Origin of the sequence: Variovorax xiamenensis (assembly GCF_050916385.1) — a bacterium.
Taxonomy (GTDB): domain Bacteria; phylum Pseudomonadota; class Gammaproteobacteria; order Burkholderiales; family Burkholderiaceae_C; genus Variovorax.
On record NZ_CP139038.1, the window covers coordinates 115,344 to 169,848 of the forward strand.

At 69.0% G+C, this 54,505-nt stretch carries 51 protein-coding genes (2 of these 51 only partly in view); 19 read left to right on the forward strand and 32 right to left on the reverse strand.

Annotation, left to right across the window (positions count from 1 at the left end):
• A protein-coding gene (locus tag SFB74_RS00445) for a hypothetical protein (RefSeq protein WP_432728711.1) crosses the window boundary here: on the reverse strand, positions 1-181 show its 5' portion. 2 nt of this gene lie to the left of the window's left edge; only the first 181 of its 183 coding nucleotides appear in the window; it begins with the start codon at positions 179-181; only part of the stop codon is in view: it crosses the left edge, with 1 base visible at position 1.
• A 214-nt stretch (positions 182-395) separates the two neighbouring features.
• Entirely contained in the window at positions 396-1,340 is a 945-nt protein-coding gene (locus SFB74_RS00450; RefSeq protein WP_432728712.1) for a CysB family HTH-type transcriptional regulator, read from the reverse strand.
• A gap of 180 nt (positions 1,341-1,520) precedes the next feature.
• On the opposite strand from SFB74_RS00450, the gene SFB74_RS00455 reads away from it, so the two are divergent.
• Entirely contained in the window at positions 1,521-2,123 is a 603-nt protein-coding gene (locus tag SFB74_RS00455; protein ID WP_432728713.1) for a TetR/AcrR family transcriptional regulator, read from the forward strand.
• A gap of 233 nt (positions 2,124-2,356) precedes the next feature.
• Positions 2,357-3,274: an alpha/beta fold hydrolase gene (locus SFB74_RS00460; protein WP_432728714.1), complete on the forward strand. Its 918-nt coding sequence runs from the start codon at positions 2,357-2,359 to the stop codon at positions 3,272-3,274.
• A 7-nt stretch (positions 3,275-3,281) separates the two neighbouring features.
• On the opposite strand, the gene SFB74_RS00465 is transcribed toward SFB74_RS00460, so the two are convergent.
• Positions 3,282-4,217: a fatty acid desaturase gene (locus SFB74_RS00465; protein WP_432728715.1), complete on the reverse strand. Its 936-nt coding sequence runs from the start codon at positions 4,215-4,217 to the stop codon at positions 3,282-3,284.
• A 184-nt stretch (positions 4,218-4,401) separates the two neighbouring features.
• Here SFB74_RS00465 and SFB74_RS00470 point away from each other — a divergent pair, with 184 nt between their 5' ends.
• On the forward strand, positions 4,402-5,382 hold the full coding sequence (locus tag SFB74_RS00470; protein WP_432728716.1) for a Bug family tripartite tricarboxylate transporter substrate binding protein: 981 nt from the start codon (positions 4,402-4,404) through the stop codon (positions 5,380-5,382).
• 4 nt (positions 5,383-5,386) lie between these two features.
• Positions 5,387-7,096 (forward strand): rhodanese-like domain-containing protein, encoded by a 1,710-nt coding sequence (locus SFB74_RS00475; RefSeq protein ID WP_432728717.1) that lies wholly within the window; start codon positions 5,387-5,389, stop codon positions 7,094-7,096.
• On the opposite strand, the gene minE is transcribed toward SFB74_RS00475, so the two are convergent.
• From minE to SFB74_RS00500, 5 genes are all read right to left on the reverse strand, one after another.
• Entirely contained in the window at positions 7,053-7,331 is a 279-nt protein-coding gene (gene minE / locus SFB74_RS00480) for a cell division topological specificity factor MinE (protein ID WP_019653579.1), read from the reverse strand. The genes SFB74_RS00475 and minE overlap by 44 nt on opposite strands.
• Before the next feature lie 3 nt (positions 7,332-7,334).
• Positions 7,335-8,150, reverse strand: a complete 816-nt coding sequence (gene minD, locus SFB74_RS00485; protein WP_432728718.1) for a septum site-determining protein MinD — start codon at positions 8,148-8,150, stop codon at positions 7,335-7,337.
• Between the two features lie 68 nt (positions 8,151-8,218).
• Positions 8,219-8,977 carry a septum site-determining protein MinC gene (gene minC, locus SFB74_RS00490; protein ID WP_432728719.1) on the reverse strand — a complete coding sequence of 253 codons (759 nt, stop codon included), beginning with the start codon at positions 8,975-8,977 and terminating at the stop codon, positions 8,219-8,221.
• A 228-nt stretch (positions 8,978-9,205) separates the two neighbouring features.
• Complete coding sequence (locus SFB74_RS00495) at positions 9,206-10,489, reverse strand: solute carrier family 23 protein (protein WP_432728720.1); 1,284 nt, start codon at positions 10,487-10,489, stop codon at positions 9,206-9,208.
• Between the two features lie 161 nt (positions 10,490-10,650).
• On the reverse strand, positions 10,651-11,073 hold the full coding sequence (locus tag SFB74_RS00500; protein ID WP_093195743.1) for a hotdog fold thioesterase: 423 nt from the start codon (positions 11,071-11,073) through the stop codon (positions 10,651-10,653).
• Between the two features lie 93 nt (positions 11,074-11,166).
• On the opposite strand from SFB74_RS00500, the gene SFB74_RS00505 reads away from it, so the two are divergent.
• Together SFB74_RS00505 and SFB74_RS00510 are read left to right on the forward strand one after the other, a co-directional pair.
• Positions 11,167-12,507 carry a hypothetical protein gene (locus SFB74_RS00505; protein WP_432728721.1) on the forward strand — a complete coding sequence of 447 codons (1,341 nt, stop codon included), beginning with the start codon at positions 11,167-11,169 and terminating at the stop codon, positions 12,505-12,507.
• A gap of 80 nt (positions 12,508-12,587) precedes the next feature.
• Positions 12,588-13,016, forward strand: coding sequence for a surface-adhesin E family protein (locus SFB74_RS00510; protein ID WP_432728722.1), 429 nt, complete (start codon positions 12,588-12,590; stop codon positions 13,014-13,016).
• Between the two features lie 20 nt (positions 13,017-13,036).
• Here the strand turns inward: SFB74_RS00510 and SFB74_RS00515 are convergent, their stop codons facing one another.
• The 3 genes from SFB74_RS00515 to SFB74_RS00525 all read right to left on the reverse strand — a co-directional run bounded on the left by SFB74_RS00515 (position 13,037) and on the right by SFB74_RS00525 (position 16,241).
• Positions 13,037-14,425, reverse strand: a complete 1,389-nt coding sequence (locus tag SFB74_RS00515) for a tripartite tricarboxylate transporter permease (RefSeq protein ID WP_432732039.1) — start codon at positions 14,423-14,425, stop codon at positions 13,037-13,039.
• On the reverse strand, positions 14,425-14,877 hold the full coding sequence (locus tag SFB74_RS00520; RefSeq protein ID WP_432728723.1) for a hypothetical protein: 453 nt from the start codon (positions 14,875-14,877) through the stop codon (positions 14,425-14,427). Before SFB74_RS00520 ends, SFB74_RS00515 begins: the two co-directional genes overlap by 1 nt.
• A 71-nt stretch (positions 14,878-14,948) precedes the next feature.
• Complete coding sequence (locus SFB74_RS00525) at positions 14,949-16,241, reverse strand: hydroxymethylglutaryl-CoA reductase, degradative (protein ID WP_432728724.1); 1,293 nt, start codon at positions 16,239-16,241, stop codon at positions 14,949-14,951.
• 137 nt (positions 16,242-16,378) lie between these two features.
• On the opposite strand from SFB74_RS00525, the gene SFB74_RS00530 reads away from it, so the two are divergent.
• Entirely contained in the window at positions 16,379-17,770 is a 1,392-nt protein-coding gene (locus tag SFB74_RS00530; RefSeq protein ID WP_432728725.1) for a PLP-dependent aminotransferase family protein, read from the forward strand.
• 16 nt (positions 17,771-17,786) lie between these two features.
• On the opposite strand, the gene SFB74_RS00535 is transcribed toward SFB74_RS00530, so the two are convergent.
• Positions 17,787-18,569: a crotonase/enoyl-CoA hydratase family protein gene (locus tag SFB74_RS00535; RefSeq protein ID WP_432728726.1), complete on the reverse strand. Its 783-nt coding sequence runs from the start codon at positions 18,567-18,569 to the stop codon at positions 17,787-17,789.
• Between the two features lie 77 nt (positions 18,570-18,646).
• Between SFB74_RS00535 and SFB74_RS00540 the strand changes: the two genes are divergently transcribed.
• A complete protein-coding gene (locus SFB74_RS00540; RefSeq protein WP_432728727.1) occupies positions 18,647-19,453 on the forward strand; it encodes a PaaX family transcriptional regulator in 807 nt (268 codons plus the stop codon).
• A gap of 39 nt (positions 19,454-19,492) precedes the next feature.
• On the opposite strand, the gene SFB74_RS00545 is transcribed toward SFB74_RS00540, so the two are convergent.
• From SFB74_RS00545 to SFB74_RS00560, 4 genes are read right to left on the reverse strand one after another with little or no spacing between them, the layout of a single operon-like run.
• A complete protein-coding gene (locus tag SFB74_RS00545) occupies positions 19,493-21,304 on the reverse strand; it encodes a feruloyl-CoA synthase (protein ID WP_432728728.1) in 1,812 nt (603 codons plus the stop codon).
• Position 21,305: 1 nt separating this feature from the next.
• Entirely contained in the window at positions 21,306-22,256 is a 951-nt protein-coding gene (locus tag SFB74_RS00550; RefSeq protein ID WP_432728729.1) for a 3-hydroxyacyl-CoA dehydrogenase NAD-binding domain-containing protein, read from the reverse strand.
• Complete coding sequence (locus tag SFB74_RS00555) at positions 22,253-23,464, reverse strand: ABC transporter substrate-binding protein (protein WP_432728730.1); 1,212 nt, start codon at positions 23,462-23,464, stop codon at positions 22,253-22,255. Before SFB74_RS00555 ends, SFB74_RS00550 begins: the two co-directional genes overlap by 4 nt.
• Positions 23,465-23,502: 38 nt before the next feature.
• Positions 23,503-24,423, reverse strand: a complete 921-nt coding sequence (locus tag SFB74_RS00560) for a 3-keto-5-aminohexanoate cleavage protein (protein WP_432728731.1) — start codon at positions 24,421-24,423, stop codon at positions 23,503-23,505.
• Positions 24,424-24,575: 152 nt separating this feature from the next.
• Between SFB74_RS00560 and SFB74_RS00565 the strand changes: the two genes are divergently transcribed.
• Positions 24,576-24,959, forward strand: a complete 384-nt coding sequence (locus SFB74_RS00565) for a DUF1090 domain-containing protein (RefSeq protein ID WP_432728732.1) — start codon at positions 24,576-24,578, stop codon at positions 24,957-24,959.
• 62 nt (positions 24,960-25,021) lie between these two features.
• Positions 25,022-25,732, forward strand: a complete 711-nt coding sequence (locus SFB74_RS00570; RefSeq protein WP_432728733.1) for a Crp/Fnr family transcriptional regulator — start codon at positions 25,022-25,024, stop codon at positions 25,730-25,732.
• Positions 25,733-25,757: 25 nt separating this feature from the next.
• On the opposite strand, the gene SFB74_RS00575 is transcribed toward SFB74_RS00570, so the two are convergent.
• The gene (locus tag SFB74_RS00575) at positions 25,758-27,560 is read right to left on the reverse strand and encodes an NAD(P)-binding domain-containing protein (protein ID WP_432728734.1); all 1,803 of its coding nucleotides are present in this window, start codon (positions 27,558-27,560) and stop codon (positions 25,758-25,760) included.
• Positions 27,561-27,812: 252 nt separating this feature from the next.
• Here SFB74_RS00575 and SFB74_RS00580 point away from each other — a divergent pair, with 252 nt between their 5' ends.
• Both SFB74_RS00580 and SFB74_RS00585 read left to right on the forward strand, forming a co-directional pair.
• Positions 27,813-28,481: a TetR/AcrR family transcriptional regulator gene (locus SFB74_RS00580; RefSeq protein WP_432728735.1), complete on the forward strand. Its 669-nt coding sequence runs from the start codon at positions 27,813-27,815 to the stop codon at positions 28,479-28,481.
• Positions 28,478-29,698: a glycosyltransferase gene (locus tag SFB74_RS00585; RefSeq protein WP_432728736.1), complete on the forward strand. Its 1,221-nt coding sequence runs from the start codon at positions 28,478-28,480 to the stop codon at positions 29,696-29,698. The genes SFB74_RS00580 and SFB74_RS00585 overlap by 4 nt, the downstream gene beginning before the upstream one ends.
• A gap of 11 nt (positions 29,699-29,709) precedes the next feature.
• Here the strand turns inward: SFB74_RS00585 and SFB74_RS00590 are convergent, their stop codons facing one another.
• The 12 genes from SFB74_RS00590 to SFB74_RS00645 all read right to left on the reverse strand — a co-directional run bounded on the left by SFB74_RS00590 (position 29,710) and on the right by SFB74_RS00645 (position 43,918).
• Complete coding sequence (locus tag SFB74_RS00590; protein WP_432728737.1) at positions 29,710-31,632, reverse strand: sigma-54-dependent Fis family transcriptional regulator; 1,923 nt, start codon at positions 31,630-31,632, stop codon at positions 29,710-29,712.
• A gap of 153 nt (positions 31,633-31,785) precedes the next feature.
• Positions 31,786-33,666, reverse strand: a complete 1,881-nt coding sequence (locus tag SFB74_RS00595) for a tannase/feruloyl esterase family alpha/beta hydrolase (RefSeq protein ID WP_432728738.1) — start codon at positions 33,664-33,666, stop codon at positions 31,786-31,788.
• Between the two features lie 106 nt (positions 33,667-33,772).
• Positions 33,773-34,654 (reverse strand): helix-turn-helix domain-containing protein, encoded by an 882-nt coding sequence (locus SFB74_RS00600; protein ID WP_432728739.1) that lies wholly within the window; start codon positions 34,652-34,654, stop codon positions 33,773-33,775.
• 8 nt (positions 34,655-34,662) lie between these two features.
• The gene (locus tag SFB74_RS00605) at positions 34,663-35,364 is read right to left on the reverse strand and encodes an ABC transporter ATP-binding protein (RefSeq protein ID WP_432728740.1); all 702 of its coding nucleotides are present in this window, start codon (positions 35,362-35,364) and stop codon (positions 34,663-34,665) included.
• A gap of 1 nt (position 35,365) precedes the next feature.
• Positions 35,366-36,124 (reverse strand): ABC transporter ATP-binding protein, encoded by a 759-nt coding sequence (locus tag SFB74_RS00610; protein WP_432728741.1) that lies wholly within the window; start codon positions 36,122-36,124, stop codon positions 35,366-35,368.
• Complete coding sequence (locus SFB74_RS00615) at positions 36,121-37,080, reverse strand: branched-chain amino acid ABC transporter permease (protein ID WP_432728742.1); 960 nt, start codon at positions 37,078-37,080, stop codon at positions 36,121-36,123. Before SFB74_RS00615 ends, SFB74_RS00610 begins: the two co-directional genes overlap by 4 nt.
• Positions 37,077-37,949, reverse strand: coding sequence for a branched-chain amino acid ABC transporter permease (locus SFB74_RS00620; RefSeq protein WP_093195716.1), 873 nt, complete (start codon positions 37,947-37,949; stop codon positions 37,077-37,079). The genes SFB74_RS00615 and SFB74_RS00620 overlap by 4 nt, the downstream gene beginning before the upstream one ends.
• A 108-nt stretch (positions 37,950-38,057) precedes the next feature.
• Entirely contained in the window at positions 38,058-39,233 is a 1,176-nt protein-coding gene (locus SFB74_RS00625) for an ABC transporter substrate-binding protein (protein ID WP_432728743.1), read from the reverse strand.
• On the reverse strand, positions 39,230-40,033 hold the full coding sequence (locus SFB74_RS00630) for an alpha/beta fold hydrolase (protein ID WP_432728744.1): 804 nt from the start codon (positions 40,031-40,033) through the stop codon (positions 39,230-39,232). The genes SFB74_RS00625 and SFB74_RS00630 overlap by 4 nt, the downstream gene beginning before the upstream one ends.
• A gap of 142 nt (positions 40,034-40,175) precedes the next feature.
• Complete coding sequence (locus tag SFB74_RS00635; RefSeq protein ID WP_432728745.1) at positions 40,176-41,723, reverse strand: benzoate-CoA ligase family protein; 1,548 nt, start codon at positions 41,721-41,723, stop codon at positions 40,176-40,178.
• Between the two features lie 29 nt (positions 41,724-41,752).
• Positions 41,753-43,303, reverse strand: a complete 1,551-nt coding sequence (locus SFB74_RS00640) for a 3,4-dehydroadipyl-CoA semialdehyde dehydrogenase (protein WP_432728746.1) — start codon at positions 43,301-43,303, stop codon at positions 41,753-41,755.
• A gap of 123 nt (positions 43,304-43,426) precedes the next feature.
• Complete coding sequence (locus SFB74_RS00645; RefSeq protein ID WP_432728747.1) at positions 43,427-43,918, reverse strand: DUF4863 family protein; 492 nt, start codon at positions 43,916-43,918, stop codon at positions 43,427-43,429.
• A gap of 162 nt (positions 43,919-44,080) precedes the next feature.
• Between SFB74_RS00645 and SFB74_RS00650 the strand changes: the two genes are divergently transcribed.
• The 5 genes from SFB74_RS00650 (at position 44,081) to SFB74_RS00670 (ending at position 50,209) form a co-directional block, all read left to right on the forward strand.
• Complete coding sequence (locus SFB74_RS00650) at positions 44,081-45,019, forward strand: helix-turn-helix transcriptional regulator (protein WP_432728748.1); 939 nt, start codon at positions 44,081-44,083, stop codon at positions 45,017-45,019.
• Positions 45,020-45,277: 258 nt separating this feature from the next.
• Positions 45,278-46,954: a 2,3-epoxybenzoyl-CoA dihydrolase gene (boxC, locus tag SFB74_RS00655; RefSeq protein ID WP_432728749.1), complete on the forward strand. Its 1,677-nt coding sequence runs from the start codon at positions 45,278-45,280 to the stop codon at positions 46,952-46,954.
• 31 nt (positions 46,955-46,985) lie between these two features.
• Positions 46,986-48,413, forward strand: a complete 1,428-nt coding sequence (boxB, locus tag SFB74_RS00660; protein WP_093195708.1) for a benzoyl-CoA 2,3-epoxidase subunit BoxB — start codon at positions 46,986-46,988, stop codon at positions 48,411-48,413.
• A gap of 49 nt (positions 48,414-48,462) precedes the next feature.
• On the forward strand, positions 48,463-49,755 hold the full coding sequence (boxA, locus tag SFB74_RS00665) for a benzoyl-CoA 2,3-epoxidase subunit BoxA (RefSeq protein ID WP_432728750.1): 1,293 nt from the start codon (positions 48,463-48,465) through the stop codon (positions 49,753-49,755).
• A 10-nt stretch (positions 49,756-49,765) separates the two neighbouring features.
• Positions 49,766-50,209 (forward strand): MaoC family dehydratase, encoded by a 444-nt coding sequence (locus tag SFB74_RS00670; protein ID WP_432728751.1) that lies wholly within the window; start codon positions 49,766-49,768, stop codon positions 50,207-50,209.
• A gap of 69 nt (positions 50,210-50,278) precedes the next feature.
• Here SFB74_RS00670 and SFB74_RS00675 read toward each other — a convergent pair whose 3' ends face one another.
• The 3 genes from SFB74_RS00675 to SFB74_RS00685 all read right to left on the reverse strand — a co-directional run bounded on the left by SFB74_RS00675 (position 50,279) and on the right by SFB74_RS00685 (position 53,229).
• Positions 50,279-50,734, reverse strand: coding sequence for an adhesin (locus SFB74_RS00675; RefSeq protein ID WP_432728752.1), 456 nt, complete (start codon positions 50,732-50,734; stop codon positions 50,279-50,281).
• 187 nt (positions 50,735-50,921) lie between these two features.
• Complete coding sequence (locus SFB74_RS00680; RefSeq protein ID WP_432728753.1) at positions 50,922-51,965, reverse strand: alpha/beta hydrolase family protein; 1,044 nt, start codon at positions 51,963-51,965, stop codon at positions 50,922-50,924.
• Between the two features lie 94 nt (positions 51,966-52,059).
• Positions 52,060-53,229, reverse strand: a complete 1,170-nt coding sequence (locus SFB74_RS00685) for a helix-turn-helix domain-containing protein (RefSeq protein ID WP_432728754.1) — start codon at positions 53,227-53,229, stop codon at positions 52,060-52,062.
• A 105-nt stretch (positions 53,230-53,334) separates the two neighbouring features.
• Between SFB74_RS00685 and SFB74_RS00690 the strand changes: the two genes are divergently transcribed.
• Positions 53,335-53,796: an RrF2 family transcriptional regulator gene (locus SFB74_RS00690; RefSeq protein ID WP_432728755.1), complete on the forward strand. Its 462-nt coding sequence runs from the start codon at positions 53,335-53,337 to the stop codon at positions 53,794-53,796.
• On the forward strand, positions 53,786-54,505 hold the 5' portion of the coding sequence (locus SFB74_RS00695) for an NAD(P)/FAD-dependent oxidoreductase (RefSeq protein WP_432728756.1). It continues 186 nt past the right edge of the window; the window shows 720 of its 906 coding nt (coding positions 1-720); it begins with the start codon at positions 53,786-53,788; its stop codon lies beyond the right edge, outside the window. The genes SFB74_RS00690 and SFB74_RS00695 overlap by 11 nt, the downstream gene beginning before the upstream one ends.

The following is a 54,505-nucleotide window of genomic DNA, read 5'->3' on the forward strand; positions in this document are numbered from 1 at the left end:
AGACCAGCGCCGTGGGCACCGACTGGGCGCAGACGTTGCGCCCCGTGATGGTCAGGCGAAGACCACCACCGTGCCACTCGAGCCAGTTGAGGCTCACATACGCGTCGATGTCGGCGTCGTCGATGCGGTCGGCCTGGCGGCTCTGCAGCAGTTCGACCGTGGCGGGCAGGGTCCGTCTCAACCGTTCGCGCCGCTCCGCTGCATCGGCTGCCTTCTGGGAAGCCCTTGTTTGCTGTTGCGTTTGCTGCTGCGAGGTCGACGATGCCATTGCTGATCCATTTCCAGGAAGCCAGGGAATTAACCCGAATGTACGCCGCCTGTGTGAAGCTTCATTCTTCTTTTTTAACCATTCTGTCGTCCGTAGTACACACCCCTCTGCAGCTTCTGGACAAAGCCTAGATTTCGTAGTGGGAGGCCTTCTCTTGGTCTCCCAGAGCCTTTTCGACGATTGCGCGGGTCAGCGTGGGCGCGAACGACTCGATGAAGGCATAGACGTACTTGCGCAGGTAGGTGCCGCGCCGCACCGCCAGCTTGGTGAGGTTGATGCCGAACAGCCGCCCCGCGTCGAGCGCACGCAGCTGCGTGTCGCGCTCGGCCTCGTAGGCCACGCCGGCCACGATGCCGATGCCCAGGCCCAGTTGGACGTAGGTCTTGATCACGTCCGCATCCATCGCGGCCAGCACGATGTTGGGCTGCAGTCCGCGCTGCTCGAAGGCCTCGTCGATGCGCGAGCGGCCGGTGAAGCCGGTGTCGTAGGTGATGAGCGGATAGCGCGTGAGCGCCTCCAGCGTGAGCGGCGCGTCCAGCAGCGGGTGCCCCGGCGGCACGATCACCGAATGCGTCCACCGGTAGCAGGGCAGGGCGACCAGCTGCGGATAGTCGCCCAGCGCCTCGGTGGCGATGCCCACGTCGGCCTCGCCGTCGAGCAGCATCTGCGCGATCTGCTTGGGCGAGCCCTGGTGCAGGTGCAGCTTCACGTTCGGGAACTGCGCGCGGAATTCCTGCACCGCCACCGGCATCGCATAGCGCGCCTGCGAGTGCGTGGCAGCCACCGAGAGCAGGCCGCTTTGCTGCGCGACGAACTCCTGGCCCGCGTGCTTGAGGTTGCTGCTCTCCATCAGCATGCGCTCGATGATCGGCAGGACGTGCCCACCGGGCTCGGTAAGGCCCGTGAGCCGCTTGCCGGCGCGCACGAAGAGTTCGATGCCGAGCTCCTCCTCGAGCTCGCGGATCTGCCGGCTCACGCCGGGCTGGGAGGTGTGGAGTGTGTGGGCGACTTCGGTCAGGTTGAAGCCGCAACGAACGGCCTCGCGTACCGAGCGCAGTTGTTGGAAGTTCATCTGGCGCGGAAGAGTCATCGAAGCCCCGGCTGGGGCCGATCGGCGATTCTCGGCAGAAGCGCTTATTCGGGGAACGATGCGTTTGTTGGTTTCACATGAGCAAAACATCTTTAAGGCGCTCCAGTCGTGGCTTTTCGCCGGGCGCTTGTGATTTCGCACGATTGTGCTAAAGTCCGCCGCATGGACGCCAAGACCCAGAAAAGCGAACTCACCCGCGCCGCCATCGTCGGCGCGGCAATGAATCTCGCGCTGGCCGAAGGCCTGGAGGCGATCACGTTGCAGGCCGTGGCGAGCAAGCTGGGCCTGTCCAAGAGCGGCGTGTTCTCGCGCGTGGGTTCGCGCGAGGCGCTGCAGAAGGCCGTCATCGAGGAGTACGGCCGCGGCTTCCTGGCCGACGTGTTCGTGCCCGCCATGCAGAAGCCCAAGGGCCTGGCCCGGCTCAACGACATCGTGGCGCGCTGGATCGCCCGCACGCGCGACGTCGAGATGCACACGGGCTGCCTCTACATGGCCGGCGCCTTCGAATTCGACGACCGCGAGGGCGAACTGCGCGAGGTGCTGTTCGGCGAAATCACCCGCTGGCGTGCCGCGCTGCGCCGCACGGTGCTGCAGGCCATCGAGACGGGCGAACTCAAGGCCGACACCGACCCCGCCCAACTCGTTAGCGAGCTCAACGGCGTGACCATGACCCAGCTGCACGACGCGCGCTTCCTGCGCGACCCGCAGGCCGCCGACCGCGCCACACAGACCTGGCAGCGGCTTCTCTCCAGCTACCTCGCCTGAACGGCCTTTCACGAAGCAGGCGGATTTCCCGTGTTTCCATTCACCACAGAGATTTGCCAGAATTTCGCACAGTCGTGCGATAAACAGGAGAAGCACCATGCTGATCATTGCCCTCTTTCTCGCCGTCTACGCGGCCATCGTCGGTGTCAGGAGCCTTCGCGACACCCTGAGCAGCCTGCCCCGCAGCAACGGGGACTGGGTCTGGTACTGAAGCCCGAAAGGAACGCCGATCCATGACGAGCACTTCCTCCCCGGCCGCGGGCCACGCCGCGCAATCGAACTACTACCGGCCCAGCCGCACGATGCGCGCGCTGCGCTTCGGCCTCACGACCTCGCAGCGCTTCTGGCCCGCGCTGGGCGTGCGCGCCGCCTACCGCGTCTTCGGCACGCCGCTGCCGCCGAAGTGGCTCTATCGCGGCCAGGGGCCGGGCGCCGAATGGCGGCGCGAGAACTGGTCCTTCGAGGACGCGAGCGTGGGCATCTACCACCTTGCGGCGCAGGACTCGGGCGCCGAATCCGCACCCGTGGTGCTGCTGGTGCACGGTTGGGGCGGGCACGCGGGCCAGATGCTGCCGCTCGCGCAGGCCCTGTCGGCCGAGGGCCTGAGGCCGGTGCTGCTCGAGCTGCCGGCCCATGGCCGAAGCGCCGGCACGATGAGCAACTCGCCGCAGTTCGCACGCGCCATTGCCTATGTCGCGGCCAGGCTCGCTGCGGACGGCCATGCGCTGCGCGCAGCCGTCGCGCATTCGCTGGGCGCCAACGGGCTGGCCCTGGCCGCCGCTCGCGGGCTTCCGGCCGAGCGCCTCGTGCTGCTCGCGCCGCCAGCCTCGCCGCGCGAGTACACGCGCTACTTCGCGCACACCTTCGGGCTCAGCGAAGCCACGCGCCTCGCGATGCAGCGGCTCTTCGAATCGCGCGAAGGCGTGCTGATGCCGCAGCTCGAGCCTGCGGCCGTGGGACCGCGCATCGCGCAGCCCACGCTGATCGTGCATGACCGCGACGACCGCGTGAACCGCTTCGCCGACGCGGAGGCGTATCGCGACGCCATCGGTGGCGCGCAGCTCGTCGCCACGCAGGGATGGGGACATCGCCGCATCCTCAAGGAGGCTGAGGTGCTGGCGCAGGTCGCGCGTTTCGTGGCGCAGCCCTGAGCGGGGCTCACCAGGTGGGGTGGACGGGAGTGAACACCGGCTTGAACAGGTGCCGCCGGACGATCTCTCCGTACCCCCGGTAGTAGAAATTGCCGTTCGCCTCCAGCACCGCCGCGCGGTGCCTGCGGAAGTACACCGGGATCTCGTACCACGGCATGGTCGGCGCGCGATGGTGCACGTGGTGCAGGTTGTTGAAGAGGTACAGCAGCCCGAACACCAGGTTCGATTCCACGATGGCCACGCGCTCGTGCGGCGTGTCGGCCCACCGGTGCTCGGTGAAGGTGCGCAGCGAGCCCAGCATCATCCCGGGATAGACGAAGTACAGCAGGTACTCGCCGAAGCCCATGCCGCAGACCTCGACGACGTAGTACAGCACCGGCGCCACGCTCAGCGCATGCCAGAACCATGTCGGCAGGCGAGAGAAGTTGCTGGCGAGCACCTGGGCGGTTTCGAAGCGCACCAGCTTCCACAGCCGCAGGAAGGGTCCCAGCACCACGCGGAACGCGATCGTCTGGTTGGCCATGTAGATCCATCGCCACACGGGCCCGTAGCTCTTCCACGCAGGCGCGGAGTGGTACGCGCTCTCGTTGTCGCGCTCCGGATGCGTGAGGTGGAAGTTGACGTGGTGCGAACTGTGGCCGCGGTTGTAGAAGGGGTACGGCAGCCAGAGGTTCAGCGGCGGCCACACCACCGCATGGCGCAGCCACTTCGGCAGATGGCGCATCGCGTGGATGCTCTCGTGCTGCAGCGAGAAATGCAGCTGCGCGAGAAAGCCCCCGGCGATGAACAAGGCCCAGCCCGGAAGCACCGCGTGCCACCACACCAGCGCGCCCCATGCGGCATAGAGCAGGGCGGCCAGCAGCAGCGTGGGCACTTCGTAGTGCCACCACCAGTGGCGGCGGGCTGAGGCTTTCTGGGGAAGGGATGCGGCAGTCGAAGTCATGGCGATGAACGGGACTGCGATGCTAGGTAGCAAGCGGCTGCCTGCATGCGCGCTTTTCGCATAAGCATGGGCGCGAAACTTAGTTCCGCCCGGCGCGGGGTGCGGCCTACGCTTCGCGGCTTTGCTGCACTCCTGCCGGCCTCGCCTTCATGGCGGCCGCGTGCCGGCCTTTGCGTTGCCTCCCATGAAGAAACTCCTCACCCGCCTCGCGCTGGCGTTGCTCGCCGCGCTTTCCGTCGATGTCCAGATCCACGCGGCCACGGTCGACGACTACCCGAGCAGGACGGTCCGCCTGGTCGTGCCTTACCCGGCCGGCGGCATCGCCGACAAGATCGCCCGCGAGGTTGCCGAACAGCTCCAGCAGCGGCTGAGGCAGGCGGTGGTGGTCGAGAACCGCAGCGGCGCGGCCGGCAACATCGGCTTCGAGTACGTCGCGCGCCAGCCGGCCGACGGCCACACGCTGCTGCTCGCGCCGGCCTCCAACCTCACGGTGCAGCCCGCGCTCTTCAAGCAGCTGAGCTACGACCTCTCGCGCGACTTCACGCCCGTGTCGCTGCTGGTGCAGACGCCGCAGGTGCTGTTGGTGAATCCCAAGCTGCCGGTGGCCACGCCGCGCGAACTGATCGACTATTCGAAGAAGAACCCCGGCAAGGTCAACTACGGCATCAGCGTGGGCGCCTATTCGCACCTCGCGGGCGAGCTGCTGAAGACGCAGACCGGCGCCGACTTCACCGCCATTCCCTACCAGGGCAGCGCCCCGGCCATCAACGACCTGCTCGCGGGGCAGACGCAGTTCATCTTCAACGAAGTGGTCACGGCCATTCCCTTCGTGAAGGCCGGCACGCTCAAGCCGCTGGCGGTGGCCTATCGCACGCGCGCGCCCTGGCTGCCCGACGTGCCCACCACCGCCGAGGCCGGCCTGCCGGGCTTCGAGGTCACCTCCTGGTACGGCGTGGTGGTGCGCAGCGGCACGCCCGCGCCGCTGGTGCAGCGCCTGTCGCGCGAGCTGCGCGACATCGTGCAGGCGGCCGAATTCAGGAAGCGCTACGACGACATCGGGGCCTTCACCGTGGGCAACACGCCCGAGGAGTTCGGCCGCTTCATCCAGTCCGAGACGGTGAAATGGACGGCGGTTGTGAAACAGGCCGGCATCCAGCCAAACTGACGCCATGAGCGCGCCATCGACGAAGAAGACCGCCATCACGCCGGCGGAGCTGCAGCGCCTGCTGCTGCTGGCCGACCCCGATTCGGGCGCCGCGCCCGAGCTCGCGCTGCTCGACGTGCGCGAGACCCGCTGGTTCGTGCAGCGCCATCCCAACCTCGCGCGCAACCTGCCGTTCAGCGTGCTCGAGCTGCAGGCGGGCGCCTTCGTGCCGCGCCGCTCGGTGCCCGTGGTGCTCTACGACGACCATGGAGCCACCGAGGGCGTGGCGCAGTCCGCAGCCAGTGTGCTCACGGGCCTGGGCTACACCGACGTGCGCACGCTCGAAGGGGGCCTGCAGCGCTGGGTAACGGAAGGCCTGCCCACCATCGACGGCTACGGCACCCTGGTCAAGGCCTTCGGCGACTGCGCGCGGCTGCACTACGGTACGCCCGGCCTGCCGGTCGAGGCGCTGCGCACGCGGCTTCGCGAGCGCCGTCCGACCACGCTGGTCGACGCCCGGCCGCGCGCGGAGTTCGAATTCCTCTCGCTGCCCGGCGCGCGCAACCACGCGGGCACCGAACTGGCGCTGCGGCGCTTCGAGCAGCCAGGTGCCGATCGCGCGGAGGCGGAGCACGTCTGGGCCATCAACTGCTTCAGCCGCACGCGCGGCATCGTCGGCGCGACCACGCTGCGGCTGCTGGGCCGCGCGCCCGGGGCGGTGTTCGTCGAGGACGGCGTCATGGCCTGGGGCCTGCTGGGCGCGCCGACCGTACAGAACGCCGCGCCCGACGACGAACTGCCGCCCGAATCGCCCGAGGTGCTGCGCGGCATCGCCGACGGCCTGCTTCAGCGCTTCCCGCTGCCCGTGGCCGACGCGGCCCAGGTCGCCCGCTGGCGCGACGACGAAACGCGCACCCTCCACGTGTTCGACGTGCGCCCCGCCGCCGATCCGGCCCTCGCGGGTACGGGCGTGCAGCAGGTGCCGGGTGGCCAGCTGCTGATGCATTTCGAGAACCTCGTCGGCACGCGCGGCGCGCGCATCGTGCTGATCGACGAGCCGGCGCACCGGCTGCGTGCCGCCATCACCAGCTTCTGGCTCACGCAATTGGGCCAAGCGGAGGTGTTCGTCTACGACGGGGGTGAATTCGCGCCGGAGCTGGCACCGCCGCCCGCCACGGCAGTCGCTGCCGCGGTCCTGAGGGACGCTCCCTCGCCGCTCGCGCCCGATGCCCTGGCCCGGCTGCGCGGAAACGGCGCGGTCACGGTGATCGACGTCGGCCCCAGCCTCGACTACGAGCGCGGCCACCTGCCGGGCGCGCTCTACATGCTGCCCGCCTCGCTGGACCCGCTGGCATCGCACGCCACGGCCGGGCGCACGCTGGTCTTCACCTCGCCCGACGGCGTCGCGGCTGCCCGCGTGGCGCGCGATGCCCGACGGCGCTGGCCGGATTCGGGTGCGGTGTTCACCTGGCTCCAGGGCGGAACGCAGGGCTGGAAGGACTCCGGCAGGCCGCTGGCGACCGATCTGGTGGCGGCCAGGCTGCTCACCCCCTTCGACGACGACTGGGGCTCGGTGATGCGCGTGTTCGGCCCGCGCCGCGACGCGGCCTGGGCCGACTACCTCGCGTGGGAACGCGCGCTGGCCGCGCGGGTCCTGCAGGACCCGTCGGTGCGCTTCAGGTTCTTCGCGCTCAGCGCGCCGGCGTCGGGGCCGGATCGGGCAGCTCGATCTTGATGTCGAGCACTTCGAGGTTGTCCTGGGTCTCCAGGTTGACCTTGATGTCGTCCGCGTTGATGGACACGTACTTGGAAATCACCGCCACCAGCTCGCGCTGGAGTTCGGGCAGGTAGTCGGGCCGCTTCTTGCCGCTGAGGCTCGAGCGCTCGTGGGCGAGGATGATCTGCAGCCGCTCCTTCGCGACGCTCGCAGTCTTCTTCTTTTCGCCCAGCAGGAACGAGAGAAAGGACATGGGCTACTTGCTCCCGAAAATGCGCTTGAAGAAGCCCGGCTTCTCCGCCTCGACGAAGCGCATCGGCCGGTCTTCGCCGAGAAAACGCGCCACTACGTCGCTGTAGGCCTGCGCCACGTCGGTTTCCTTGTCGTGGATCGCCGGCACGCCCTGGTTGGAGGCATGCAGCACGCTTTCCGACTCGGGGATCACGCCGATCAGCTTGATGCGCAGGATGTCCTGGATGTCTTCCAGCGAGAGCATCTGCCCGCCCGCCACCCGGTTCGGGTTGTAGCGGGTGATGAGCAGGTGCTCCTTGATGGGGTCGCCGCCTTCCTTGGCGCGCTTGGTCTTGCTGCTGAGCATGCCCAGGATGCGGTCCGAGTCGCGCACCGAGGACACCTCGGGGTTGGTCACCACCAGCGCCTCGTCGGCGAAGTGCATGGCCATCATGGCGCCGGTCTCGATGCCCGCGGGCGAGTCGCAGACGATGTATTCGAAGTCCATCGCGGCGAGGTCGGCCAGCACCTTCTCGACGCCTTCCTGCGTGAGTGCTTCCTTGTCGCGCGTCTGCGAGGCGGCCAGCACGAACAGGTTGTCGCACTGCTTGTCCTTGATGAGCGCCTGGCTCAGGTTGGCTTCGCCCTGGATGACGTTGATCAGGTCGTACACCACGCGGCGTTCGCAGCCCATGATCAGGTCGAGGTTGCGCAGGCCCACGTCGAAGTCGATCACCGCAGTCTTCTTGCCCGCGAGCGCGAGGCCCGACGCGAAGCTGGCGCTCGTCGTCGTCTTGCCGACGCCGCCCTTGCCCGAAGTCACCACCACAATTTTGGCCATGGCCATTCCTTCTTGTTTCGATTCAGTTGTTGGTTGTCAGGGTCGCCGCGTTCCGTGATCGGGTTCGATCAGGGAATCGGGTCGATCACTATTTTTTTGCCGTCGAGGCGGACCTGGGCCGATTTTCCCAGCACCGAGTCGGGCAGCGACACCTCGTTGGTCCGGTAGGTGCCGGCGATGGCCACCAGCTGCGCTTCCATGCAGGTCGAGAAGATCCGTGCCTCGGTGTTTCCGCGTGCGCCGGCAATGGCCTTGCCGCGCAGCGGTGCGTACACGTGCACGTTGCCGTCGGCGATGACTTCCGCACCGAAGCTCACTACGGCAGTGACGACCACGTCGCCGCCGCGTGCGTAGACCTGCTGGCCCGAGCGCAGCGGCTTGTCGATCAGCAGCGTGCCGTTGGCCGGCACCGGCACTTCGCGCACGATCTGAGGGGCTTCGGAAGCGGGGGGCTCCGCCGGCGGGGCCGGTGCACGGGGCGCGGGGGCCGCGGGCATGGCCGCCACCGAAAGGCCGGCCGCGCGTGCCGCGGCGTTCTGGGCGTCATTGCCGCCGCGCACCGCGATGGGCTGGGTCTGGTGGCGCGCGAGCAGGCCGCGCAGGGCGGCGAAGTCGATGTCGCCATCGCCCTCCGTCTCCTGCAGCAGCGAGAGGTCGATCACCACCGGCTCCTGCTCGAAGAAGTCGGGCGAATCCGCCAGCTGGGCGTCGAGCGCCTCGGCCAGCACGTCCAGGTCGGACGTCTTGAGGATCACTGCGATCAGCGGCAGCGTGGCGCTCTTGAATTCGAAAACCGCCTTGGTGCGCGCGGCGGAGACATCGGCCATTGGGAAAACGTCGGTGCGAAAAGCGTTGGAGTCTAACGGGCGCGGGCCAAACGCCGGTGAAGGCCCCCCGCCTCAGGCCCTCCGGCAAACACTTCTTTCATGAGGTTACCAAGCCAACCCCCAGGCTTCGCGGTACTTCGTACCGCTTCGCCAACCCCCTTGCAGGGGGCGATACCGGTGGCCCGGCAAAGCCGGTTCCACGGTATCCCTGGAAGGTTCGCCTTCGGCTCAGTTCTTCGAGCGTCCCAGCAGGGCGTAAAGAATGATGGCGCCGAAGGTCGCGCAGCCGATGCCGCCCAGCGCGAAGTCGCCGAACTTCAGCGTGAAGTCGCCCGTGCCGATGATCAGCGTGATGGCGGCCACGATCAGGTTCTTGTTCTGCGAGAAGTCGACCTTGTTGTCGACCCAGATCTTGGCGCCGGCAATGGCGATCAGGCCGAACACCACGATGCTCACGCCGCCCATCACCGGCAGCGGAATCGCCTGGATCAGCGCGCCGAACTTGGGGCTGAAGCCCAGCACCAGCGCGATGACGGCCGCCACCACGAACACGGCGGTGGAGTAGATGCGCGTGGCCGCCATCACGCCGATGTTCTCGGCGTAGGTGGTCACGCCCGTGCCGCCCGCCGCGCCGCTCACCACGGTGGCGATGCCGTCGCCGATGAAGGCGCGGCCCATGTACGGGTCGAGGTTGCGGCCGGTCATGGCCGTCACCGCCTTCAGGTGGCCCAGGTTCTCGGCCACCAGGATGATCGCCACGGGCGCGATCAGCAGCATCGCGTTGGCCGTGAACACCGGCGCGGTGAAGGTCGGCAGGCCGAACCAGGCCGCGTTGGCGATGCCGCTGAGGTCCACCGGCTTGCCCATGCCCATGCCGTTGGTCAGCGCTGCATAGACCAGCGTGGCCAGGATCAGCCCCACCAGGATCAGCAGGCGCTGCAGCATGCCGCGCGTGAACACCGCCACCAGGCCCACGCAGAGGAAGGTCACGGCCTGCATCCAGGCGTCGAAGTTGCCGGCCGCCATGTTCTTGATGGGCACGCCCGCCAGGTTGAGCCCGATCACGGCCACCACCGCCCCGGTGACCACTGGAGGCATGAAGCGCTCGATCCAGCCCGTGCCGATGGCCTGCACGATGGCGCCGATCAGGATGTAGACCACCCCGCAGGCCACGATGCCCCCCAGCGCCACCGCGATGTTGGCGTTGGGGCCCTTGCCGGCGTAGCCGCTGGCGGCGATCACCACGCCGATGAAGGCGAAGCTCGAGCCCAGGTAGCTGGGCACCTTGCCGCCGGTGACGAAGTAGAAGATGAGCGTGCCGATGCCGCTCATCAGGATCGCGATGTTGGGGTTGAAGCCCATCAGGATCGGCGCCAGCACCGTGGCGCCGAACATCGCGATGACGTGCTGCACGCCCATCGCGCCGGTCTGCAGCCAGGGCAGCCGCTCGTCGGGCGCGATGACCGCGCCGTTGGCCAGCGCGGACGCGGGCCGTTCAGTCCAGTTGAACATTCTTCTTTCTCCTCTTGTTGGGGGTGTTGTGCGCGGTGGGGCCCGGAACGCTCCGGCTTTCCCGGGGCGTGATTGTGGGCGATGAATACCGGCCTGAACACCGGCACGCACCCTGTGCCGGAGAAAGAAGAAGAGGGGAGGAACGAAGAGGGTGGCCGGCCTCAGCGCGGCTGCAGCACCGCCATCGTGATGCGCGACACGCAGGTCAGCTCGCCCGCCTCGTTCGTCAGGTCGATCTGCCAGACCTGCGTGGTGCGCCCCCGGTGCACCGGCCGTGCCGTGCCGATCACCCAGCCGCTGGTCACCGAGCGGATGTGGTTGGCGTTGATGTCCAGGCCCACGGCCCGGTCGCCCTCGGGCGCCGAGTAGTGGGCGCCGCAGGAGCCCAGCGTCTCGGCCAGCACCACCGACACGCCGCCGTGCAGGATGCCGTAGGGCTGGCGGGTGCGCTCGTCCACCGGGCAGCGGGCGCGAATGAAGTCGTCGCCCACCTCCAGGAACTCCATGCCCAGCGTCGATACGGCGGTGCCCACGTGGTTGCGCGTCAGCGCCTCGACGGAGATCTCTTTTTTCCAGATACGCATTCGGTGCTTCTTTCTTCTTGCCTGTAACGGTGGCCAAAACTATAGCGATGGCGGCTGACAAACCGAGTCGCCTTTGCGTGCTACCTTGCGTCGATGAAGCACCCCCTGCGCCGCTGGCTCCTAGGCATCGCCGCCGTCCTGGTGCTGGGCGTGGGCGCGCTGGTGTGGGTGGTGAGCGCGCGCCTGCCCACCGACGACGAGGTGGCCGCGAAGATCTCCGAAGCCTTCGAGAAGCGCTTCGGCGTGGCCCTGAAGGTGGGCGGCGCCCACTGGTCGCTGGTGCCTGTTCCCGTGCTGGTGCTGTCCGACATCGCCACCGACCAGCCGCGCCCCATCACCCTGCGCCGCGTGACCGTGCAGCTCCAGCTCGCGCCGCTGCTGCAGCGCGTCATAGCCGTGGACGAGATCGAGGTCGATGGCCTGGTGCTGCCGCGTGCCTCGGTGCGGGCCTTCCGGGGCAGGGGGCCCAAGCCGCGGGAAGGCGGCTCGGACGTCATTGCCCTGCCCGCGCCCTGGACGCTCGCGTCCGTGCCCGTGGAACAGCTGCGCTGGCGCGACGTGAGCTGGATCGACCGGCGCGACATCTCGCTGGCCTACGACGGCGACATCCGCTTCGACCCCGGCTGGCGGCCGCGCCAGGCCCGCATCGAGCGCGCTGGCACGCCTTCGCCAGTGCGCCTGCGGCTGGACCGCCAGGCCGGGCAGGACCGCTGGCGCACCCGCATCGACGTGGGCGGCGGCACCTGGAACGGCGTCTCCCGCCTCGAGACGCAGCCCGACGGCAAGCTCCAGCTCTCGGCCGACCTGGAGCCGCGGCAGATCGACATCGAAAGCCTGGTGCAGGCCTTCGGGCGCCGCACCTCGGTGGCCGGCAAGTTCTCGGGCACCACCACGCTCGTGGCCGAGGCCGCCAGCGCCGAGGAGCTGGGCGCGCTCATCCGCAGCCTGCACACCCGCACCACCTTCTCGGTGCAGCCGGCCACGCTCACCAGGCTGGACGTGGCCAAGGCCGTCACCACCGCCGGCATCAGCCGCGGCGGCACCACCGCGCTCGAAGAACTCACCGGCACGCTCGACACCCAGGGCACGGAGGAGGGCGTGGTGATGCAGTACAGCAACCTCAAGGCCCGCTCGGGCGTGCTCACGGCCAGCGGCAACCTGAAGCTCTTCAATCGCAAGCTCGACGGCGAGATTGCGGTCGACCTGGTGGACGGCGTGGTCGGCGTGCCGCTGAAGGTGGGCGGCAGCATGAGCGACCCCGAACTCTCGCTGACCGGCGCAGCGCTCACCGGCGCGGCCATCGGCAGCGCGGTGCTGCCGGGCGTGGGCACGGCCATCGGGGCGCGCGTGGGGCAGCAGGTGGAGAAGCTGTTCGGCGGGGAGAAGCCGGCTCCGAAGTCGGCCCCGAAGAAAGCCCCGCCCAAGCCGCGCTGAGCTGTGCCCGGGGCTGCTTTGATATCTTCCGGCTGCCGGCCGGTCTTGGCCCGGACAGAACCACAAAGGGAGCCCGAGCCATGAACCCGTTCCTTCGACTGATCCCTGCCATCGGCGTCATCGCGCTGGCGGCCGCCGTTCCTGGCGCCTTTGCGCAGCAGCAGCAGAAACAGCAGGAGTGGACGCAGCTCATGACCACCGCGCGCAAGAAGGTGTCGCTGAAGATCCCGTCGATCCGCCCGCACGGCGAGTTCGTGGAGGCCTGGACCCGCTACGACTACTTCGAGCTGCAGAACGACGTCGGCAAGCAGCCCTTCCGCGCCTCGAACTACCTGGGCGACTACGACTGCAAGGGCCGCCGCGAGAAGATGCGCCGCGTCGTCAGCTACAACGGCCCGCTCGAGGTGCACGACCTCGACATCAGCCGCCACACCCAGTGGTCGCCCGTGGGCAAGCCCGAGACGGTGAGCGGCGCGGTGTTCGAGGCGGTCTGCGCCAGGGTGCGCTGACCGCCCCTTCCTTCACCAGGTCAGCCGAAGGCCTTGACCACCGCCGGCACCGTCAGCACAGCCGTGTAGTAGCCCATGAACTGCACGCCGGTGTTGAAACCGATGGCGCGCGACAGCAGCCCGCCCAGCAGCCCCATCGTCAGGATCACCAGCAGCCCGAGCAGCTGGCCTTCCCACACGCTGATGACCACGATCAGGCCCACGAAGGTCGCGATGATCGCCTCGTGGCTGACCTTGCGCGACACGAACAGGGCCGCGCGGCGCGCGAAGTTCATGGTGAACGGATAGGCCACCAGCGCCGCGAGCACCACCGCCAGCATGCCGTAGCCCAGGAACTCCCAGTGGCTCAGCAGGTTGTGAAGGTTGTGGGTCTGGCCGCTGGCCGAGTCGATCGTGAACACCGGCGGCGCATTGAAGAGGGGCGCGGCCGGCCCTGCGGCCACCGGGCTCAGCGGCAGGCCGATGGCGATCAGCGGAATCAGCGCCTCGGCGATGTAGGTGGCCTCGGTCACGCCGTTGCGCGCGGCCAGCGTGGTCGTGAGCCGGTGGTAGGCGTGCTTCACGCGCGAGCCCACCAGCTCGCCCAGCACCACCGTCATCGCGACCGGGCTGAACACGAAGGTGGCGCTGGAGATCGCCGCCGTCGCGAAGGTCCACTTCACCTGTCCGCGGTCGAGCACCTTGAACGGGTTCGGGAAGTAGCCCGACCAGCCCTTCACGTCGGGCGCGAGAGAGAAGGTGCGGACCTTGTCGCGCTTCATGCGGGCCCGCGCGGCGGGCGAGATCACCGAGAACAGGTCGGCCACCAGCGGCCCGATAGCGATGCCCAGGAAGTAGCTGATGCTCAGCTTCACGCCGTACTTGCCCGTGAGCGCCTGCAGCGCCACGATCACCACCACGAAGGGCACCAGCGTCGCCACCGAGGCCCAGCGCCCGCTGGAGAAGTACGCGATGGCCACGGCCGCCACCACGAAGATCCACGGCGCCGCCTTGGTGATGGCCGCGCCATAAGGCGCCAGCAGCACCGCGAACAGCACGGCCAGCGGCACCGCGATGAAGGCCGCGATGATCGCGCCCGACACCATCTTGCGCAGCGCGATGTGCGGCACGCCGAGGTTGCGCAGCACGTTGGCGTCCTGCAAGAGCGGCGTGGCCATGGTGTCGCCCGGAATGCCCAGCAGCGCGGTGGGCACCGCGTGCGTCATGTGCTTGGCCACGGCCGCCGCCAGGAAGAAGGTGAAGACGCCCTCGGGCGGCACGCCGAGCAGCACCACCAGCAGCGTCAGCGGTGCGAGCGTGGTGGTCTCGTCGGTGCCCGAGACGAGGCCGATGGCGGCGAACACCACGGCGCCGACAAGGCCCATGCCGGTGGCGACGAGGATCTGGTTGAGCAGCGAGGCTTCGATCATCACGACGCACCGCCTTCCTGCCGAACGGCGCGGGGCCGGTACGAGGCGAACAGGTCGTGGATTTCCAGCTCCTTCATCTCGCGCACCACCGCGGGTGGGAGGTCGTCCACCGAGCCCAGGTCGCCATGCTCGCCGGCCAGCTCGGCCAGCACTTCCTCGCGCCAGCGCGGATCGGCGCCGGCGCCCTCGATCACCTCGCGCTTGGGCGTGAAGAGCCACGCGCAGATCAGGCCCGAGAGCACGCAGCCGCCGAGCCCGGCGAGCATGGCGTAGGCCCGTGCCAGCTCGGGCGTGCCCACCGTGCTCGCGAGCACGCGGTTGGCCACGAGGAAGCCCGCGAGGCTCACCGCCAGGCCGATGGCGATCGACCACGCGAGGTGGCCCAGGTCGGCGGTGTCGCCCCAGATTTCAACCAGCCGCCATCTCGCGCGGCCTGCACTGTCCGTCTTCATGCTGTTGTCTCCGTCGTTGTTGTGCATGCGGGCGCGGCCCGCAACGCCTTCTTGCCTGCCTGTCTGCCTGCTTACTTCCTGTTCCTGCGCAGCGCTTCGAGCAGCGCCACCGCGCGGTCGGTGCGCACGTCGTGCTCGGCGGCCATCTGCTTCGCGACCGCGTCGATCTCTTCGCCGGTGGCGCCGGCCACCAGCGCGATGTTGCGTGCGTGCAGCGCCATGTGGCCGCGCTGGATGCCTTCAGTGGCCAGCGCGCGCAGCGCGCCGAGGTTCTGCGCGAGGCCCACGGCCGCGGCCACCTCGCCGAGCTCCTGCGCCGACTTCACGCCGAGGACCTTCAGTGCCAGTTGAGCCAGCGGATGCGTCCTGGTGGCGCCGCCCACCAGCCCCACCGGCATCGGCAGCTCGATGGTGCCGACGAGCGCGCCGGTGTTGTCTTTCTCCCAGGTGGTGAGCGAGGTGTAGCGGCCATGGCGGCAGGCATACGCGTGCGCGCCGGCCTCGACTGCGCGCCAGTCGTTGCCGGTGGCGACGATCACCGGGTCGATGCCGTTCATGATTCCCTTGTTGTGCGTGGCCGCGCGGTACGGGTCGACCGCCGCGAAGGTGTAGGCATCGATCACGCCTTCCACCACTTCCTCGCCGCTGCGCTCGCGCGTGGCCAGCACGGCCGGCGCCAGCCGCACGCGTGCGCGTGCCAGCCGCAGGTCCGCGAGGTTCGACAGGATGCGCAGCCGCACCGTGCCGCCCGTGAGCTCCTCGACCAGCGGAGACACCGCCTCGGCCATGGTGTTGACCGTGTTCGCGCCCATCGCGTCGCGCACGTCGACGATCAGGTGCATCACCACCATCGCGCCGCGCGGCGTGCCTTCGAGCACGTGCACCTCGATGTCGCGGCAGCCGCCGCCCAGGCCGATCAGCACCTTGTCGCGGCTGTTCGCCACCTCGAGGATGCGTTCGCGCGCGCGCAGCAGCGCGAGCCGAGCGCCATGCGGATCGCCCACGCCCACGACCTGCACCTGCGCGCGCATCAGCGGCCCCGTGCTCGACGCCTCGAAGCCGCCGCCGTCGCGCGCCAGCTTGGCCATGAAGGAGGCCGCGGCCACTACCGAGGGCTCTTCCACCGCCATCGGCACCAGGTACTCGCGGCCGTTCACCACGAAGTTGCCGGCCACGCCCAGCGGCAGCTCGAAGGTGCCGATCACGTTCTCGACCATGCCGTTGGCGCGGTCCGTGCCGAGGGCGCCGGGCCGGGCGAGCAGCGCTGCCTCGTCCGCGGTGAGCGAGGCCGTGCTCGCGATGTGTTCGAGGCGTTGCGCGGGCGTCAGCGCGCGGAAGTTGGGAAGGCGGGAATCGGCGACCATCGTTGCGTGTCTCTTCTGAATGCGAGTTCGGGAGCAGGCAATTTAGGTCGGCTGTACCGCCGCCGGAAGGCACAGTTTGGCGGGACAGTGCGGACAGTGGCTGGCCGTTCGAGCCGACTGTGTCACAGTCGCAGGCCATGACCACCATCGCCGATTCGCTCGCCAACGCCATCGAACGCCAGATCGCGAGCGGTGCCTACAAGGCCGGCGACAAGCTGCCTTCGCTGCGCGAACTGGCCCAGCTGCACGGCTATGCGAAGAACACCGTGGTCGCGGCCTTCGAACTGCTGGTGTCGCGCGGGCTGGTCGAGCCCAGGCGCGGCTCGGGCTACTTCGTGTGCGCGCGGCCTTCGTCGCCCGGGCCCGCGGAGGAAGACGCCGGCAGCCTCGGTCGCGCGATGGACATCGTGTGGCTCATGCGCGAGCAGCTCAAGACCGAGCCCGACGCGATCGCGGTGGGCGACGGCTTCCCGCCGGTCGAGTGGCTGGCCGACGTGCGGCTCGACAAGTACCACCCCAAGGTCGTGCGCACGGGGCTCGGCGCGCTCTTTCGCTACGGCAGCCGCTTCGGCTATGCGCCGCTGCGCGACCACCTCGTGCGCAAGCTGGCCGACTTCGGCATCGGCGCCGAGCCGCGGCAGATCGTGCTCACGCACGGCGCCAACGAGGCGATGGACATCGTCATCCGCTACTTCGTGCCTCCCGGCGGCAAGGTGCTGGTGGACGACCCGGGCTACTACCCGCTCTTCGGCAAGCTCAAGCTCGCGGGCGCGCAGGTGCTGGGCGTGCCGCGCCTGGCCGACGGGCCCGACCTGGAGGCGCTGGAGCGCCTGCTCGTCGCGGAGCGGCCGCGCCTTTTCTTCACGCAGTCGATCGCGCACAACCCCACGGGCTCCGACATCTCGCCCGCCAAGGCATTCCGCGTGCTGCAGCTGGCGCAGAAGCATGACCTGCTGATCGTCGAGAACGACCCGCTGGCCGACTTCAAGCCCACGGCGCTGCCCCGGCTGGCCGCGCTCGACCAGCTGGAGCGCACCATCTACATCGGCAGCTTTTCCAAGTCGTTCTCGGCCGCGCTGCGCGTGGGCTTCATCGCCTGCGGCGCCGATCTCGCGAGCGACCTCGCCGACCTGAAGGCGCTGATCCACGTGAGCAGCTCGGAGTACGCCGAGCGCACGGTCGACGTCATCCTGAGCGAGGGCCACTACCAGCGGCACCTGAACCGGCTGCAGACGCGGCTGGGCGAGGCCACGCGCAACGCGATGAAGCTTCTCGAGTCGGTCGACGCGGAGGTGTTCGCGCGCACCCCGCAGTCGCTCTACGTGTGGGCCGCGCTGCCCGGCGTGGCCGACTCGCTGGCCTTCGCGAAGGAACTGCTGCCGCGCAAGATCGTGATGGCGCCCGGGCGCATCTTCAGCGTCGATTCGACGCAGGTGTCGCGCTGGTCGCGCTTCAATGTCGGCGCCATGGCCGACCCGCGCTTCGCGAAGGCGCTGCGCACCACGCTGCGCCGCATCGGCCAGGGGTAGTTGACGGGGCTGGCTTTCAGCGCCCGAACTCGCCGTGGCGCCCCGCGCCGCCGGCAAAGCGCGCGGCGCCGGCCTGGCCCTCGGCGAACACCACGGGCACGCCGAGTGCGCCCTCGTGGCGCAGGGCGTCGGCCAGTGGCATGTCCCATTGCTCGTAGGCGGAGCGGCGGTCCGCCAGCATGCACCGCTGCGGAAAGGCGGCGATCTCGCGGGCCAGCTGCTGCGCGGCGGCCAGCGCGCCGCCGGGCGGCGTCATGCGGTTGACCAGGCCCATCGCGAGTGCCTCGGGCGCCCCCACCGCGCGGCCGGTGAGGATCATGTCGAGCGCGCGTCCCATGCCCACGATGCGCGGCAGCCGCACCGTGCCTCCGTCGATCAGCGGCACGCCCCAGCGGCGGCAGAACACGCCGAACACCGCGTCCTCGTCGGCCACGCGCAGGTCGGCCAGCAGCGCGAGTTCGAGGCCGCCCGCCACCGCGAAGCCGTTCACCGCGGCGATCAGCGGCTTGGCCAGCGCCATGCGGGTGGGGCCCATCGGGCCGCTGCCGCCGCCCTCGGGGTCGAGTTCGTTGCGGCGGGCGGGGTCGCCCACGGCCGACAGGTCGGCGCCGGCGCAGAAGTTGCCGCCCGCACCGGTCAGCACCGCGACGCGCAGCGCCTCTTCGGCCTCGAAGCGGCCGAAGGCCTCGCGCAGTTCGGCCGCCACCAGGCCGTCGACCGCGTTGCGCTTGTCGGGCCGGTTCAGGGTGATGGTGCAGACGGCGCCATCTGTGTCGCAGCTCACGTATTGCATGGCCATGCGCGCATCCTTCCGGGCAAAATTGCATGCTCGATCGCTCACGATGATCGTAGGAAATATTTCTCTCTCCTGCAAACATGGACAAAGTATGTAATGTGCCGGTCGCCGTTCCCAGCGCGCCCGACCTGATCCTCGACCTCCTGGTGGCCGACGGCGGCACGCTGAGCGCGCAGGCGCTGTGCCGCGCGGGGGCGCTCATGGGCATCGGCGAATCGACCCTGCGCGTGGGCCTGACGCGGCTGGCGGCCGAGGGCAAGATCGCGCGCGGCGAGCGCGGCAGCTACATGCTCGACCGCAAGGGCGCGGCGCTGTCGCGCACCGTCGATGCCTGGCGCAACAGGCAGGCGCAGACGGTCGCATGGCGCGGCGACTGGCTCGCGGTGCACGACGCAGGCGTGCCGCGCGCCGACAAGACTGCATGGCGCCACCATGCGCTCGCGCTGTCGCTGCGCGGTTTCGCGGCGCTGCACCCGGGCCTGCACATCCGGCCCGACAACCTCGCGGGCGGCCTGGCGGCCGAGCGCGTGCAGCTGGCGGCCCTGGGGCTGTCTTCCGACGCGCTGGTGTTCCGCATCGCCGACCTCGACGACGCGGCGCAGGCGGCCGCGCGCAAGCTGTGGAACGTGCGCGCCATGGAGGCGAGCTATCGCCGGCTGCAGACGGGCGTGGAGCGCAGCGGGAAGCGGCTCGCGACGCAGAAGCTCGAAACCGCGACGCGCGAGTCGCTGCTGCTGGGGCGCGCCGTGATCGGGCACCTCATCCGCGATCCGCTGCTGCCGGCCGAGCTCATGTCGCCCGAGCCGCGCGCCGCGCTGCTCGCCGCCACCCGGCGCTACCAGGACAAGGCGCTGGTGCTGTGGCGCAAGTGGCTGGCGCAGCCGTAGCCTCAGCCGCAGGCAGCCATCTGCACCTGCGCGCGGAGATCAGCCCTCCAGCCGCACCACCAGCGCATCGCCCGGCGTGCGCGCATGCAGCTGCTCGACTTCCGCCGCGCGCCGCACCAGCACCGCGCGCTGGTTGATGTAGCCCTTGTCGGTGATCTCGCCCGCGTCGAGGCTCGGCGGCTCGGCCAGCACCAGTGCGCAGGCGGGGCATTGCGAGGAGCCCGCGCCCTCGTCGCGCAGCGAGCGCAGCACGCCCGCGATGCGCTCGCCCAGCGCCTGCGGCGCAAGCGCGGCGCCCTGGGGGCTCGCGAACACCAGCATGCCGATCTCGTCGCGGTCGTGGCCGGTGAGCACGATGTCCTGCACATGCGGCGCGAGCAGCGACACCAGCTTCACGCGCAGCGTGCCCACCGACACCCAGGTGCCGGTGGAGAGCTTGAAGTCTTCCGCCACGCGGCCGTTGAAGATCACGCCCTGCGCGGGCTGCGACGGGTTCGCGAGGAAGCCGGCGTCACCGATGCGGTAGTAGCCCTCTTCGTCGAAAGCCTGCGCCGTCTCGCGCGGCGCGTCGCGATAGCCGGGGAACACGGAGACGCCCTTGACGCGCATCTCCAGCTTCTCGCCGTTGGGCACGAACTTCAGCTCCAGCCCCGGCAGCGGCGCGCCGATGCAGCCGGCGCCGTCGAGCTTCCAGTGCGCGGAGGTGATGGCGGGCGATGTCTCCGTCGCGCCCCATGAAGTGGTGAGCCACAGCGGCCGCGTGGGGCGCACGCGCGCGGCCACCGTTTCGAGCCGCTGCCACGTGGAGGGCGCGAGCGCCGCCGCTGCGTAGAACGCGAGGCGCAGCCGCGAGAGCACGTCGGCGGCCAGCGCCTCGTCGGCCTCGAGGAAGGGCAGCAGCATGTCGAAGCCGCGCGGCACGTTGAACAGCAGCGTGGGCTTCACCTCGCGCAGGTTGCGCACCGTCTTCTCGATCAGCCCCGGCGCGGGACGGCCTTCGTCGATGTAGAGCGCGCCGCCGTGGCACAGCACCATGTGCAGGTTGTGGTTCGCGCCGAAGGTGTGGCTCCAGGGAAGCCAGTCGACCAGCACCGGCTTTTCGTGCGCGAGGAAGCGCCAGGTCTGCGCGATCATCTGCTGGTTGGCGCACAGCATGCGGTGCGTGTTGATCACCACCTTGGGCTTGCCGGTGGAGCCGGAGGTCAGCAGGTACTTGGCGTGCGTGTCGGGCAGCACGTTGGCGAAGGCCTGCATGACGGCGGGCGTTTCCTTTGCCGCGAGCAAGCTGTCGAACGCCAGCGCACCCGAATGTGCATCGGCATTGCGACTGAACACCGTGACCGCCTCGACGCCGCAGCCCGCGAGCGAGCCACCGTACACCTTCGCGTCGGATGCGTAGATCAGCCCCGGCTTCAGCGCCTGCAGCATGCCGTGCAGCCGCGACGGGTTCTTCGCCATGCGCGAGTAGGCGCTGGAGAGCGAGCACGCGGTGCGGCCGATGTGCATGGCCGCGAGCATCAGCACCGCGTGGTCGATGGCGTTGTCCGAAAGGATCACCACCGGCTGGCCGGCTGGCAGGTTCAGGTCGAGCAGGCCCTGCGCCACCGAGCCCACGGCTTGACGCAGCGCCCGGTAGTCCAGCTTGCGCCAGCCTTCGCCGCTCTCGTTGCGCTCGGCGAAGGCCAATGCGTCGGGCGTTTCACGTGCCCAGCGCTCGATCCATTCGCCGACGCAGCGTGCATACGGCTTCAGCGCCATCGGCGAGCGCAGCGCGAAGGAGCCGTCGTCGAAGTCGATGCGCACCGTGCGGGGCGGGGCGATCAGGCTTTCATCGAGGAGGAAGTCGGTCATTTCAGTCGAGTCTGCCGGTGTCGGATTTGGCGCGAATCAGGTCTAACAGCAGGGTGTCGCGGGCGGATTCGAGATCACCGGTGCGGCGCGTGCCGAGTTCCTCGGCCACGCCCTGCGCCACCTTCTGCTTGAGTTCTGGCGTCATCGACGGTGCCCCGAGGTCCTTCCACCAGTCTTCGATCGGCCCGCCCAGGTGCGCGAGCACATGTTCGATGCCGCCCACGCCACCCGACAGGTGCAGGTTCATGAAGGGCCCCATCACTGCCCAGCGAAGACCGGGCCCGTGCGCGATGGCCGCGTCGATGTCCGCCACGCTCGCCACGCCCTGGTCGACCAGATGGAAGGCCTCGCGCCACAGCGCCGCCTGCAGCCGGTTCGCGATGTGGCCTTTCACCTCGCGCTTCACGTGGATCGGCCGCTTGCCGATGGCCGTGTAGAACGCCATCGTGCGCTCGATGACTTCGGCCGAGGTCTGCTCGCCGCCGATCACTTCCACCAGCGGGATCAGGTGCGGCGGGTTGAACGGATGCCCCAGCACCACGCGCTGCGGGTGCGCGCAGCCCGACTGCACGCCGCTGATCGCCAGGCCCGACGAGCTCGACGCGAGGATGGTCTCGGGCGGCGCGGCCGCGTCCATGCGGCGGAACAGGTCGATCTTGAAATCCATGCGCTCGGGGCCGTTCTCCTGGACGAAGTCGGCCACAGAGACGGCGTCTTCCAGGCTGTCGTGGAAGCGCAGGCGATCGACGGACGCACCGGGCGCGAGGCCGAAGCGCTCCAGCGTTGGCCAGTGACGCGCCACGGCTTCGCGCAGCCGTTCTTCCGCGCCGGGCGAGGGGTCGGTCGCGTTCACGTCGAGGCCGTGCGCGAGGAAGTACGCGACCCAGCTCGCACCGATCACGCCGGTGCCGACCACCGCCACGCGCTTGATGTCCGAGGAAGATGTGCTCATGTCGATTTCCACCGTGCGCAGCGGCTCTCCGCCTTCGTGGTCCATGCGGCCTCGCCGCGGATCGGCTCGACCACCTTGTAGTAATCCCAGGGTTCCTTCGACTCGGCCGGCGTCTTCACCTGCATCAGGTGCATGTCGTGCACCATCAGCCCGTCTTCGCGCAGCCAGCCGCCCTTGACGAACATGTCATTGAACTTCGTCTTGCGCAACTGCGCCATCACCTTGTCGGCGTCGTCGCTGTCCGCGGCCTTCACGGCCTGCAGGTACTGCAGCGCGGCCGAGTAGTCGCCGGCGTGGAAGGAGGAGGGCATGCGCTTGTGCTTGTCGAAGAAGCGGCGCGCCCATTCGCGCGACTCGGAGCTCTGGTTCCAGTACCAGCTGTCGGTGAGGTACATGCCCTGCGACGCCTTCAGGCCCAGCGCGTGCACGTCGTTGATGGTGATGATCATGCCGGCCAGCTTCATGTTCTTGCCGATGCCGAACTCCGCCGCCGACTTGATGGCATTGACGGTGTCGCCGCCCGCGTTGGCCAGCGCCAGCACCTGCGCTTTGGAGCTCTGCGCCTGCAGCATGAACGACGAGAAATCGCTCGCGCCCAGCGGGTGCTTCACCGAGCCCGCCACCGTGCCGCCCGCGGCCTGCACGGTCTTGGTGGCGTCGTTCTGCAGCGCGGCGCCGAAGGCGTAGTCGGCCGTCACGAAGTACCAGCTCTTGCCGCCCGCCTTGACCACCGCGCTCGCGGTGCCGCGCGCCATGGCCACCGTGTCGTAGGCGTAGTGCACCGTGTAGGGCGAGCAGTATTCGTTGGTGAGGCCCGAGGCGCCCGAGCCCACCACGAAGTAGGGCTTCTTCTTGTCGGCCGCGACGCCCGCCATGGCGATGGCTGCGCCCGAGTTGACGCCGGCGATCAGCATGTCGACCTTCTGCACGTCGAACCACTCGCGCGCCTTGGCTGCGGCGATGTCGGGCTTGTTCTGGTGGTCGGCCGTGACCAGCTCGATCTTCCTGCCATTGATGGCGCCGCCCATGTCGGCGATGGCCATGCGGATCGCCTCCGCGCCGGCCGGCCCGTCGTAGTCGCGGTAGATGCCCGACATGTCGCTGATGAAGCCGATGCGGATCGTGTCGTCGGACACCTGGGCCGAGGCACCGGCGGCGAATGCCATGCCGATGGCAGTGGCGAGGGCGGTGCGGGAAATAGTGTTCATGTGCGTGTCTCCGTCTGGTTTCTTCTTGTCTTGCACCGTCAGCCCAGTGCGAACTCGGGCCTCGGCGTGCCCACGCGCGGCAGGCCCATCATCTGCCGCGCCTCGGCGGGCGTGGCCACTTCCATGTCGAGCTCGCGGATCACCCGCACGATGCGCTCGGTGAGCTGCACGTTGGTGGCCAGCTCGCCCTGGCGGAAGTAGAGGTTGTCCTCCAGGCCCACGCGCGCATGGCCGCCCAGCAGCAGCGCCGCCACGTTGGCTTCGAGCTGCGACATGCCGATGCCGCTCACGCCGAAGATGGCGCCCTTGGGCAGCGTGTCGACCATCATCTGCAGGTTGCGCGGCGAATACGGCATCGCGTTCTGGAAGTTGCGGTGCACGTTCATCACCAGGTTGATGAAGTAGGGCTCGTCGTCGTGGCCTTCGCCGATCAGCGTGGTCGTGTCCTGCAGGATGTGCGTGGGGCTGAACACCTCCCACTCGGGCTTGATGCCGCGCGCCTTCATGCCGGCGGCCAGTTCGCGCCCGCGGGTGATGGGCGTGTCCATCAGGATCTGCTTGCCCTCGAAGCTCAGGTTGAGCGTGGTGGCGTCCAGCGTGCACATCTCGGCGCCTGCGTCCATGCCCTTGATGCGCTCTTCCCAGGCGATCTCCCAGCGGTCGCCGGCCAGCGGCTTCACCATGTCGCCGTGCACGCCGCCGCCGGTGGAGTTGTTGATGACGATGTCGCTGCCGCCCGCGCGGATGCGGCTGTTGATGTCGCGGTACACCTCGGCGTCGCAGGTGGCGCCGTCGTCGGGGCGGCGCGCGTGGATGGCGACCACGCTGGCGCCGGCGTTCCAGCAGCGCAGCACGTCGGCCGCGATCTCGGCGGGCTGGGTGGGGAGGTGGGGGTTCTGCGACTTGTGTGCCATGCCGCCCGTGGGGGCGATGGTCACGATCACTTTGCGCTTCGACATGCTCGGGGGCTCCTGGAGTCTTTCATGAGGGCGGGCAATTATTTTTTTGAACGCATTCGTACTCAGTCATCGCGACGACATTTGAGGGCAGGGTTTACCTGCGCCACCGGCTAAAGTCGCCCTTGCGCCATCGCGCGCTTCAAGGAGACCTCATGAAACTGCTGCCCATCCTCCTGGCCGCCTCGGCGGCGCTGGCCTCGACCTGGACCGCCGCGCAACCGGCGGCTGCGCCCACCACCTGCGAGGCCAAGCGCGAGGCCATCGGCCGCGACATCGAGGAGGCCAAGGCCCGGGGCCAGAAGCAGCGCCTGCGCGGGCTCGAGAAAGCGCTCGCCGAAGTGCGCCGCAACTGCACCGAGGCGAAGCTCGCGGCAGAGCACCAGCGGCGCATCCGCGACCAGGAGCGCGAGGTAGCGAAACGCGAACGCGACCTGCGCGATGCAAGGCGCAATGGCGGCGCAGACAAGGTGGCCAAGCGCGAGGACAAGCTGCGCGAGGCGCAGGCGGAACTGCAGCAGCTCAAGGGCGCGCAGTAGAGAAGAAAGCAAAGAAGAACAGAACACGACAGGGGCTCGCCGAGCCATCCGTTTTCCATCCCATGCCCACGACCAAGCCGGCCCCCCGTTCGGCATCGCTGACGATCCCGCAACTGCTGCAAGGCTCGGCCTGGTTCCCGCTGCTCGACGTGAGCGCGGGCGAGCGCGTGCTCGACGAGATGCGCGAGGTCGAGGTGGCCGCCGGCTCCGCGCTGTGCCGGCGCGGCGACACGCCGATGCACTGGTACGGCACGCTCGAGGGCCTGCTCAAGTGGTCGATCACCTCGAGCGACGGCCGCTCCGTGACCTTCGGCGGGCTCTCCGTGGGCAGTTGGTTCGGCGAAGGCACGCTGCTGCGCGCGCTGCCGCGCTCGGCCGACATCATCGCGCTGCGGCCGAGCAGGGTGGCGGCGCTGCCGCTGGAAACCTTCGAGTGGCTGCACCGCACGCAGCGCGGCTTCGATCACTTCCTGCTGCAGCAGATCAACGAGCGGCTGCACTGGTTCATGGGCAACTACGCGGCGCACCGCCTGCTCGACGCCGACAGCCAGGTGGCGCGCGCGCTGGCGGGGCTCTTCCACCCGTGGCTGCATCCGGGCAGCGAGCCGCACCTGCAGACCTCGCAGGAAGAGATCGCGAACCTCTCGGGCGTCTCGCGCCAGCGCTGCAACGCGGCGCTGAACCGACTGAAGGAGGCCGGCTTCCTGCGCATCGAGTACGGCGGCATCACCGTGATCGACATCGAAGGGCTGCGGCGCTTCATCCACGAGTAGCCGGCAGCCGCGGCCCCGGGCAGGGTCAGCGCACGTGGTGCGAAGGAGCCCGCTCGTACACCGGCGTGTCGATGCCCTCCATGCGCGCCTTCAGCTGCAGCGCGAGAAACTGCGAGTAGTGCCGCGACTGGTGAAGGTTGCCGCCGTGGAACCACAGGTTGTCGACCTGCGTCGGCTTCCACATGTTGCGCAGCTCGCCCTCCCAGGGGCCCGGGTCCTTCGGCGTGTCGGAGCCCAGCCCCCAGCACTTGCCGACCTTGTCGGCGATCTCGGGCGAGATCAGGTCGGCGAGCCAGCCGTTCATCGAGCCGTAGCCGGTGGCGTACACCAGCAGGTCGGCCGGCAGCTCGGTGCCGTCGGTCAGCGTTACGGAGCGCTCGTTCACCCGCTCGATGTTCACGCCGCTCTTCAGGTGGATGCTGCCGTTGGCCACCAGCTCCGAGGCGCCCACGTCGATGTAGTAGCCCGAGCCGCGCCGCAGGTACTTCATGAAGAGGCCGGAGCCATCGGCGCCGAAGTCGAGCATGAAGCCCGCTTTTTCCAGCCGTGAGTACAGGTCGGCGTCGCGCTTCTTCATCTCCTCGTACACCGGGATGTGGAAGGTGTGCATGATCCTGTAGGGCACCGAGGCGAAGATCAGGTCGGCCTTGTGGTGGTCGATGCCGCTCTTCACCGCCTGCTCGGAATAGAGCCCGCCCAGCGCCAGTTCCATGAGCGACTGCGAGGGCGCGATGTGCGTCGACGAGCGCTGGATCATCGTCACGTCGGCGCCGTGCTCCCAGAGCGCGGCGCAGATGTCGTGCGCCGAGTTGTTCGAGCCCAGCACCACGCATTTCTTGCCGGCGTAGGCCTCGGGCCCGGGGTGCTGGCTGGAGTGATGCTGGTCGCCCTTGAAGTTCTCCGCGCCCGCCACCTTCGGCACGTTCGGATAGCCCGACACGCCCAGCGCGAACACCAGCTGCCTCGGCCGCAGCACCACCGGCTTGCCCTCGCGCTCGACCGTCACCTCCCAGCGCTGCGAGGCCTCGTCGAAGCGTGCCTTCTTCGCGGTGGTGGAGCTCCAGTAGTTGAGCTCCATGATCTTCGTGTACATCTCCAGCCAGTCGCCGATCTTGTCCTTGGGCGCGAACACCGGCCAGTCGTCGGGGAAGGGCATGTAGGGCAGGTGGTCGTACCAGACCGGGTCGTGCAGGCACAGCGACTTGTAGCGCTTGCGCCATGAGTCGCCGGCCTTCGCGTTGCGCTCCACGATGATGGTCGGCACGCCCAGCCGCCGCAGCCGCGCCCCCAGCGCGATGCCGCCCTGGCCGCCGCCGATGATCACCACCTCGGGCTGCTCGGTGTAGCCGAGCGCGGCTTCTTCGTCGCGGCGCTTCTCCAGCCAGTTCTTGCGACCCTTGTGCACCCCGTGCTCCGCGCCCTTGACGCGGTTGTCGCCCGTCTTCTCCTCGAAGCCCTTGAGCTCGGTCATGGTGGTGAGCAGGGTCCAGGCCTTGCCGTTGCGAAGCCGCAGGTGGCCCCGGCCGCGCGCCACGCGCGTCTCGAAGCTGAACCAAGCGTCGACCACGCCGTCGGCCTCTGTCGCCTCGCCTTCCACCGCGAAGGCCGTGGGCTGCGTGTCGGCCAGCCGCGCCCGCAACATCTCGCGGATGGCCTCGGGCCCTTCCTGCGTGCGGATGTTCCAGGTGAAGGCGACGAGGTCGCGCCAGAAGCTGTCGGGCTCGAACAGCGAGACGGCGGCGTCGATGTCGTCGCGCGCGAGGGCAGCGGCGAAGTCGGCGAGCCATTGGGCGGCGGCCTTGGTCGGGCCGGTGGTCGGGTCTGTCATTGCGTGTCTCCGTAGCGTCGTTGATGGATGCGCGGCACGGCATGCGTGGCGCGATGCCGGCTGCGCAGCTTCCGTGCCGCGGTGCCGGCGACGGCGGATCAGGCACTTGGCGGTGTTTTTGTCGCAGCGGTCGCACGCCGTCTCGGCGCCGATGAGACGGTCTTGCGACGGATCCGCGACACGGCAAGGCCGGAAACCGGAATCTGAGCATCGTATAAACTTGAACGACGTTCAAATCTCGAGGGCAAGAACTTGCCAGCACCCGAACTCCCAGGCCGCCGCGAACGCCGCCGCGCCCAGACGCTCGACCACGTGGCCGCCATCGCCATGCGCCTCTTCGAGTCGCAGGGCTACGACGCCACCACCATGGAGCAGATCGCCCAGCAGGCCGACCTTGCCAAGGGGACGCTCTACAACCACTTCCCGACCAAGGACGCGATCCTCGCGCACTGGGTGCATCTGAAGCTCGCGGACGACACCCGGCGCCTGCATGCGGCCATCGACTGGGAGGCGGGCTTCGGCGAGCAGCTTTCCCGCCTGCTCGAGGAGTCGGCGGAATGGACAGGGCAGCACCGCGACTACCTGCTCGACTACTTCCGCTTCCGCTTTCTCAACATCGAGAGCGAGCTCCAGGGTGGCGGCGCGGAGAGCAGCAATGGCGACGAACTTCCGCGCGATCTCATCGGCCTTTTCGACGCGCTGATCGCGGCGGCCCAGAAGAACGGCACCCTGCGCACGGATGTTTCATCCGCGCACCTCGCCTCGCTGCTGCACCACCTGTACTTCGGCGCGCTGATGCGCTGGCTCACCCTGCCCGGGCTGGTGCTGCGCGAGGAGTTCGAGGTGATCGCCGATCTCTTCATCGCCGGCGCGCAGGCAGGCAAGGATGCGAAGGCCGCGCGCAGGAGGCAGCAGCCATGAAGATCGCCGTCGTGACCTACGGCACCGAGGGCGACGCGCGCCCGCTCGCCGCACTGTGCCGCGCGCTCGACGATGCGGGCCACAGCTCGGTGCTGCTGGCGGACGCCTCCACGCTCGGCGCGGCGCAGCGATTGGGCGTGCGCTCCCAGCCGCTGGCCGGCGACATCCAGGGCACGCTGGCGAACGTGATCGCGCTCGGCGATCGACCGGCCGCTGCCATGAAGGCGCTGGCCGACATCGCCAACACCAATGCCACGGCGTGGCTTCGCCAGACCATCGAGGCGGCGAGCGGCTGCGACGCGATCGTGTGTTCCGGGCTCGCGGCCTTCACCGGCCTCTCGGCGGCCGAGGCGCTGCGCGTGCCGGCCATCGGGGCGGGCATGTTCCCGCTCACGCCAACTTCGACCTTCGCTTCGCCATTCCTGCCGCCTGCCAGGGTGCCGCGCCTGCTGCGCCGCATGAGCCACCATTTCATCAACGCGATGCTCTGGCGCGCCTTCCGGCCGGCGATCAACGCCGCGCGCGCGGAGGTTGCCAGGCTGCCGCCGCGGCGCGCGATGTGGAACACGCACCCGATGCTCTACGGCGTTTCCCCGAGCCTCGTGCCACGGCCGGCCGACTGGCCCGACAACGCCATGGTCTGCGGCCAATGGATTCCACCCGCGCAGGACTGGCAGGCGCCTCACGCGCTGGAAGCCTTTCTTGCCGCTGGCGAGCCGCCGGTCTACGTAGGCTTCGGCAGCATGACCGGCTTCGACAAGCAGCGATTGCGAGCCGCGGTGATCGACGGCATCGCCGGCCGCCGCGCGTTGCTGTACGCCGGCTGGGGCGGCATCGACACGCAGGGGCTGCCTTCCAACTTCCATGTGGTGGGCGACACGCCGCACGACTGGCTGTTCCCGCGCACCGCGCTGGTGGTGCATCACGGCGGCTCGGGCACGAGCCACTCGGCCGCGCGCGCCGGCGTGCCTTCGGTCGTCGTCCCCTTCGCGGGCGACCAGCCTTTCTGGGCGCACCGGCTGGCCGAGGCCGGCGTCGCGCCGCCGGCGGTAGCGGGTGGGCGCCTGCAGGCGGCCGATCTCGCGCGCGGCATCGCGTTCGCGGAGGACGAACAGGTTCGCGCGCGTGCCAGGGCGCTGGGCGAACGGATGCGCGCGGAAGACGGCCTCGGGCAGGCCGTGGCCGCGATCGAGCGCTTCGTGCCCGCCGCGGCCTGAGACTGTCGCAGCTACCCGCGGCGCGGCACCACGATGCCCAGCCGCTTCATGTGCCGGTAGGCCGTCGCGCGGCTCATGCCGAGTTCGTCGGCCGCGCGCGCCACGTGCCAGCGGTGACGCTTCAGCGCATCGAGCAGTCGCCCGGCTTCGGCGGCAACGTCTTCATCTGGTTCCGTGTCGCAGACCGTGTCCGCGCGCGGCTGCAGTTGCAGGTCCTGCGCGCTCACGCTCGCGCCGGTGCAAAGCGCCAGCGCGAGCCGCAGCACATTGCGCAACTCCCGCAGGTTGCCCGGCCAGTCGTGCGCCAGCAGCCGTTGCATCGCCTCTTCCGACAGCCGCGCCGGCGAAGACATCGCCGCGGCTTCCTCGTTGAACATGCCTTCGATCAGGTAGCGCATGTCGCCGCGCGCGCGCAGCGGCGGCAGCTTCAGCACCGCGCCGCACAGGCGGTAGTACAAGTCCTCGCGAAAGCGCCCCGAGGCCACCAGCCCGGGCAGGTGCCGGTGCGTGGCCGCCACCACCGCGATGTCCACGCGCTGCGGCGACTCGGCGCCCAGCGGCAGCACCTCACCCTCGGAGAGCACGCGCAGCAGCCGCGTCTGCAGGGCCATCGGCATGTCGCCGATCTCGTCGAGGAAAAGCGTGCCCCGGTCGGCCTGCGCGATCAGGCCCTTCATGCCCTTGGCGCGGCCGCCGGTGAAGCTGCCGGGCGTGTAGCCGAACAGCTCGCTCTCGATCAACGAATCGGGAATGGCCGCGCAGTTCACCGCCACGAAGGGCATCGCCGCGCGGCTGCTCGCGCCGTGCAGCGCGCGCGCCAGCACTTCCTTGCCGCTGCCGGTCTCGCCCTCGACGAGCACGTGGATGCCGCGATCCACGAGGCGGCGTGCCTGCGCGAGCAGCTTCTGCATCTGCGAATCGTCGCCCGCGATGCGTTCCAGCGGCGGCAGGCGATCGCTGGGGCGCGAAGCAGGCGCGGTGGGCGTCGCAGTGGTGGCGCGTCGCACGCGTGGCGCCTGCAGCGACGCGTGGTACTCGCCCCCGCCCGGCAGCAGTACCGTGTGTGCGAAAGGCATGGCCGATGCACCGCCGTTGCCGATGCGCCAGATCGCATCCATCGGCATGTGCAGCCATTCGGATATCGCCCCGCCCAGCGCGCGCCCCGCGAAGACTTGCCGCGCGCCGCCGTTCGCACCCACCACCGTGCCGCCTTCGTCGAAGGCCAGCATCACCTCGCCCGCCACGTCGACCAGGCCGAAGGCGCTGCCCAGCCGCAGGATCCAGTGGCCGCGGAAGCTGCGCAGGAAGTCGGCGTCTTCGATCATCCGCGCGTAGATGGCTACCAGGTGCCGCACGAGATGCTGGCTTTCCTTGGCCTCGGGCGAGCGCAGGGCAGACACGTCGAGGATGGCCGTGAGCTTGCCGCTGTGGTCGAAGAGCGGCGCGGTGGTGCAGGTGAGCGCGATGTGCGTGGCGTCGAAGTGCTCGGTCTGGTGGCAGGTCATCGGCTGGCGCTCCACCAGGCAGGTGCCCACCCCGCAGGTGCCGGCGTGCGCCTCGTTCCAGTCGGCGCCGAGGTAGAGGCCGGCCTTGCGCAGCTGGTCGTCCCACGCAGGGTTGCCGATGTAGTCGACCGTGATGCCTTCCGCGTCGGTCAGCAGCACCATGTAGCCGAGGTCGGCCACGCGGCGGTAGATGTCTTCCATGCCCGAACGCGCGGCGCGCAGGAAGTGCTCCAGCTGCTGCTGGTGCGCGCGCACCTCCTGCGCCGGAAGGATGCGCGCGGGGCTCGGCTTCGAGGGATCGAGCCCGTGGTCGCGCACGCAGCGTGCCCACGACTTGTGGACCAGGCTTTGCGCCGGATCGGCCACGAGCGTCGCGCCGGTGGCGATGGAGTAGACGTTGTCGATGTGACGCGATTGCAGGGACGTCATGCGCAGCCTCGCGAGTGGATGGGCACGGCCACGCCGAGGCCGTGCAGCCAAGCATCATTCGGCTGTCGCACTGTCGCAGCACAGAGGTGAAACCCGGTGAAGTCCGAAGGCCGCCTTTGTGCTTTGCAACAGAGTGTGCCGCCGTCGTCTCCCTCAGCGGCAGGCGAAGCTCGCCGCCTTGGCCACGTCGCCGCCCAGGTAGGCGATCTTCTTCGGATAGGTGCACAGCGGCCGTGCGAGCGACTTGTCGGCGTTCTGCATCACCATGCTGTCGGGCGCGACGCCTTTCTCGACCCAGTCGGTCAGCGCCGTGAACAGCTGGTTCTGCGCCGGCAGCGGCGGGTTGGCAACGGGGCTTGTGCCCGCGAGGCCGTTGACCGAACCCACGCCGGCGCAGTGGCCCATCGCCGGGATCTCCACGTAGCGGTAGAACTTCTGCAGCGCATCGATGCCGCCCATCGCCTTCGCCGCGCGCTCGTAGTAGTTGGCGGTGCCCGAGTTCGGGATCAGCTGGTCGGCCAGCCCGTGGTACGTCAGCAGCTTGGCGCCGCGGTCGCGGAAGCGCGCGAGGTCGGGGTTGTCGGCGTTGATGTTCGCGAAGGCCGTCTGCAGCGCCTTGCCGCGGTCGCTCGCGTTGGCGAGTTGCGTGTACGAGAGCCCCTTCCACTTGTCCGCGCCGTTGCCGGTGGCATTGATGAAGCTCGGCGTGGCGAGCGTCGGGTCTTGCAGGTTCAGTGCTACCTGGTGCGCAGCGATTGGGAAAGGGTTGGGCACACCGCTCGTCGAGTCGGCCAGCGAGAGGCCGGGCGCGCCGGGGCTGTTGAGCGCGGTGCCGCGCGTGAGGCCGTACCAGAGCTGGTTCGACGCCAGCGTGGCGCCGTAGCCGTTGTCGCCGGCGGGCGCCGGCGCGCTGCCATCGCGCGTCTGGCCGTACCAGATCTTGTTGACGGCCTGAGCCTGCGCCGTGCTCAGGCAGGCGGCGGTGGCGTTGGTGCCGCCGCTGGCGGTGCACAGCACGGACTTATCCTGCGCAGGGTCGTACTTGCAGGCGGCGGGATCGCTGATGAAGCCGTCGTGCTGGCCTGTGAGCGTGCTGTCGCAGGCGCTCACCGCCGACGAGGACACCAGCGCCAGCTGGTCCGGCGTGAGCGGCGTGCCGCCGAGGTCGCGCTGCATCACCACCTGCGGATAGAGCTCGGCAGTGATGAAGCTGGTCCAGTTGATCGCGCTGTTGCCGGCCAGGATGCCGTCGAAGTCGTCGGGGTTCACCTGCGCCTGCATGTGGCCCTGGCGGCCGCCGGTGGAGCAGCCGTCCCAGTAGGCGTACTTCGCGTCGCGCTGGTAGAAGCCCGCTGCCAGCGCCTTGGCCTTGACGGCCATCTGGTGGATGCCGCGGCTCGCGAAGTCGGTCCACAGCGTGGTGTTGATGGTGCCGTCGGGGTTCATCGCGAACGAGCCGTCGACCGAAGGCAGCGGGGCCTTCGAAGCGTGCCCCGCGTCGGTCACCGCGCTCACCGAGCCCTCGCCGGTTGCGATCGCGGCGGCGTTCGCACCCCCGATCTGCGTCTTCGCACTGATGCCCGCATCGCCCACGAAGCCGCCGCCGCCGAGCACGCGGATGCGGTTGTTCCACGCGGCCTGCGAAGGCAGCCACACCTCGATGCCGATGCCCGGCGAGGTCGAGGGCGCATCGGCCGGCCCCGCATGGCCCGGCCCGACGTTGAGCTTGACCATGCACACGTCGCTGGCAGCCACCGTGCCCGAGGCCTTGCCGTCGAGGTTCAGGTCATCGCCTTTGCGGAACTGCTTCACCACCGTCACGGTGGTGTCGGCATCGGGCTTGAACGCGGTCTTCAGGCTTTCGTCGCAGGCCAGCGCCACCGGTGCGGCGGCGGGCGGCGCCGGCGCGGGAACGAAAGGCAGAACGGCGGGGCCGGACGAATCGCTTCCGCCGCATGCGGTGAGTGCGGCCGCGGCGACAAGGCTCAGGCAGAGGGCGGTCGCCGCGCGGGCGGCCGGCGTGGGTGTTGGCATCTTCTCGTCTCCTGTTGTGTAGAGACATGAATTTGCCCGCGCCTTCCGCCACGGTATATCGACATGCGATCAACGCTTGCAGGATTCCTTCACCCGCCACCGGGACTTACCCGCGCCGCGCGCGTGCCGGCGTGGTGCCCACCAGCCGGCGGAACACCTGCGTGAAGTGCGCCTGGCTCGAGAAGCCCACGGCCTGCGCGATCTCTGCCAGCGACTGGTTGCTGCCGAGCAGCGACAACGCGTGGCGCACACGCTGCTCCATCACGTAGCTGTACGGCGTCGCGCCCGTGCTGGCGCGGAAGAGCCGCGTGAAATGCACCGCGCTCAGCTGCAGCTCGGCCGCGAGCTCGTCGATGCCGAAGTCTTCGGCCAGGTGCTGCATGACCCAGTCGTACACCTTGCGAAGATCCGTCTGCGAAAGCCGCCCGCGCGGTCGCCGGGCGTTGCTGTTCGTGCTGCCGTAGCGGTTCTGCAGGTAGCTCGCGAGCGCCATCGAGAGGCCCTGCGCATGCAGGCGGCCCGAGCTGCAGCCGCGCTCCACCTCGTCGCGCATGGCGATGACGAGCGCCGATAGCGTCGCGTCGGTGGTCGACAGGTGCGTCTGCAGATGCAGCTCGCCATCGCCCTCGGGCATGAGGCTTCGCAGCGCCTCGGGTCGTATCTCGAGCACGATCGTCTCGGTGAGCTCGCCGCTCCACGTAGCGCGGTCGACCTCGTAGCCCTGCTCGAAGATGAACATGCCGCCGGCTTGCGCCTCGAAGGGGTGGACGCGCCGCCCGCGCGTCATCGCGCCCTTCACATGGCCGCGCACGCACAGGCCGATCAGCGGATGCGGGTTGTAGCAGGCCGGGTTCTCGCCGTCGCCCGACATCGAGCGCACCTCCAGCGCGAAGCCCTGCCACGCGGTGGCCTGCGCGTTCACCAGCATCCTGCCGTCGAAGGGCAGGGGCTTGCCCGATGCGTCGAGGAGGCTGATCTCGCGCGTCATGGCGAGGCCTACACGCCGAGCAGTTCCTCCAGCGCGTGCGGCTCGGCCAGCAGGTCCGCCGAGGCGCCGTGCCGCACGATCTGCCCTTTTTCCATCACCGCCGCGAGGTCGGTGTGCGCGAGCACCTTGCGGTAGTCGCGGTCGACGATCAGCGTGGCGATGCCGGTGGCGCGGATCTCGCCGATCACGCGCCAGATCTCGGCCACGATCAGCGGCGCGAGGCCTTCGGTGGCCTCGTCGAGGATCAGCAGGCGCGGGTTGGTCATGAGCGCGCGGCCGATGGAGAGCATCTGCTGCTCGCCGCCCGAGAGCTGCTGGCCGCCGTTCGACAGGCGCTCGGCCAGGCGCGGGAAGGTGGCCATCACGCGGTCGAAGGTCCACTCGCGCCGGCCGTCGATGCCGGCGCGCTCGCTCATCACGAGGTTCTCGCGCACCGACAGGTTCGAGAAGATGCCGCGCCCCTCGGGAACGTAGCCGATACCCAGCCGCGCCATCTTCTCGGGCGGCAGGCCGGTGACGGTGCGGCCGTCGACCTGCACTTCGCCGGAGGCCGGGCGCACGTAGCCCATCATGGTGCGGATCAGCGTGGTCTTGCCCATGCCGTTGCGCCCGAGCAGGCCGACCGAAGTGGCGGCCGGAATGCCCGCATGCACGCCGCGCAGGATGTGGCTGTTGCCGTAGTAGGTGTTGAGGTCGCGCACTATCAGCATGTCAGTGGTCCTCCCCAAGATAGGCGGTGCGTACTTCGGGGTTCTCGCGGATCTCGGCCGGGTTGCCGGTCGCGATGACGGTGCCGTTCACCATCACAGTGATGCGGTCGGCGATGCGGAACACCGCGTCCATGTCGTGCTCCACCAGCAGGATCGCGTGCGTGGCCTTCAGCTGCGCGAGCAGCGTGAGCATGCGGTCGGTTTCCTCGGCGCCCATGCCGGCGAGCGGCTCGTCCAGCAGCAGCACGCGCGGGTTGGTGGCCAGGCACATCGCCACTTCGAGCTGGCGCTGCGCGCCGTGGCTCATGGTGCCGGCGATGCGCTGCGCCTCGTGCGCGAGGCCGGCGGCTTCCAGTGCCGCATCGGCCGAGGCGCTGCTGGTGGCGCAGTCGCGCGACGATTGCCAGAAGGCCCAGGGCTTCGGTGTCGCGGCCTGTGCCGCGAGCCGGCAGTTCTCGTGCACGCTGAACTCCGGGAAGATGGTCGTGCGCTGGTAGCTGCGGCCCACGCCGTCGCGCGCGCGCTTCCACTGCGCGCGGGCGGTGATGTCCGTGCCTTCGAGCGTGATGCGGCCTTCGCTCGCCTCGATCTCGCCCGAGAGCATGTTGATGAGCGTCGACTTGCCGGCGCCGTTGGTGCCGATCACGGCGTGCACCTCGCCCACGTGCAGGTCGAGCGTGACGCCGTTGACGGCCGTGAGGCCGCCGAAGCGCCGCGTGAGTTTTTCGACTGAGAGAAGTGCGGTGGTGGTCGTCGTCATGCGGCCCCCTTCGGCGACAGGCGCTGCACGAGGCCGATCAGGCCCTTGGGCAGCAGCGCCACGAACACGATGATCGTGAGCCCCAGCGTCAGCTGCCAGTGGTCGGCCAGCGGGCCCATCACCGCATGCGTGGAGAAGATCTCCTTCAGCAGCGTGAACGCGATGGCGCCGATGACCGCGCCGCGCAGGTGGCCGAGGCCGCCGAGGATCACCATCAGCAGCACTTCGCCCGAGTTGTGCCAGGCCATCAGCTCCGGATTGACCACGCCGTCGCGCGAGGCCAGCAGGAAGCCCGCGAGCCCGGCCAGCGCGCCCGCCAGCACGAAGGCTGCGAGCTTGTAGCCGTACACCGCGAAACCGGCGGCGCGCATGCGCTGCTCGTTCACGCGGATGCCCGCCAGCGCCGCGCCGAAGCGCGAGCGCCGGATGAGCGCCAGCAGCGCGTAGGTGAACACCAGCGAGCCCAGCACCACGTAGAACAGCACCTTGCGGTTCTCCATGTCGAGCGCGCCGATGGCGGGCCGCACGTACATGTAGATGCCGTCGCTGCCGCCGCCCACCTTGGTGTCGTGGAACACGAAGAAGGCCATCTGCGCGAAGGCCAGCGTCACCATGATGAAGTACACGCCGCGCGTGCGCAGGCTCAGCGCGCCCACGAAGAGGGCATAGAGCGCTGCCGCGCCCATGGCCGCCGGCAGCAGCAGCGCGAAATTGCCGCCTTCGTTGCCAGAGGCCAGCACCGTCACGTAGGCGCCGATGCCGTAGAACGCCGCGTGGCCCAGGCTCACGAGGCCGGTCATGCCCACCAGCAGTTCCAAGCTCAGCGCGAAGATCGACAGGATCATCACCTTCACGATGAAGTCCGATGCGTAGTTGCCCATGAACGGGCCTGCGACGCCGATGGCGACCGCGCAGGCCACGGGCAGGAGGAACGCTCCCTTCTTCATGGCTGTCATGGCCGCCTCCCCATCAGCCCCTCGGGCTTCCAGATCAGCACGATGGCCATCAGCAGGTAGATGCCGATGCCGCTCAGGTCGGCGAAGAACACCTTGCCGAAGGTGTCGACGAAGCCCACCAGCAGCGAGGCCACCAGCGCGCCGGTGATCGAGCCGATGCCGCCGATCACCACCAGCACGAAGCAGATGATGAGCACGCTCGCGCCCATGTTCGGATACACCGAGGACATCGGCGCGGCGATCATGCCGGCCAGCGCCGCGAGCGCCACGCCCGCGGCGAACACGATGCGGTAGAGCCGTTTCACGTCGATGCCGAGGCCGCGCACCATGTCGCGGTTGCTTGCGCCGGCACGGATCATCATGCCCAGCCGCGTGCGGTTGACCACCCAGTAGAGGCCCACCGCCAGCACGATGCAGGCGGCCGATGCGAAGAGCCGGTACCACGGATAGCTCATCACGCTGCCCAGCGCGAAGCTGCCGTCGAGCCACGCGGGCACCTTCACGCCGTGCACGTCGTTGCCCACGAGGATGGAGCGCAGCTCCTCGAACACCAGGATCAGGCCGTAGGTCATGAGCACCTGCTGCAGGTGGTCACGCTGGTAGAGGTAGCTGAAGAAGGCCCATTCGAGCAGGTAGCCGAAGACCGCCGCCAGCACCACGCCGGCCACCAGCATCAGCAAAAACTGATCGCCGAAGACAGGCGCGAGCGAGAACGCCATGTACGCGCCGATCATGTAGAAGCTCCCGTGGGCGAGGTTGATGACGCCCATGATCCCGAAGATCAGCGTCAGCCCCGAGGCCACGAGGAAGAGAAGCAGTCCGTACTGAACCGAGTTCAGGCACTGGACTAAAAAGGTTCCGAAATCCACCGTGTGAGATCCCAGTTGGTTGTGGTTGCCGTAAGACGGCCCGCGGCCCGATCAAGGGCCGCGAGGGAAAGAACAGACGAACGAAAGAAAGAAAGGCTTGTGGCCCGCTTACATGCGGCAGCCGCGAGCGGGGTCGGCGAGGCCCTTGATTGCTGTGCTCACCAGCTTGTTCTCCTTGCCGTCGACCTTGCGCAGGTAGATGTCCTGCACCGGGTTGTGGGCCTTGCTCACGGTGAAGGCGCCGCGCGGGCTGTCGATCTTGGCCTTCTCGATGGCGGCGGAGAACTCGGCCTTCTTCGAGATGTCGCCCTTGGTGGCGTTCAGGCCCACGCCCAGCATCTGGGCGGCGTCGTAGCCCTGCACCGCATACACGTCGGGCTGCAGCTTGAACGACTTGGCGTACGCCACGCGGAAGGCGTTGTCGCGCGCGGTGTTCAGGCCGTCGGCGTAGTGCAGCGTGGTCAGCATGCCCTGGGCCGATTCGCCCTGCGCGTCGAGCGTGCCGTCGGTCAGGAAGCCGGGGCCGTACAGCGGAATGGTCTTGTTCAGGCCGGCGGCCTGGTAGTCCTTGACGAACTTCACAGCGCCGCCGCCCGCGAAGAAGGCGTACACCGCATCGGGCTTGGCCGCCGCGATCTCGGTCAGCAGCGCCTGGAATTCCACGTTGGGGAAGGGCAGGGTGAGCTGCTTCTCGATCTTGCCGCCGTTCTTCTCGAAGCCTTCCTTGAAGCCGTTGACCGACTCGTCGCCCGCCGCGTACTTCCAGGTGATGGTCATCGCCTTCTTCTTGCCCTGCTGCTTGGCCGCAACCTCGCCCATGGCGTAGGCCGGCTGCCAGTTGCTGAACGAGCTGCGGAAGATGTTGGGCGCGCACATCGGGCCCGTGACGGCGTCGGCGCCGGCATTGGGCACGATCAGCACCGTGCCGCTTTCCTTGGCGGCCTTGGCCATGGCCATGGCCACGCCCGAGTGCACGGTGCCGACGATCACGTCGACGTTGTCGCGCTTGATGAGCTTGTTGACGTTGTCGGTGGCCTTGGCGGGGTCGGACTCGTCGTCGACCTTGAAGTATTCGATCTCGCGGCCGGCGAGCTTGCCGCCCTGCTCGTCGACATACAGCTTGAAGCCGTTCTCGATGGCCACGCCCAGGGCGGTGTAGGTGCCGCTGTAGGGCAGCATCAGGCCGACCTTGAGCTTGCCCGTGCCCTGGGCGCCGGCGGCCGTCGCCAGCGAGGCGAAGGCGATGGCCGTGAGGGCGAGGCGGGCGGTGCTGCGAATGGTCATGGTGTCTCTCTCCGATTTCTGGTGATGAAGGAAGTGGCCGCGACGATGACACGATCCGGCTGATCGCGATGCGGGGAATGCCCGCATTGAGGGATTTCCAGCAGCTCGCATCCATCGACGCGCGCGGCGATGCCGCGGATCTGCGCGAGGGTGCCGTACTCGTCGTCGATGCCCTGCATGGCGAGCACTGGGCAGCGGATGGTGTCGAGCTCGTTCTCGATGTTCCAGTCGCGAAAGGGCGGGTGCAGCCAGATGCGGTTCCAGCCCCAGAAGGCCGAGTCGGCGCTGTCGTGGTAGCGGCCCAGCTTCTGCGGCAGGTCGGTGCCGAGGTAGGCGGTGCGCGCGTTCTCGATGTTCGCGACGGTCACGTCCTCCACGAAGATGTGCGGCGCCAGCACGACGAGACCCGCGACCTTGTCGGGGAATCGCGAGGCGTACAGCAGCGAGATCGAGCCGCCGTCGCTGTGGCCGAAGAGCCAGGGCTTCTGGTCGCCGAGCCCGAGCGCGGCGAAGAGGGCGGGCAGCACCTCGTGCGCCTGGCGGTGCATGAAGTCGACGTCCCAGATTTCATCGTCGGCGCGCGGCGTCGAGCGGCCGTAGCCGGGGCGCGAGAACACGAGGCCGCGCACGCCGGCGGCTTCGCACATCCGCGCGGGGAAGTCCTTCCACATCGAGACCGAGCCCAGGCCCTCGTGCAGGAACACGACGAGCGGTGCGTCGCTGCGCTCGGGTGCGATCCACTGGCATTCGATGCGGACCTCGCGGCCGCGCCAGGCGATGTTGGCGAAGTCGGTGCTCATGGTTGTTGCTCCTTCCCCTTTTTGGGCAAGGTCGGGATGGGGGCAGGCGGCGCTTGCAAAGGCTGTGCCTGCACGGAGGCCGATGCCCCCGCTCCGGCCCTCCCGCAGCGAGGGAGGGAGAAAGAGGAAAACGGTGCGTGCATCACGCCTGCTTTTCCTTCTCGCGCAGGCGGAAGCGCTGGATCTTGCCGGTCGCCGTCTTCGGCAGTTCGCCCACGAATTCGAGGAAGCGCGGGTACTTGTACGGCGCCAGGCGTTCCTTGACGAAGGCCTTCAGCTCGTCCTCGGTGGCCGCGCTGCCGTCCTTCAGCACCACGAAGGCCTTGGTCTTGGTCAGGCCGTCGGCGTCTTCCTTGCCGATCACCGCCGCCTCGAGCACGGCCGGGTGCTGCATCAGCGTGGCCTCGACCTCGAAGGGCGAGACGTAGATGCCGCTGACCTTGAGCATGTCGTCGCTGCGCCCGGCGTAGGTGTAGTAGCCGTCGGCGTCGCGGGTGTACTTGTCGCCGCTCTTGGTCCAGCCGCCCTGGAAGGTCTCGCGCGACTTCTCGCGGTTGGCCCAGTACATCAGCGCCGAGCTGGGGCCGCGGATGTAGAGGTCACCCACCTCGCCGTCGGGCACGGGGCGGCCGTCCTCGCCGCGCAATTCGACTTCGTAGCCTTCCACCGGCCGGCCGGTGGTGCCGTAGCGCACGTCGCCGGGGCGGTTGGAGATGAAGATGTGCAGCATCTCCGTGGAGCCGATGCCGTCGATGATCTCGCAGCCGAAGTGCTGCTTGAAGCGCTGCGCGATCTCGCCCGGCAGTGCCTCGCCGGCCGAGGAGCACATGCGCAGCGCCACCGCTTCGCGCGCAGGCAGCTTCGGCGAGGCGAGCATGCCGGCGAAGCCGGTGGGGGCGCCGAAGAAGACGGTCGGCTTGTGCTCGGTCCAGCGGCGGAAGGTGGCGTCCGGCGTGGGGCGCTCGGCCATCAGCACCACGGTGGCGCCCACCGAGAGCGGGAAGGTCAGCGCGTTGCCCAGGCCGTAGGCGAAGTACATCTTGGCGGCCGAGAAGCAGACGTCGTCCTCGGTCAGCGCGAGCACCGGCTTGCCGTAGAGCTCGGCCGTCCACCACAGGTTGGCGTGCGTGTGGACCGTGCCCTTGGGCTTGCCGGTGGAGCCGGAGGAATACAGCCAGAAGCCCGGGTCGTCGGATGCTGTCGTCACCGGCGCCGCCAGGGGCTCGGCGGCGGCGAGCGCGGCGTCGAATTCCTGCGCGCCATCGGGCAGGGGGCCGGTCGGTTGCGACACGAGCAGCGCCCGTACCTCGTGCCCGCCGCGCGACATCGCCTCCTGCAGCGTCGGCAGCAGCGCGCCCGAGACCAGCACGGCCTGCGCGCGGCTGTGGTCGAGCATGTAGGCGTAGTCGTCGGGCGTGAGCAGCGTGTTGACCGCCACCGGCACCACGCCGGCATAGAGGCAGCCCAGGAAGCTCACGGGCCAGTCGTTGCCGTCGAGCATCAGCAGCAGCACGCGCTCCTCGCGCCGGATGCCGGCGGCCTGCAGGGCAGCGGCCAGCCGGCGCGAACGGTCTTCGAGCTGGCCGTAGCTCAGCGTGCCGCGGTCGTCGATGTAGGCGGGGCGCGCGGCGCGTTCGCGGTTGAGTTCGAACAGGTGTCCGGCGAAGTTGAATCGTGGGGGCGGGGTCATGGTCTTGTCTCCTTCGGCCGTGTCTTGTTCTAGAGGCCGAGCGCGGCGAGGACGCCGGGGCTTGCCTGCACCGCGGCGCGGCGGTGATAGAAATCGAGCGCGCGTAGTCCGCCCAGTTCGGCGCCGCCGCCCGCGCGGCCGGGGCCGCCGTGCAGCGACATCGGCATCACGTTGCCGTGGCCGGTGTGGGCCTGCGCCACTTCGGGCGTGACGACGTGCACGCGGCCGTGGCTCGGCGCGACGGCGAGCGCGGCCTGCGCCAGCGCCGCGTCATCGCTCCCATATAGAGAGGTGACGAGCGAGCCCTGGCCGCGATGCGCGAGCGCGATGCCGTGCGCGAGATCGCGGTAGGGCAGCAGCGTGGCGACGGGGCCGAACACTTCCACGTCGTGCACCTGCTGCGCGGCGTCGGCGTCGCGCGCGCCCAGCAGCACGGGGCCGATGCAGGCGGCCACGGCCGGGTCGGCGTCTACGAGGGGTTTGTCGCGGCCGTCGTGCAGCACGGTGGTCTGCGCGGCGAGCGCATCGAGCCCCTCGCGCACCGCATTCAGCTGCGCGCGGCTCACGAGCGAACCCATGCGCACGCTCTCATTGCGCGGGTTGCCGACGGTGATGCCAGCGAGCTTGGCGCCTATGGCCTCTGCCGCCGCGTCGTACAGCTCGGCCGGCACCAGGATGCGGCGGATGGCGGTGCATTTCTGGCCCGACTTCACCGTCATCTCGCGCACCACTTCGCGCACGAGCAGGTTGAAGGCATCGCTGCCGGGCGCGGCGCCGGGCAGCAGCAGGGCGCTGTTGAGGCTGTCGGCCTCGATGTTCACGCGCACCGAGCGCTGGGCCACGGCCGGGTGCGAGCGGATCACCGCCGCCGTCTCGGCCGAGCCGGTGAACGAGGCCACGTCGAAGGGCTGCAGCGCATCCATCAAACCGGCCGAGCTGCCGCAGACGATGGAGAGCGCGCCGGCGGGCAGCACGCCCGCGTCGACCACGTCCTTCACCATGCGCTGCGTGAGCCAGGCGGTGGCGGTGGCAGGCTTCACGATCACCGGCACGCCCGACAGCAGCGCGGGCGCGGCCTTCTCCCACAGGCCCCACGAGGGGAAATTGAAGGCGTTGATGAAGAGGGCCACGCCCTGCGTCGGCACCTGCAGGTGCTGCGACTGGAACACCGGTTCCTTGCCGAGCTTCACCGCGTCGCCGTCGCGCAGCGCACGCACGTCGCCGAGCGCGTCGCCCCACTTGGCGTACTGGCCGAGCGTGAAGATCGCGCCGTCGATGTCCACGGCCGAGTCGTTCTTCACCGTGCCCGAGTTGGCGGTTGCGATCTCGTAGTAGGCGTCGCGGTTGGCCTGCAGCACCTTCACGACGGCGGCGAGCAGGCCCGCGCGCTGGCGGTAGGTGAGGGCGCGCAGCGCATTGCCGCCCTGTTCGCGTGCGAAGGCGAAGGCGGCGGGCAGGTCGAGGCCGGTGGCATCGACGCGCGCGAGTTCGGTGCCCAGCACCGGGTCGAACAGCGGCGTGCCGGCGCCAGTGCCGCTTTGCCAGCGGCCGGCGACGTAGTTGGAAAGAAGCTCGGTCATTCGATGGGTCTCAACGTGGGCAGATTCGGGGAACACCGTGGAACCGGCTTTGCCGGGCCGCAGGTGTTGCCCCCGGCGAGGGGGTTGGCGGCCACACGAAGTGGGCAAGCCTGGGGGAGTGCTTCATACGGTGAACTTGATCTGCCCCTCGGGCAGTAGGTAGAGGACGAGCGCGCGGCCCTGGGCCACGGTCGGGCGGTGCGCTGTGCCGGGCCCGTAGACGCACCAGCCCGCGGGCCGTCCGTCGAAGGTGGCGGCGGCGCCGTCGAGCGGCATGATCAGGTCGATCTCGCCGTTGGGATGCGTGTGGTGCGGGCCGGCGATGTCCTGCATGTCGACCACGTCGACCGAGAAGCGGTGCAGGGCGTCTTCGGCTTTGAAGACGCGGCCGTACTTGATGCCGCCGCCTTCGCGCTCGCAGAGCCAGCCTTCGGCGACGCCGCCGATGCAGGCCTGGCGAAGTTGCTCGAAGCTGGCGCTGCCGGCGCCGTGGTTGGCGTTGAGCCACCGGTCGAGCTCGCCGTCGAGCGGCTTGCCGGCGATCTCGGCGGTCAGGCCGGCAATCAGCTGGTGAAATGCTTCCTTGCCGGTGGCGGTGGTGCTGCGGTCGGACATCGTGGGCCTCGAACTTATGGACTACCTTGCAGGATCACTGCGTGTGCAGTATCTTGCGTGTGGCCGAACAATAAGCATCGAGACAATGAGTGTCAAGCAATATAGTGCATCTATGGTGTTTACCCTGAGCGCGCACAATCCCGGCGAAGAACGAGGAATTGCATGAATGAGCATGTAGACGCGGCGCTGGCCACCGCCGCGCTGGAAGGCGGCAACGGTGCCGCGGCTGCCGGGGAGGCGAAGAATCCGCTGCTGGCGGCGCTGGGCGACCGCGTGCGCAACCTGCGGGCGCAGCGCGGCCTCACGCGCAAGGCGGTGGCCATCGCGGCCGACGTGTCGGAGCGCCACCTGGCCAATCTCGAATACGGCATCGGCAACGCCTCGATCCTGGTGCTGCAGCAGGTGGCCGGCGCGCTGCACTGCTCGCTGGCCGAGCTGGTGGGCGACGTGACCACCAGCTCGCCCGAGTGGCTGCTGATCCGCGAGCTGCTCGAGAACCGCAGCGAAGCCGACCTGCGCCGCGTGCGCGTGGCGATCGGCGAGCTGCTGGGCACCGCCTCGGTCGACCCGGCGCGCCACCGCCGCATCGCGCTCGTGGGCCTGCGCGGCGCGGGCAAGTCCACGCTGGGCCAGATGCTGGCCGAGGATCTGGAGATTCCCTTCATCGAACTCAGCCGCGAGATCGAGAAGCTCGCGGGCTGCAGCGTGCGCGAGATCCACGACCTTTACGGCACCAACGCCTACCGCCGCTACGAGCGCCGCGCGCTGGAAGAGGCGGTGCAGATCTATAGCGAGGTGGTCATCGCCACGCCTGGCGGCATCGTCTCCGACCCGGCCACTTTCAACGAGCTGCTCGCGCACTGCACCACCGTGTGGCTGCAGGCCGCGCCCGAGGAGCACATGGGCCGCGTGGCCGCCCAGGGCGACACCCGCCCGATGGCCGCCAGCAAGGAAGCGATGGAAGACCTGCGCCGCATCCTGAATGGCCGCGCCGCCTTCTATTCGAAGGCCGACCTGTCGGTGGACACCAGCGGCAAGACCCTGTCGCAGAGCTTCCAGGCACTCCGGGCGGTCGCCCGACAGTCCATGGGGCTCGCTTAGCTCACCCCCAGGCTTCGCGCACTTCGTGTCGCTACGCCAACCCCCTTCCGGGGGCAACACCAGCGGCCCGGCAAAGCCGGTTCCGCGGTGTTCCTGGAAAAGTCCCCGGGAGCCTGAATCGGGCTGAAATCTGAAAAAAAGTGCAGCAGGCATTGACTTGCCTGTTTGCATGCAGCATGATGCATGTCATCGGAGCAAGAAAGTGCATTATCTTTCCTGTTCACGGTTTCCGAACACTGCCCCACAGGAGACTTCCGCATGACCGACACCACCACGCTCCAGGCGCCCCAGCGCGTCGACTACCGCACCGAACCCGGCCAGTACCGCCACTGGTCGCTGAGCTTCGACGGCGCCATCGCGCGCCTCGTGCTCGACATCGCGGAAGACGGCGGCATCCGCCCCGGCTACAAGCTCAAGCTCAACAGCTACGACCTGGGCGTGGACGTGGAGCTCAACGACGCGCTCAACCGCGTGCGCTTCGAGCACCCCGAGGTGCGCACCGTGATCGTCACCAGCGGCAAGGACCGCATCTTCTGCTCGGGCGCCAACATCTTCATGCTGGGCGTCTCCAGCCACGCCTGGAAAGTCAACTTCTGCAAGTTCACCAACGAGACGCGCAACGGCATCGAAGATTCCTCGAAGCACTCGGGCCTGAAGTTCCTCGCGGCCGTGAATGGCGCCTGCGCGGGTGGCGGCTACGAACTGGCGCTGGCCTGCGACGAGATCCTGCTGGTGGATGACCGCTCCTCCGCCGTGTCGCTGCCCGAAGTGCCCCTGCTGGGCGTGCTGCCCGGCACCGGCGGCCTGACCCGCGTGACCGACAAGCGCCACGTGCGCCATGACCTCGCCGACATCTTCTGCACCAGCGTCGAAGGCGTGCGCGGACAGCGCGCGGTCGACTGGCGCCTGGTCGATGCAGTCGCCAAGCCCGCGCAGTTCGCCGCCGCCGTGCAGGAGCGTGCCTCGCAGCTCGCGGCCGGCAGCGACCGCCCCGCCAACGGCAAGGGCGTGGCGCTGACGCGCATCGAGCGCACCGACAGCGCCGACGGGATTTCGTATGCGAACGTCGATGTGCAGATCGACCGCAGCAAGCGCACCGCCACCATCACGGTGAAGGCGCCCACCGGCGCGCAGCCGGCCGACATCGCCGCCATCGAGGCGGCGGGCACCGCATGGTGGCCGCTCGCGATGTGCCGCGAACTCGACGACGCCATCCTGAACCTGCGCACCAACGAGCTCGACGTCGGCACCTGGCTGCTCAAGACCGAAGGCGATGCCGCCGCCGTGCTCGCGTCGGACGCAGTGATGCTCGCCAACAAGGACCACTGGCTGGTGCGCGAGACCATCGGCGCGCTGCGCCGCACGCTGGCACGCCTCGACGTGTCTTCGCGCAGCCTGTTCGCGCTGGTGGAAGCCGGCTCGTGCTTCGCCGGCACGCTGGCCGAGCTGGCCTTCGCGGCCGACCGCACCTACATGCTCGCGCTGCCCGACGACGCCGGTCGCGCCCCGAAGCTCACGCTGGACGAATTCAACTTCGGCTTCTTCCCGATGGTGAACGACCAGAGCCGCCTGCAGCGCCGTTTCTATGAAGAGGCCGCGCCGCTGGAAGCCGCGCGCTCCGCCGCCGGCAAGGCGCTCGACGCCGACGAGGCGCTGAAGCTGGGCCTGGTGACCGCCGCGCCCGACGACATCGACTGGGACGACGAGATCCGCATCGCCATCGAGGAGCGCGCCGCGATGTCGCCCGACTCGCTCACCGGCCTGGAAGCCAACCTGCGCTTCGCGAGCAAGGAGAACATGGTCACCCGCATCTTCGGCCGCCTCTCGGCCTGGCAGAACTGGATCTTCAACCGCCCCAACGCAGTCGGCGAGAAGGGCGCGCTGAAGGTCTACGGCACCGGCCAGAAGGCTGGCTTCGACCTGAACCGCGTTTGAACTGGCAGTCCGCACAACCCAAGGAACAACGATGAGCACGATCAACTACAGCGAGAAGATCCCCAACAACGTCAACCTCGGCGAAGACCGCACGCTGCAGCGCGCGCTCGAGGGCTGGCAGCCGAACTTCATCAACTGGTGGGACGACGTGGGCCCCGAGGGCTCGACCAACCACGAGGTGTACCTGCGCACGGCCGTGAGCGTCGACCCGCAGGGCTGGGCCCAGTTCGGCCACGTGAAGATGCGCGACTACCGCTGGGGCATCTTCCTGAACCCGGGCGATGCCAACCGCGAGATCCACTTCGGCGACCACAAGGGCGAGAAGGCCTGGCAGGACGTGCCGGGCGAGCATCGCGCCAACCTGCGCCGCATCATCGTGACGCAGGGCGACACCGAGCCCGCGTCGGTGGAGCAGCAGCGCCACCTGGGCCTGACCGCGCCCAGCATGTACGACCTGCGCAACCTGTTCCAGATCAACGTGGAAGAAGGCCGCCACCTGTGGGCCATGGTCTACCTGCTGCACAAGCACTTCGGCCGCGACGGCCGCGAGGAAGCCGAGGCCCTGCTGCAGCGCACCTCGGGCGACGAGAACAATCCGCGCATCCTGGGCGCCTTCAACGAGCGCACGCCCGACTGGCTCGCGTTCTTCATGTTCACGTACTTCACCGACCGCGACGGCAAGTTCCAGCTGTCGGCGCTGGCCGAGAGCGCCTTCGATCCGCTGGCACGCACCACGAAGTTCATGCTGACCGAAGAGGCGCACCACATGTTCGTGGGCGAGAGCGGCGTGTCGCGCGTCATCGCGCGCACCGCGCAGGTCATGAACGAGCTGAAGACCGACGACCCGCAGAAGGTGCGCGCGGCCGGCTGCATCGACCTGGGCACCATCCAGCGCTATCTGAACTTCCACTACAGCGTGACCATCGACCTGTTCGGCGCCGACCAGTCGAGCAACGCCGCCATCTTCTACAGCTCGGGCCTGAAGGGCCGCTACGAGGAAGGCAAGCGCACCGACGACCACGTGCTCAAGGGCCAGACCTACAAGGTGCTCGAGGTGAAGGACGGCCAACTCGTCGAGAAGGACGTGCCGATGCTCAACGCGCTCAACGAAGTGCTGCGCGACGACTTCATCAAGGACTCGGTAGCCGGCGTGGGCCGCTGGAACAAGGTGCTGGAAAAGGCCGGCATCCCGACCCGCCTGGTCGTGCCGCACAAGGCCTTCAACCGCCAGATCGGCGCGCTCGCCGGCATCAAGATGTCGCCGGAAGGCCGCGTGGTGAACGACATGGAATGGGCCGCCAAGCGCGACGAGTGGTTGCCCAGTGCCGAAGACTTCGCTTTCGTGGCATCGTTGATGGGCCGCGTGGTGGAGCCGGGCAAGTTCGCGGGCTGGATCTCGCCGCCGGTGATGGGCATCAATCGGCAGCCGGTGGATTTCGAGTACGTCCGCTTCGGTTGAACGCGTGATTTGAACCCCTCGCCCCCACGGCGAGGGTATGGAGAACAACATGGACATGGCCGTTGAAGCCGGAGTCATCAAGCAGCACCTGATCGACCCCGAGATCTGCATCCGCTGCAACACCTGCGAGGCCACCTGCCCCGTCAACGCGATCACGCACGACGACAACAACTACGTCGTGCGGGCCGACATCTGCAATGGCTGCATGGCCTGCATCTCGCCGTGCCCCACGGGCTCGATCGACAACTGGCGCACCATGCCGCTGGTGCGTGCGTATTCCATCGAGGAGCAGTTCACGTGGGAGTCGTTGCCCGCGGAGCTCTCGCCCGAGGAGCTCGAAGCGGCAGGCGTGTCCGCCGAAGCCGCCGGCGACGCTCAAGCGGCCGTGCCCGCGCAGACCCAGGCGCAAGCCCAGGCCGCGGTGGAGTCGCTGGAGCCGGCCTTCAACTCCGCGCAGTACGGCGCCACCGTGCCGCCCTGGTCGGCGGCGCACGCCTACACCAACCTCTTTCCGCCGAAGACGCCGACCACCGCCACTGTGGTGGGCAACTTCAACTGCACCGAGGCCGGCTTCGACAGCGAGACGCACCACATCGTGCTCGACTTCGGCGTGCTGCCGTTCCCGGTGCTCGAAGGCCAGTCGATCGGCATCGTGCCGCCGGGCGTCGACGCCATCGGCAAGCGCCACCATGCGCGCCAGTATTCGGTGGCCAGCCCGCGCAACGGCGAGCGGCCCGGCTACAACAACGTCTCGCTCACCGTGAAGCGCGTGACCGAGGACCACGAGGGCGAGCCGGTGCGCGGCGTGTGCTCCAACTACGTGTGCGACCTGAAGGTGGGCGACACGGTGCAGGTGGTGGGGCCCTTCGGCTCCTCGTTCCTGATGCCGAACCATCCCCGCTCGCACATCGTGATGATCTGCACCGGCACCGGCAGTGCCCCGATGCGCGCCATGACCGAGTGGCGCCGCCGCCTGCGCAAGAGCGGCAAGTTCGAGGGCGGCAAGCTGATGCTGTTCTTCGGCGCGCGCACCCAGCAGGAACTGCCGTACTTCGGCCCGCTGCAGTCGCTGCCCAAGGACTTCATCGACATCAACCTCGCGTTCTCGCGCACGCCGGGGCAACCCAAGCGCTACGTGCAGGACCTGATGCGCGAGCGCGCCGCCGACCTGGCCGCGCTGCTGAAGGATGGTGCCAGCCACTTCTACGTGTGCGGCCTGAAGAGCATGGAAGAAGGCGTGGTGCTCGCACTGCGCGACGTGGCGAAGGAAGCCGGGCTCGACTGGGACACGGTGGGCGCCGCGCTCAAGCGCGAAGGCCGCCTGCACCTCGAAACCTACTGAGCCGCGGCGGATGAAGTTCGCCGACTTCCACGCGGGCCAGGTCATCGAGGCCGGGCCTTACGAACTCACCGAGACCGAACTCTTGCAGTTCGCGCGGGCCTACGACCCGCAGTGGTTCCACACCGATGCGGAAGCGGCGGCCGACAGCCCCTTCGGCGGGCTCATCGCGAGCGGCTGGCATACCTGCTCCATCGCGATGAAGCTGGTGGTGGAGGCGGCGCTGGCTGGTTCGGAGTCTTTTGCGTCGCCGGGACTGGAGCACGTGCGCTGGCCCAACCCGGTTCGCCCGGGTGACGCGCTTCGGCTGGTGGCCGACGTGATCGAGGTGCGCCGCTCCGAGAAGCGGCCGACGCTCGGCATCCTGCGCTGGCGCTGGCGGCTCTTCAACCAGCGCGAGCTGATGGTGCTCGACGCCGAGGTCACGAGCCTGTTCAAGCTCAAGCCGGCCGGCTGATCGAAGCAACGGGAAAAGGCCCGCGACGCCGGTGCGTCGCGGGCCTTTCTCATCGGGCTGAAGTCGTCGTTACTTCTTGATATCGACCGCGCCCGAGCCCTGGGCCTTGCCGTGCGCCTTTGCGCCAACGGCAGGCGCCTTCACCGCGCCGCCAGCCGAGCCGACCGCATCGGTCGCCCCGCCCACAGTGCCGCCGACGGTGTTGGTCACGCCGCCCACGGCATTGGTTGCTCCCCCGACGGCGCCGGTCGCGCCGCCCAGCACGCCGCCGACTGCATTGCCGACCGTGCTCGTTGCGCCCGTGGCGGCGCCACCGGCGTTCGTGTTCGCGTTGGCCCCCGCATTGGCGCCGGTCGCCGCACCTGCGCCGCCGCGCGCGCCTGTGCCGGAGCCCGATGCATTCACGTCGGCATTGACCCCGACGCCGACCCCGACGCCTTGCGCCTGGGCAACGCCGCCGATGGCCAGCAGACCTGCGAGCAGGGTGCCGAGGACGATGCGGTTGTGTTGATGCTGTTGCTTCATGGGTGACTGTTCCTTTCGTAGCGTGGTCACGGTTTCCTGAACCGATCGGGTTCGATCGATCCGGGTGCAACCATGGCCGCGCCGCGATCTGTCGCCATGTGCGCCACCTTCGCCTGCACGCGTGGGAACCGGCCGTCGGCGGAATCGGGGGCTCGCGCGTTAGGCCCCCGTATTCACGTTCGGTTCATCAAGGTAGCAGATGCGTGCGGAAGAAGGCCGTTGTCTTCGTGTTCACATCCGGCAACACCTTGGCGCGGTCGAAACCCGGCGGGTCGTCGAGCATGTCGCCGATGAGCCCGCTCAGGCCCGGCGGCGGTGGCGAAAGCAGCGCGCCGTGGCCGCCGGTGGGCATTTCGGCGATCAGTTCGCAGCGCGGCAGGCAGGCCGCGAGTACGCGGTCGCTGTGGAAGCGCGGGATGAGCCAGCGGTCTTGCCGGGCGGTGATGAGGCCCAGCGGCACGCGCGGAGCGGCCAGGGAGCCCATGTCGAAATCGGCCGAAGAAGGCACGCCCGCCACGATGGCCGCGATGCGCGGGTCGGTGTGCTCGCGCGGCGCGGCGTCGTCGCCGAAGCGGTGGCGGATGACGAGGAGCGCCGCCCATTTCTTGATGCCGTCCAGCGGCCCGCCGGTCAGCCGCGTGATGAGGCCGACGCAGGACTGGAAGTCGTCCACCAGGCTGGCCTCGCAATGCCGCGCGAACGCGGCCGGCGACCACCGCCCGCCCGCGAGGCTCAGGGCCGTGTGGCCGCCCGCCGACATGCCGTACATGCCGACCTTGTCCAGCCGCAGCAGCGGCGAGAAGCGCGGGTCGCGGGCCACCGCGTCGATGGCGCGCGACACCTCGGCCGGGCGCATGGTCCAGCTGTCGGGGCCGGGGTTGCCGTCGTCCTTGTAGTTGTCGGCCTTGTGCTCCGGCATGGCGACGACGAAGCCGGCCTCGACCAGGCTGCGCGCAATGTCGGCGTGCACCCACGGCGCGCCGCCCGAGCCGTGCGACACGACCACCAGCCGGCCGTTGCCGGGCAACGGTGCGCCTTGCATCGCCACGTCGAGCGTGAAGCGGGCGCGCCGGGTCGGCTGGGCAACGTCGGCGGACGGATAGAACACCGTGACCGGGCCGTCGCCGGGCGCGGCGGGAAGCTCCGCCATGCCCATGGAGGCCCGCGCCCAGCCGCAGCAGAGCGCGATGAGCAGAAAGAAGAAGAGAGAAGAATGGGGAAAGCGTCGCATCGGGTGGTTCCTTGCCTTTGGAGGTCCGCACGATGCCGGGGCGTCGCTGCTGCGTCTTGCCGAAAGCCGCAAGCGTCGTTTTCGGCAAGAGATTTCAGGATTCGGCCAGCTTCTTCCTGCGGAATTCGGTGGGCGTGAGGCCCGTGGCGGCCTTGAATGCGCGGTTGAACGGGCCGATGGACTGGAAGCCCGCGGTCAGCGCGATGGTCAGCACAGGAAGCTCGCGCTTCGAGGAATCGGCCAGCGCCGCCATCGCCTCGGCCAGCCGGAAGCCGTTGACGAAGGCGTTGAAGTTGCGGTGGCCCAGTCGCTGGTTGATGAGGCGGCGCAGCCGGTATTCGGGCACCGAAAGCCGGGCGGCGAGGGTGGCGATGCTGAGGTCTTCGCTGCGGTAGGCGTGCTCGACCGCCATGGCGTGCTGCAGGGAATCGGCGAGGCGGTCTTCGGCGGGGTCGGAGGCGGGTTCGGGCGTGGGCTCCGGTTCCGGGGCCGGAGGATCGGCGGAGGGAGGCGGTGCATGCGTGGCTGGTGGCTCCGAAACGGCGGGTGGCGCATCAGGCACTACCAGCGGAATCGCGGCCGGTGCCTGCGCCGCCGGGAAAAGCTCCGACCCTGCCAGCCGCACCATCCGCCAGGCCACCACCGCCACGATCAGCAGCAGCATCGCCACGTCGACCGTGGCGGATGACCCCGAGAGCTGTCCGCGCGGCGAGGCCAGCCGCACGGCCAGCATTCCGACGCTGTAGCCGACACCCGTCACCACGATGAACACGCGCAGCCGGCGCCGTCCCTCCACCAGGTCCGCCCGCCATTGCGAGGCCGCCGCCATCGCCGCAAGTACCGCGAACACCAGCGGCACGGCGCGCTGGATGCCCATGGCAACCGGCGCGAGCACCGAGGCGCTGCCCGCGACCGCCGCGCAGTTGAACGCAGCCAGCGCCGCCACGGCCAGCCACGAGGCGATGTGCACCGGCCGCAGCGCGAAGTCATCGTCGAAGAGCGCCCGGACGAACACCCAGAACAGCACCGAGTTGCCGACCGAGACGGCGACGAAAGGCGCCTGCCATGCGCGAGGCACCGCCGCTTCGAACAGCGGCGTGGAGCCGATCACCTGGATGCACAGGCCCAGCGCAAGCAGTGCACCGGCGCGAGCCGCCGGCAGGCGAGGGCGGTCGCGGCCGAGGACCAGCACGAGCACGAGCAGCAGGGCCAGCAGCACGCCGCGCAGGGCGGCGTCGAGCAGGGTGATCGGGGCGGGTGTCATGGTCGGGGCCGATTCTCGCCCCGGTGCCGTGACAGCCGATGGGCAATCCGGTCGCGCAAGACCCTTCGGTACGTCATGTCAAGCATATGCAACTCATAATGTTGCATGAAACGAGACAGCAAGCTTTCAGCCGTTCTCCACGTGCTTCTGCACATGGCCGAGATGAAGACGCCCGTCACCTCCGAGTCGCTCGCGGTCGCGATGTGCACGAATCCGGTGGTCGTGCGCCGCCTCATGGCCGGCCTGCGGCAGGCGGGGTTCGTGAGTTCGGCCAAGGGGCATGGCGGCGGCTGGGTGCTGTCGTGCACCTTGTCGGCGGTGACGCTGGGCGACATCCACAACGCCGTGGGCGCGCCCGCGCTGCTGGCCATGGGCAATCGCACCGAGAGCCCGGGCTGCATCGTCGAGCAGGCGGTGAACGCGGCGCTCGACGGCGTCTGCGACGAAGCCGAGGCGCTGCTGCTCAGGCGCTTCAACAGCATCACGCTGGCCGATCTTTCCAGGGACTTTCATCGCCGCATGACTGGCGGCGGCTTCACATCGAAGGACATCGAACATGCGTCATGACGCTCTGATCGTGGGCGGCAGCTTTGTCGGCCTTTCCGCTGCCATGCAGCTTGCCCGGGCGCGGCGAAAGGTCTGCGTCGTCGACACCGGCGCGCCGCGCAACCGCTTCGCGGCCGCGTCGCACGGCTTCTTCGGGCAGGACGGCGTGTCGCCCCTGAAGATGATTGCCGATGCGCGCGAGAAGTTGCTCGCGTATCCGACCGTCGAGTTCGTCGAGGCCGCCGTGGTGGAGGCGAGCGCGGGCGAGGCGGGCGGATTCGCCGTGTTGCTGAGCAACGGCGAACGGCGCTCGGCCGACAAGTTGCTGCTGGCCTACGGCGTGCAGGACAGCCTGCCGGACGTTCCCGGCCTCGGCGAACGCTGGGGCGCCAGCGTGCTGCACTGTCCCTACTGTCATGGCTACGAGTTCGGCGGGCGCCAGCTCGGCATGCTCTTCCATCACGGCGCGCATCCGCCGGACCACGCACTGCTGATCGCCGAGTGGGGCCCGACCACGGTCTTCCTGAACGGCGGCGAAGGGCCCGATGCGGAGGTCCGCGCGAGGCTGCAGGCGCGCGGCGTGGCCATCGAGCCCGGCCGCATCGCCTGCCTCGAAGGCGAAGGGCGCGAACTCGCCGGCGTGCGCATCGACGACGGCAGGCTGGTGCCGATCGAGGCGCTCTATGTGGCGCCGCGCACGCGCCCGGCCAGTCCGCTGGCCGAGCGCCTG

What these genes read in the sequence shown, in the direction of transcription:
- SFB74_RS00615 (WP_432728742.1), bottom strand. Translation starts at nt 37,080, where the DNA reads ATGACAGCCATGAAGAAGGGAGCGTTCCTCCTGCCCGTGGCCTGCGCG.
- SFB74_RS00520 (WP_432728723.1), bottom strand. Translation starts at nt 14,877, where the DNA reads ATGAAGACGGACAGTGCAGGCCGCGCGAGATGGCGGCTGGTTGAAATC.
- minC (WP_432728719.1), bottom strand. Translation starts at nt 8,977, where the DNA reads ATGGCCGATGTCTCCGCCGCGCGCACCAAGGCGGTTTTCGAATTCAAG.
- SFB74_RS00560 (WP_432728731.1), bottom strand. Translation starts at nt 24,423, where the DNA reads ATGTCGAAGCGCAAAGTGATCGTGACCATCGCCCCCACGGGCGGCATG.
- minE (WP_019653579.1), bottom strand. Translation starts at nt 7,331, where the DNA reads ATGTCCTTTCTCTCGTTCCTGCTGGGCGAAAAGAAGAAGACTGCGAGC.
- SFB74_RS00645 (WP_432728747.1), bottom strand. Translation starts at nt 43,918, where the DNA reads ATGTCCGACCGCAGCACCACCGCCACCGGCAAGGAAGCATTTCACCAG.
- SFB74_RS00690 (WP_432728755.1), top strand. Translation starts at nt 53,335, where the DNA reads ATGAAACGAGACAGCAAGCTTTCAGCCGTTCTCCACGTGCTTCTGCAC.
- SFB74_RS00585 (WP_432728736.1), top strand. Translation starts at nt 28,478, where the DNA reads ATGAAGATCGCCGTCGTGACCTACGGCACCGAGGGCGACGCGCGCCCG.
- SFB74_RS00675 (WP_432728752.1), bottom strand. Translation starts at nt 50,734, where the DNA reads ATGAAGCAACAGCATCAACACAACCGCATCGTCCTCGGCACCCTGCTC.
- SFB74_RS00595 (WP_432728738.1), bottom strand. Translation starts at nt 33,666, where the DNA reads ATGCCAACACCCACGCCGGCCGCCCGCGCGGCGACCGCCCTCTGCCTG.
- SFB74_RS00500 (WP_093195743.1), bottom strand. Translation starts at nt 11,073, where the DNA reads ATGCGTATCTGGAAAAAAGAGATCTCCGTCGAGGCGCTGACGCGCAAC.
- SFB74_RS00670 (WP_432728751.1), top strand. Translation starts at nt 49,766, where the DNA reads ATGAAGTTCGCCGACTTCCACGCGGGCCAGGTCATCGAGGCCGGGCCT.
- SFB74_RS00605 (WP_432728740.1), bottom strand. Translation starts at nt 35,364, where the DNA reads ATGCTGATAGTGCGCGACCTCAACACCTACTACGGCAACAGCCACATC.
- SFB74_RS00465 (WP_432728715.1), bottom strand. Translation starts at nt 4,217, where the DNA reads ATGACTTCGACTGCCGCATCCCTTCCCCAGAAAGCCTCAGCCCGCCGC.
- SFB74_RS00550 (WP_432728729.1), bottom strand. Translation starts at nt 22,256, where the DNA reads ATGAGCACATCTTCCTCGGACATCAAGCGCGTGGCGGTGGTCGGCACC.
- SFB74_RS00540 (WP_432728727.1), top strand. Translation starts at nt 18,647, where the DNA reads ATGGACAAAGTATGTAATGTGCCGGTCGCCGTTCCCAGCGCGCCCGAC.
- SFB74_RS00545 (WP_432728728.1), bottom strand. Translation starts at nt 21,304, where the DNA reads ATGACCGACTTCCTCCTCGATGAAAGCCTGATCGCCCCGCCCCGCACG.
- SFB74_RS00475 (WP_432728717.1), top strand. Translation starts at nt 5,387, where the DNA reads ATGAGCGCGCCATCGACGAAGAAGACCGCCATCACGCCGGCGGAGCTG.
- SFB74_RS00570 (WP_432728733.1), top strand. Translation starts at nt 25,022, where the DNA reads ATGCCCACGACCAAGCCGGCCCCCCGTTCGGCATCGCTGACGATCCCG.
- SFB74_RS00680 (WP_432728753.1), bottom strand. Translation starts at nt 51,965, where the DNA reads ATGCGACGCTTTCCCCATTCTTCTCTCTTCTTCTTTCTGCTCATCGCG.
- SFB74_RS00610 (WP_432728741.1), bottom strand. Translation starts at nt 36,124, where the DNA reads ATGACGACGACCACCACCGCACTTCTCTCAGTCGAAAAACTCACGCGG.
- SFB74_RS00650 (WP_432728748.1), top strand. Translation starts at nt 44,081, where the DNA reads ATGAATGAGCATGTAGACGCGGCGCTGGCCACCGCCGCGCTGGAAGGC.
- SFB74_RS00455 (WP_432728713.1), top strand. Translation starts at nt 1,521, where the DNA reads ATGGACGCCAAGACCCAGAAAAGCGAACTCACCCGCGCCGCCATCGTC.
- SFB74_RS00565 (WP_432728732.1), top strand. Translation starts at nt 24,576, where the DNA reads ATGAAACTGCTGCCCATCCTCCTGGCCGCCTCGGCGGCGCTGGCCTCG.
- boxB (WP_093195708.1), top strand. Translation starts at nt 46,986, where the DNA reads ATGAGCACGATCAACTACAGCGAGAAGATCCCCAACAACGTCAACCTC.
- SFB74_RS00635 (WP_432728745.1), bottom strand. Translation starts at nt 41,723, where the DNA reads ATGACCCCGCCCCCACGATTCAACTTCGCCGGACACCTGTTCGAACTC.
- SFB74_RS00685 (WP_432728754.1), bottom strand. Translation starts at nt 53,229, where the DNA reads ATGACACCCGCCCCGATCACCCTGCTCGACGCCGCCCTGCGCGGCGTG.
- SFB74_RS00535 (WP_432728726.1), bottom strand. Translation starts at nt 18,569, where the DNA reads ATGGCCATGCAATACGTGAGCTGCGACACAGATGGCGCCGTCTGCACC.
- SFB74_RS00525 (WP_432728724.1), bottom strand. Translation starts at nt 16,241, where the DNA reads ATGGTCGCCGATTCCCGCCTTCCCAACTTCCGCGCGCTGACGCCCGCG.
- SFB74_RS00625 (WP_432728743.1), bottom strand. Translation starts at nt 39,233, where the DNA reads ATGACCATTCGCAGCACCGCCCGCCTCGCCCTCACGGCCATCGCCTTC.
- SFB74_RS00515 (WP_432732039.1), bottom strand. Translation starts at nt 14,425, where the DNA reads ATGATCGAAGCCTCGCTGCTCAACCAGATCCTCGTCGCCACCGGCATG.
- SFB74_RS00575 (WP_432728734.1), bottom strand. Translation starts at nt 27,560, where the DNA reads ATGACAGACCCGACCACCGGCCCGACCAAGGCCGCCGCCCAATGGCTC.
- SFB74_RS00630 (WP_432728744.1), bottom strand. Translation starts at nt 40,033, where the DNA reads ATGAGCACCGACTTCGCCAACATCGCCTGGCGCGGCCGCGAGGTCCGC.
- boxA (WP_432728750.1), top strand. Translation starts at nt 48,463, where the DNA reads ATGGACATGGCCGTTGAAGCCGGAGTCATCAAGCAGCACCTGATCGAC.
- SFB74_RS00505 (WP_432728721.1), top strand. Translation starts at nt 11,167, where the DNA reads ATGAAGCACCCCCTGCGCCGCTGGCTCCTAGGCATCGCCGCCGTCCTG.
- SFB74_RS00450 (WP_432728712.1), bottom strand. Translation starts at nt 1,340, where the DNA reads ATGAACTTCCAACAACTGCGCTCGGTACGCGAGGCCGTTCGTTGCGGC.
- SFB74_RS00495 (WP_432728720.1), bottom strand. Translation starts at nt 10,489, where the DNA reads ATGTTCAACTGGACTGAACGGCCCGCGTCCGCGCTGGCCAACGGCGCG.
- SFB74_RS00530 (WP_432728725.1), top strand. Translation starts at nt 16,379, where the DNA reads ATGACCACCATCGCCGATTCGCTCGCCAACGCCATCGAACGCCAGATC.
- SFB74_RS00470 (WP_432728716.1), top strand. Translation starts at nt 4,402, where the DNA reads ATGAAGAAACTCCTCACCCGCCTCGCGCTGGCGTTGCTCGCCGCGCTT.
- boxC (WP_432728749.1), top strand. Translation starts at nt 45,278, where the DNA reads ATGACCGACACCACCACGCTCCAGGCGCCCCAGCGCGTCGACTACCGC.
- SFB74_RS00600 (WP_432728739.1), bottom strand. Translation starts at nt 34,654, where the DNA reads ATGACGCGCGAGATCAGCCTCCTCGACGCATCGGGCAAGCCCCTGCCC.
- SFB74_RS00510 (WP_432728722.1), top strand. Translation starts at nt 12,588, where the DNA reads ATGAACCCGTTCCTTCGACTGATCCCTGCCATCGGCGTCATCGCGCTG.
- SFB74_RS00640 (WP_432728746.1), bottom strand. Translation starts at nt 43,303, where the DNA reads ATGACCGAGCTTCTTTCCAACTACGTCGCCGGCCGCTGGCAAAGCGGC.
- SFB74_RS00590 (WP_432728737.1), bottom strand. Translation starts at nt 31,632, where the DNA reads ATGACGTCCCTGCAATCGCGTCACATCGACAACGTCTACTCCATCGCC.
- SFB74_RS00460 (WP_432728714.1), top strand. Translation starts at nt 2,357, where the DNA reads ATGACGAGCACTTCCTCCCCGGCCGCGGGCCACGCCGCGCAATCGAAC.
- minD (WP_432728718.1), bottom strand. Translation starts at nt 8,150, where the DNA reads ATGGCCAAAATTGTGGTGGTGACTTCGGGCAAGGGCGGCGTCGGCAAG.
- SFB74_RS00555 (WP_432728730.1), bottom strand. Translation starts at nt 23,464, where the DNA reads ATGAACACTATTTCCCGCACCGCCCTCGCCACTGCCATCGGCATGGCA.